Source organism: Deinococcus seoulensis (assembly GCF_014648115.1).
Lineage (GTDB): Bacteria > Deinococcota > Deinococci > Deinococcales > Deinococcaceae > Deinococcus > Deinococcus seoulensis.
Map to the genome: position 1 here is coordinate 1 of NZ_BMQM01000033.1, position 40,982 is coordinate 40,982.

The 40,982-nt window shown below is 66.1% G+C and carries 36 protein-coding genes and 2 tRNA genes; 24 read left to right on the forward strand and 14 right to left on the reverse strand.

Annotated features, from left to right (window positions below; all coding sequences use genetic code 11):
* Positions 1–317 precede the first annotated feature (317 nt).
* A complete protein-coding gene (locus IEY70_RS17320) occupies positions 318–869 on the forward strand; it encodes a hypothetical protein (RefSeq protein ID WP_189066292.1) in 552 nt (183 codons plus the stop codon).
* A 150-nt stretch (positions 870–1,019) separates the two neighbouring features.
* On the opposite strand, the gene IEY70_RS17325 is transcribed toward IEY70_RS17320, so the two are convergent.
* A complete protein-coding gene (locus IEY70_RS17325) occupies positions 1,020–1,373 on the reverse strand; it encodes an HU family DNA-binding protein (RefSeq protein WP_189066293.1) in 354 nt (117 codons plus the stop codon).
* A 104-nt stretch (positions 1,374–1,477) separates the two neighbouring features.
* On the reverse strand, positions 1,478–2,263 hold the full coding sequence (locus IEY70_RS17330) for a HesA/MoeB/ThiF family protein (protein WP_189066294.1): 786 nt from the start codon (positions 2,261–2,263) through the stop codon (positions 1,478–1,480).
* Between the two features lie 104 nt (positions 2,264–2,367).
* Here IEY70_RS17330 and IEY70_RS17335 point away from each other — a divergent pair, with 104 nt between their 5' ends.
* The 5 genes from IEY70_RS17335 to IEY70_RS17355 all read left to right on the forward strand — a co-directional run bounded on the left by IEY70_RS17335 (position 2,368) and on the right by IEY70_RS17355 (position 7,211).
* On the forward strand, positions 2,368–2,934 hold the full coding sequence (locus IEY70_RS17335; RefSeq protein WP_189066295.1) for a glycerol-3-phosphate acyltransferase: 567 nt from the start codon (positions 2,368–2,370) through the stop codon (positions 2,932–2,934).
* Positions 2,931–5,057, forward strand: coding sequence for a tetratricopeptide repeat protein (locus IEY70_RS17340; protein WP_229778031.1), 2,127 nt, complete (start codon positions 2,931–2,933; stop codon positions 5,055–5,057). Before IEY70_RS17335 ends, IEY70_RS17340 begins: the two co-directional genes overlap by 4 nt.
* Before the next feature lie 65 nt (positions 5,058–5,122).
* A complete protein-coding gene (locus tag IEY70_RS17345) occupies positions 5,123–5,689 on the forward strand; it encodes a UbiX family flavin prenyltransferase (RefSeq protein WP_189066296.1) in 567 nt (188 codons plus the stop codon).
* A gap of 11 nt (positions 5,690–5,700) precedes the next feature.
* Positions 5,701–6,357 (forward strand): 2-C-methyl-D-erythritol 4-phosphate cytidylyltransferase, encoded by a 657-nt coding sequence (gene ispD / locus IEY70_RS17350; RefSeq protein ID WP_189066297.1) that lies wholly within the window; start codon positions 5,701–5,703, stop codon positions 6,355–6,357.
* Positions 6,354–7,211: a 4-(cytidine 5'-diphospho)-2-C-methyl-D-erythritol kinase gene (locus IEY70_RS17355; protein ID WP_189066298.1), complete on the forward strand. Its 858-nt coding sequence runs from the start codon at positions 6,354–6,356 to the stop codon at positions 7,209–7,211. The genes ispD and IEY70_RS17355 overlap by 4 nt, the downstream gene beginning before the upstream one ends.
* A gap of 70 nt (positions 7,212–7,281) precedes the next feature.
* Here IEY70_RS17355 and IEY70_RS17360 read toward each other — a convergent pair whose 3' ends face one another.
* Entirely contained in the window at positions 7,282–8,445 is a 1,164-nt protein-coding gene (locus IEY70_RS17360; RefSeq protein ID WP_189066299.1) for an MFS transporter, read from the reverse strand.
* 243 nt (positions 8,446–8,688) lie between these two features.
* Here IEY70_RS17360 and IEY70_RS17365 point away from each other — a divergent pair, with 243 nt between their 5' ends.
* The 8 genes from IEY70_RS17365 to IEY70_RS17400 all read left to right on the forward strand — a co-directional run bounded on the left by IEY70_RS17365 (position 8,689) and on the right by IEY70_RS17400 (position 15,512).
* Positions 8,689–9,057 carry a hypothetical protein gene (locus IEY70_RS17365; RefSeq protein ID WP_189066300.1) on the forward strand — a complete coding sequence of 123 codons (369 nt, stop codon included), beginning with the start codon at positions 8,689–8,691 and terminating at the stop codon, positions 9,055–9,057.
* Between the two features lie 569 nt (positions 9,058–9,626).
* The gene (locus IEY70_RS17370; protein WP_189066326.1) at positions 9,627–12,011 is read left to right on the forward strand and encodes a penicillin acylase family protein; all 2,385 of its coding nucleotides are present in this window, start codon (positions 9,627–9,629) and stop codon (positions 12,009–12,011) included.
* Between the two features lie 152 nt (positions 12,012–12,163).
* Positions 12,164–12,763: a single-stranded DNA-binding protein gene (locus IEY70_RS17375; RefSeq protein ID WP_189066301.1), complete on the forward strand. Its 600-nt coding sequence runs from the start codon at positions 12,164–12,166 to the stop codon at positions 12,761–12,763.
* Between the two features lie 81 nt (positions 12,764–12,844).
* The gene (locus IEY70_RS17380) at positions 12,845–13,606 is read left to right on the forward strand and encodes a metallophosphoesterase (RefSeq protein WP_189066302.1); all 762 of its coding nucleotides are present in this window, start codon (positions 12,845–12,847) and stop codon (positions 13,604–13,606) included.
* Between the two features lie 93 nt (positions 13,607–13,699).
* Positions 13,700–13,775 (forward strand) — tRNA-Asp (locus IEY70_RS17385).
* Between the two features lie 5 nt (positions 13,776–13,780).
* A tRNA-Phe gene (locus IEY70_RS17390) sits at positions 13,781–13,856 on the forward strand.
* A 163-nt stretch (positions 13,857–14,019) separates the two neighbouring features.
* Entirely contained in the window at positions 14,020–14,940 is a 921-nt protein-coding gene (locus tag IEY70_RS17395) for a tyrosine-type recombinase/integrase (RefSeq protein ID WP_189066303.1), read from the forward strand.
* 44 nt (positions 14,941–14,984) lie between these two features.
* On the forward strand, positions 14,985–15,512 hold the full coding sequence (locus IEY70_RS17400; protein WP_189066304.1) for a hypothetical protein: 528 nt from the start codon (positions 14,985–14,987) through the stop codon (positions 15,510–15,512).
* Here the strand turns inward: IEY70_RS17400 and IEY70_RS17405 are convergent.
* The 9 genes from IEY70_RS17405 to IEY70_RS17445 all read right to left on the reverse strand — a co-directional run bounded on the left by IEY70_RS17405 (position 15,427) and on the right by IEY70_RS17445 (position 31,266).
* Positions 15,427–15,975, reverse strand: coding sequence for a hypothetical protein (locus tag IEY70_RS17405; protein WP_189066305.1), 549 nt, complete (start codon positions 15,973–15,975; stop codon positions 15,427–15,429). The genes IEY70_RS17400 and IEY70_RS17405 overlap by 86 nt on opposite strands.
* 705 nt (positions 15,976–16,680) lie before the next feature.
* Positions 16,681–18,219 (reverse strand): hypothetical protein, encoded by a 1,539-nt coding sequence (locus tag IEY70_RS17410; protein WP_189066306.1) that lies wholly within the window; start codon positions 18,217–18,219, stop codon positions 16,681–16,683.
* Between the two features lie 206 nt (positions 18,220–18,425).
* Positions 18,426–21,674 (reverse strand): DUF499 family protein, encoded by a 3,249-nt coding sequence (locus IEY70_RS17415; protein WP_189066307.1) that lies wholly within the window; start codon positions 21,672–21,674, stop codon positions 18,426–18,428.
* Positions 21,671–22,483 (reverse strand): hypothetical protein, encoded by an 813-nt coding sequence (locus tag IEY70_RS17420; protein ID WP_189066308.1) that lies wholly within the window; start codon positions 22,481–22,483, stop codon positions 21,671–21,673. The genes IEY70_RS17415 and IEY70_RS17420 overlap by 4 nt, the downstream gene beginning before the upstream one ends.
* 185 nt (positions 22,484–22,668) lie before the next feature.
* Positions 22,669–24,459, reverse strand: coding sequence for a DUF1156 domain-containing protein (locus IEY70_RS17425; protein WP_189066309.1), 1,791 nt, complete (start codon positions 24,457–24,459; stop codon positions 22,669–22,671).
* Positions 24,460–24,556: 97 nt separating this feature from the next.
* Positions 24,557–24,850 carry a hypothetical protein gene (locus IEY70_RS17430; RefSeq protein WP_189066310.1) on the reverse strand — a complete coding sequence of 98 codons (294 nt, stop codon included), beginning with the start codon at positions 24,848–24,850 and terminating at the stop codon, positions 24,557–24,559.
* Positions 24,851–25,173: 323 nt separating this feature from the next.
* Entirely contained in the window at positions 25,174–26,883 is a 1,710-nt protein-coding gene (locus IEY70_RS17435; protein ID WP_189066311.1) for an RNA/DNA-binding domain-containing protein, read from the reverse strand.
* 22 nt (positions 26,884–26,905) lie between these two features.
* A complete protein-coding gene (locus IEY70_RS17440; RefSeq protein ID WP_189066312.1) occupies positions 26,906–27,784 on the reverse strand; it encodes a phospholipase D-like domain-containing protein in 879 nt (292 codons plus the stop codon).
* Positions 27,785–28,089: 305 nt separating this feature from the next.
* Positions 28,090–31,266, reverse strand: a complete 3,177-nt coding sequence (locus IEY70_RS17445) for a helicase-related protein (protein ID WP_229778032.1) — start codon at positions 31,264–31,266, stop codon at positions 28,090–28,092.
* 653 nt (positions 31,267–31,919) lie between these two features.
* On the opposite strand from IEY70_RS17445, the gene IEY70_RS17450 reads away from it, so the two are divergent.
* From IEY70_RS17450 to IEY70_RS17460, 3 genes are read left to right on the forward strand one after another with little or no spacing between them, the layout of a single operon-like run.
* Complete coding sequence (locus IEY70_RS17450; RefSeq protein WP_189066314.1) at positions 31,920–32,228, forward strand: hypothetical protein; 309 nt, start codon at positions 31,920–31,922, stop codon at positions 32,226–32,228.
* 36 nt (positions 32,229–32,264) lie between these two features.
* Entirely contained in the window at positions 32,265–32,519 is a 255-nt protein-coding gene (locus IEY70_RS17455; protein ID WP_189066315.1) for a hypothetical protein, read from the forward strand.
* Positions 32,506–32,832 carry a hypothetical protein gene (locus IEY70_RS17460; RefSeq protein WP_189066316.1) on the forward strand — a complete coding sequence of 109 codons (327 nt, stop codon included), beginning with the start codon at positions 32,506–32,508 and terminating at the stop codon, positions 32,830–32,832. Before IEY70_RS17455 ends, IEY70_RS17460 begins: the two co-directional genes overlap by 14 nt.
* Before the next feature lie 2 nt (positions 32,833–32,834).
* Here IEY70_RS17460 and IEY70_RS17465 read toward each other — a convergent pair whose 3' ends face one another.
* Both IEY70_RS17465 and IEY70_RS17470 read right to left on the reverse strand, forming a co-directional pair.
* The gene (locus IEY70_RS17465) at positions 32,835–34,952 is read right to left on the reverse strand and encodes an NERD domain-containing protein (protein WP_189066317.1); all 2,118 of its coding nucleotides are present in this window, start codon (positions 34,950–34,952) and stop codon (positions 32,835–32,837) included.
* 121 nt (positions 34,953–35,073) lie between these two features.
* A complete protein-coding gene (locus IEY70_RS17470) occupies positions 35,074–35,343 on the reverse strand; it encodes a hypothetical protein (RefSeq protein WP_189066318.1) in 270 nt (89 codons plus the stop codon).
* A 520-nt stretch (positions 35,344–35,863) separates the two neighbouring features.
* Between IEY70_RS17470 and queF the strand changes: the two genes are divergently transcribed.
* From queF to IEY70_RS17505, 7 genes are all read left to right on the forward strand, one after another.
* Entirely contained in the window at positions 35,864–36,352 is a 489-nt protein-coding gene (queF, locus tag IEY70_RS17475) for a preQ(1) synthase (protein ID WP_229778034.1), read from the forward strand.
* A gap of 4 nt (positions 36,353–36,356) precedes the next feature.
* Positions 36,357–36,767 (forward strand): 6-pyruvoyl trahydropterin synthase family protein, encoded by a 411-nt coding sequence (locus IEY70_RS17480; RefSeq protein WP_189066319.1) that lies wholly within the window; start codon positions 36,357–36,359, stop codon positions 36,765–36,767.
* A gap of 4 nt (positions 36,768–36,771) precedes the next feature.
* Positions 36,772–37,464 carry a 7-carboxy-7-deazaguanine synthase QueE gene (locus tag IEY70_RS17485; protein WP_189066320.1) on the forward strand — a complete coding sequence of 231 codons (693 nt, stop codon included), beginning with the start codon at positions 36,772–36,774 and terminating at the stop codon, positions 37,462–37,464.
* A 60-nt stretch (positions 37,465–37,524) separates the two neighbouring features.
* A complete protein-coding gene (queC, locus tag IEY70_RS17490) occupies positions 37,525–38,220 on the forward strand; it encodes a 7-cyano-7-deazaguanine synthase QueC (protein WP_189066321.1) in 696 nt (231 codons plus the stop codon).
* Between the two features lie 96 nt (positions 38,221–38,316).
* The gene (locus IEY70_RS17495) at positions 38,317–39,399 is read left to right on the forward strand and encodes an agmatine deiminase family protein (RefSeq protein WP_373290813.1); all 1,083 of its coding nucleotides are present in this window, start codon (positions 38,317–38,319) and stop codon (positions 39,397–39,399) included.
* A 45-nt stretch (positions 39,400–39,444) separates the two neighbouring features.
* Positions 39,445–39,786, forward strand: coding sequence for a hypothetical protein (locus IEY70_RS17500; protein ID WP_189066323.1), 342 nt, complete (start codon positions 39,445–39,447; stop codon positions 39,784–39,786).
* Between the two features lie 22 nt (positions 39,787–39,808).
* The gene (locus tag IEY70_RS17505) at positions 39,809–40,921 is read left to right on the forward strand and encodes a GNAT family N-acetyltransferase (RefSeq protein ID WP_189066324.1); all 1,113 of its coding nucleotides are present in this window, start codon (positions 39,809–39,811) and stop codon (positions 40,919–40,921) included.
* Positions 40,922–40,982 lie beyond the last annotated feature (61 nt).

Sequence of the window (40,982 nt, forward strand, 5' to 3'; positions counted from 1 at the left end):
TCTGCTGACGGGTCTCAAGATTCTCGGAACTCGATTTATCTGAATCTTAAATGCGCTGTACTTAAGCCATTCAATCGGAGTCCGCACGGCACCCCGGTGCCCGGGCCTGCCGCACACCAGAGCCCCCAGACGTGTCAGCATGGAGACCTCCTCAATTCACACCCGCCCGCGCACACGTCTGGCGCCTCTGGACCGTTCACCTCTGGGCCATTCGCCTCTGGGCCATTCGCACGCCCGCCCTGCGCGCACACCCCCAGGCGGCCCGCCTGCCCTGGCCTTTCCTCTTCACTGATCCTCTCACCCACTGGAAGGTACGCATGGATTCCCATTCCGCCCAGCAGGGTGGCCCCACCGCCCGCCTGACCGTCGCCTTCTACCCGCCGCAGTGGGCCGCCGAGATGCGCGGCGCGCCCCTGGGCCGCCTGGACGCCCGACTGCTGCACCTGCACGCCCGCACCCCCCAGGGCACCCTGTGCGCCGTGCTGCACGACAGCGCCCGCCTGCTGGGCGCACACCTGACCTACCGCTGCCAGGAACGGCACCTGAGCGCCGCCCCCTGGAGTGACGGCGGCACGCAGCGCGGCGTTCCCCTGGGCCTGGCCCGGCACGCCCTGATGCTGCCCGGCACGCCCCGCCCGCAGGCGCCCGCGCCACTGGCCCGCACCCTGCTCACCTGGACGCACGGCACGCTGCTGATCGTACAGGCCGGACAGGTGTGCGAGCACCTGAACCTCGCCGACGAACTCGACCGGTTGCACCTGCCGCACTGGCTGGAACAGGGCCTGGACCCGCGCGCCCACGTGACCCTGCACGCCCACCGCCTGCGCCCCGGCGGGCGACTGGAGCAGTGGCTGACCCGACTGCGCTGACCCACACGCGGAAAGGGGAGCAGGGCGCGCGGCCCCACTCCCCCATCTGTCCTGCGAGCGGAACCCGCTTCGGCCCCTGCGCGCTTCCGCCCGGACCCGGCGGCTCTGCACGCCATTCAACCGGAGTCCGTACTTACAGGTCGCCCCTGATTACAGGTCGCCCTTGAGGGTGGTGGCGACCTTGAACCGCACCTTCTTCCCGGCGGGAATGGTGATGCGCTCGCTGGTGCCGGGTTTCACGCCGGTCCGGGCGGCAGTCTGCGCGATGCTCAGCGTTCCCAGGCCCGGCAGGCCCACGCTGGTGCCGCTGCGCAGCGCGTCGATCACGCAGTCCACCATGGTGCTGACCGCCTCGCCCGCCTGTTTCTTGTTCAGGGAGGTGCGCTCGGCGACCATGTCGATGATCTGCGTCTTGGCGATCTTCCCGGCGTCGGCGGCCTTGGGGGCGGCTTTGGCCGGGCGGGTGGCGGGCTTCTTCGCGGCGGGCTTGGTGCTCTTGGCCATGCGGGAACCTCCGGGAACTGAATTGAGCAATGAATTTTTGGCTCAAATGAACACTAACACACCATTGATGCCCGTCAAGCGGTGAACGCCGCCCCAGGCGAACGTCAGCTCACCTCCTCCCCCATCTCCCCCACTGCCGGGGCGGTGGGAGGGCGCAGGTTCAGGGTGCGGGTGCGGGCGCTCAGGGCGTCGAAGGTCCACAGTCGCCCGCGCAGCGGCTCGCCCACGCCGCCCAGCACCTTCAGGGCCTCCAGCGCCATCAGGTTCCCCACCACGGCCGGGACCGGGCCGATCACGCCCGCCTCGTCGCAGGACAGGTCGTCGCCGGCCTCCGGGAACAGTTGCCGTAATCCCAGGTGCGGGCCGAACACGCTGACCATGCCGCTGGTGCCGCTGGCTGCGCCCCACACCCACTCGCGGCCCAGCGCGGCGCAGGTGTCGGCGATCAGGTACCGCGTCCCGAAGTTGTCGGTGGCGTCGATGATCAGGTCCGCGTGTGCCAGCAGTGCCTGCACGTTCCCGGCGTTCAGGCGGGGCGCGGGCTGCACCGCCACGAACGGGTTGATGGCCTGCGCGCGCGCCGCCGTGACGGCCGCCTTGGCGCGTCCCACGTCGGCCAGCGTGAATTGCGTCTGCCGGTGCAGGTTGCTGAGGTCCACCGTGTCGTCGTCCGCGACGATCAGGCGGCCCACGCCCGCCCCGGCCAGCGCCATGCACACCGGGCCGCCCAGCCCGCCCGCCCCCACGACCAGCACCGAGGCCGCCCGCACCCGCTCCTGCGCGCCGGCGTCCAGCCACTCGGGCACCAGCAGTTGCCGGGAGTAGCGGCGCAACTCGCTGCGGGTCAGAGCGGGGCCGGTGGGGGGGGTGGGGCGGACGGGATCGGTCATGCGCCGAGTGTAGAACCCGCCCGCGCCCGCCACCGGTCCGTCCGCCTCCGCGCCGGGCGGCACCGCGCAGAGGCCGGGCAGAAGCCGGGTAGAATGCCGCGCGTATGCCCGCCCTGATCCTGCTGTCCTCCTACCTGCTGGGTTCGCTGGTGTCGGGCGTGCTGTACTCCCGCGCGCGGGGCCTGGACATCCGGGGGCGGGACCTGCCGGGCGCCAGCGGCACGTACCGGCAGTACGGCGCGGCGGCGGCAGCCCTGGTGACGGGCGGCGACCTCCTGAAGGGCGTGCTGGCGGCCCTGATCGCGCGGCAGTTTGCCCCGGAGCTGGGGTGGCTGGCCGTGCTGGGCGTGGTGCTGGGGCACTGCTACCCGGTGTTCTTCCGGTTCCGGGGCGGGGCGGGCATCATGCCGCTGATCGGGGCGCTGCTGATCCTGGCCCCGCTGACGCTGCTGGTCACGCTGGGCGTGGCGGCGCTGGTCATTCCGGCGTACCGGGCGTGGGGGCAGCGGCGCGTGGGCCTGAACGCCGTGCCGTTCGCGGCGGCGGTGGCCGTGCCGGTGGGACTGCTGTTCGCCGCGCGGTACGGGGGCCTGCCGGAACTGCTGGCGGGCGGCGCGGTCATGGCGGCGCGCAGCGTGCAGTTGCTGCTGCGTCCGGAGGGCGCGGCGTGAGAGGCCTGCGGAGCGCGCTGCTGGCGGCGCTGCTGGCGGCCGGGCTGACCGGGACGGCGCAGGGCGCGGCCGTACTGGAGGACCGCACGCTGCGTTCCGAGAACGGCGCGCAGCTGCTGTGGTCCCGCTCGTACCCGGACGAACTGGGCAGCCTGTCCGGCCCGCTGGAAGTCGGGAATACCGTGTACGTGGGCGTGGGGCCGGTGGTGTTCGCGTACCGCAGCGCCACGGGCGCGCCGCTGGGCCGCGCGGACCTGCCGGGACTGGTCACGTCGCTGGACGCCTCGGGGGGTGTGGTGCGCGTGACGACGCAACTGGGCGGCGTGAACGAACGTTTCACGCTGTCCAGTGAGAACGGCACCCTGAGCGTGCTCGAACGCGTGGTGTTCCCGCCGGACATCACCGTGACCGGCTGGCTGGCCCGCGCCGCCGACAGCGTCCCCCCCACCGACGTGCAGGCGGCGGCCGCGCAGGACCCGCTGAATCCGTTCCTGGCGTTGCGGCAGGCGCAGGCCAGTCCGGGCGACCCGTACGCGGCCCTGAGTGCCGTGCGGCGCGCCCTGAACGTCAGCGTGCCGTTCCCGGCGTGGGTGCAGCTGGCCGCCCGGCTGGACGGCGCGGGGTTTCCGTCGGCGGCGGACCTGGCGCTGGACCGGGCGCGGCGGGACGCGGCGGCGCGCGGCGTGGACCCGGACATCCCGATCTCGCGGTCGGCGCTGGGCGCGTTCGGGAATCCCAGCGGGTACGTGGGCACGCTGCTCGAACAGAACCGGCTGGCCCGCGCGGACATCTGGATGACGTACCTGCGTGAACTGCACCCCCGCTTTCAGGGTGGCCCGGCGCTGTACGCCCGGTACGCGCGGATTCTGGAACAGCAGGGCCGCGAGGGTGAGGCCGAGGAGTGGCGGCAGTTCACGCGGTCCCTGCGGGGCGGCACGCTGTACAACCTGGGGCCTGAAGGCCTGAACAGCGTGCGCGGCGCGGCCCGGCTGTCGGCCGCGGCGCTGCTGCTGACGCTGGCGGCGGCGCTGCTGACCCTGGCGGCCCGCGCGTGGCCCGCCCAGCGGGAGGATACCCGCGCGCTGGGCGGCCGGTACCGCTCGTGGTTGCGGCATCCGCTGTCGCGGGCGCGGCGGGTGTTCGTGGCGTACGCCTCGCCCGGCGAGCGGCTGCTGCTGACGCTGCTGGGCGCGGCGCTGGTGGGCGCGGTGGGCGGCGTGCAGTGGGCCGGTCAGGTCAGCGTGCAGCTGCAGTCCCCGGCGCTGTCCAGCGGCACGTACGGGGGCGGGTGGTGGAACGCGCAACTGGCGAACCTGAACCTGCGTCCCGGCCCGGACGCCGCGCTGCTGACCGGGCTGGCCGCGCAGCTCGACGGTGACAACAGCCTGGCGCGCACGCTGTACACGCAGGCGCTGCCGGACGCCTGCGCCCGCAACAACCTGGGCGTGATCGCGCAGGTGCGCGGCGACGAACCGCAGGCGCGCGAACTGTACCGCGCGGCGCTGTCGGGCCGTCCGGACCTGAGTGCGGCGGCGTTCAACCTGGGCCTGAATCCGGGGTCGGCGTCCCTGGAGTTCCAGCGGACGAACCGGCCGGGCGAGCCGCGCCTGTGCTACCCGGATCAGCGCAGCGTGACGCGGGCCGTCACGGGCGACATGAGCGTCACGCTGCGCGCGGCCCTGAGCGACCCGGTGGGCCTGCTGGGGAACCCGGCGGTGGGCACGCGGGTGTCGGCGGCGCTGCTGGCGTCGGCGGCCCTGACGGCGCTGCTGGCGCTGGCGCTGCTGCTGCCGCGCACGGTCACGCCGCTGCGCCGCTCGCGCCCGCCGGGTTTCCGGCTGCTGGCGCTGCTGCTGCCGGGTGCCGGGGTGCTGGACAGCCCCTGGGGCGGCATGCTGCTGCTGTCGTGGGGCGCGGTGATGGCGGCCCTGTCGCCCGCCACGGGGCTGGTGTTCTTCCCGAACCTGCCGTTCCTGAACCAGCCGGGGTCGCAGGCGGCGCTGCTGAGCGCCCTGATCCTGACGTACGTGCTGAACACCCTGACCTTCGTGACGGCCGAGGTGCGCCACGCGCGGCGGGTGCGGCGCGACGACCCGGACAGGGACCCGCCGCCCACCTCCTGATCCGGACCCGGCGGCTGGGTGCGGGCGTACAGCGCGCCGGGGCGCGGCCCTGCTAGGGTGCGCGCATGAAGCTGGTGGTCGGTGTTTCCGGTGGAAGCGGCATTCCGTACGCGCACGCGGTCCTGCGCGCCCTGCACGACCTGAACGTGGAGTCGCACCTGATCGTGTCCAGCGGCGCCAAGCGGGTCATGACCGCCGAGGGCAGCGGGCCGCAACTGCCGGACCTGACGGCCCTGGCCCGGCACGTGCATGACGACCGGGACCTCGCGGCGGGCGTGGCGAGCGGGTCGTTCCGCACGGACGGCATGCTGATCGTGCCGTGCAGCGCGGGCACCCTGGCGAAGGTCGCGCACGGCTTCGCGGACAACCTGCTGGCGCGCGCGGCGCACGTGACCCTCAAGGAGCGGCGCCCGCTGGTGCTGGTGCTGCGCGAGGACCCGCTGCCGCGCCCGGCGCTGCTGAACATGCTGGCCGCGCACGACGCGGGCGCGACGGTCATGACGGCCAGCGCGGGCTTCTACCACGCGCCCCGCAGCGTGGAGGAACTGCTGCACTTCGTGACGGCGCGGGTGCTCGATCAGTTCGGGCTGGACGTGCCGGGCTTCCAGCGCTGGCGTGAGGACACGCCGTGAGGGGAGGGCACGTGAGGGTCGCGGCGCTGATCCCGGCGGCCGGGTCCGGCACCCGCCTGGGCCTTGGTCCCAAGGCGTTCGTGCCGGTCGAGGGGCGCACGCTGCTGGGCCGCTCGGCCGCCGCGCTCGCCCCGCACGTGCACGAGGTCCTGATCGCGCTGCCCGCCGGGCTGGACCTGCCGGGCGACGTGCCGGGCCGCGCCGTGGTGGGCGGCGACACGCGGCAGGCGAGCGTGCTGGCGCTGCTGCGCGCCACGGACGCCGACGTGGTCCTGATTCACGACGCCGCGCGGCCCTTCCTGCCCGCGCGCGTGATCCGTGATCTGCTGGCCGCCGTGCAGGAGGTCGGGGCGGCCACCGCCGCGCTGCCCGTGGCAGACACGCTGGTCCGCGCCGACCCGGCGGGCAGCTGGGGCACCCTGACGCCTCGCGAGGGCCTGTGGGCCGTGCAGACCCCGCAGGCGTTCCGGCGCGCGGCCCTGATCGCCGCGCACGAGGCCGCGCTGGCCGACGGTCACGCCGCCACCGACGACGCCGGCCTGATCGCCCGCGCCGGGCAGCCCGTGGCGCTGGTGCCCGGCGACGCCCGCCTGCTGAAGGTCACCACGCCCGGCGACCTGCTGATCGCGCAGGCGCTGGCCCGCGTGTGGGATGCTGAGGTGTCATGAGCCACGTTCCCGCCGACCCTGCCCTGCCCGTCACGTACTTCGCGCCGGCGAAGGTGAACCTGGGCCTGAGTGTCCGTGACCTGCGCGCCGACGGGTACCACGAACTGCACTCGCTGATGGTGCCGCTGAACGTCGGGGACGACCTGGACATCGCCCCGGCCGATACCCTGACCCTGAGCGTGCAGGGCGCGGACCTGCCGACCGACGAACGCAACCTGGTGTTCCGCGCCGCCCGCGCGTACCTGGACGCCGCCGGCGTGGACGGTGGGGCGGCCATCACGCTGCACAAGCGCCTGCCGCTGGCGTCCGGGCTGGGGGGCGGCAGCAGCGACGCCGCGACCACCCTGATGGCCCTGGCGCGCCTGTACCCGGCGGGCGTGGACCTGCCAGGGCTGGCCCTGAAGCTGGGCGCGGACGTGCCGTTCTTCCTGCTGGGGCGCGCCGCCGTGGCGTCCGGCGTGGGCGAGATCCTGGACCCGCTGCCCGTGCCGCCCGTGTCACTGGTCCTCGTGAACCCCGGCGTGGAGGTCAGTGCCCGCGACGCCTACACCTGGCTGGACGCCGAGGAAGCCTTCACGCCCGCCCTGGACACCGAGGCGATCCTGGCCGCCCTGACGAACGGCCGTCCCGTCCCGTACCTGAACGCCCTGCAGGGTCCGGTCGCAGCCCGCCACGCCCCCATCCGCGAGGCGCTGGGCGCGCTGGAAGCGGCGGGCCTGCACTCCGCGCTGATGAGCGGTTCGGGCAGCACCTGTTTCGCCGTGGCCCGCGACGACGCCCACGCGCATGACGCCGCGCACGCCCTGGCCCGGCAGTTCCCGCACTGGTGGGTGCAGGCCACGCGCACGCTGTAGAGAGGGGGGGGCTGGCTCCCGCTGGACGCGGTGGCCGGTGGGTCACGCCGGTCCGGTCATGCCGGTCTGGTCACGCCGGTCTGGTTGCTGCGGCGCGGCGCGTGCGGTGGCGGGTCAGGTCGTACAGCAGCGCCCCCAGGAACGCGGCCGCGCCGAGGCCGAACACGCCGGTCACGCCCGCCAGTTGCCACGCCACGCCGCCCAGCACGGGGCCAGCCGCGTACCCGAGCGCCTCGACGGCCATGACGGTCCCCCACGCGGCGGCCTGCTGCCCTTCCGGCAGGGTGCGGGCGACCAGTCCGTTCCAGCCGGTGATGAACGCGCCGTACCCCAGGCCGATCAGCGCGCCCAGCGGGAGCAGCAGGGCGGTCATGCCGGGCACGGCGGCCAGCGCGAAGGTCACGGCCAGCAGCAGCAGGCCCGGCAGCAGCGCGCGGCGCGGGTGGCCCCGGTCGGCGCGGCGGCCGATCAGCCAGACGCTCAGGGCGAAGGTGGTCAGGGCCAGCGCGCCGGGCAGCAGCAGGTCACGCAGGCTCAGGTTCAGGTGGCGCAGCAGCGGGTACAGGACGGTGCTCAGCAGGGCCGGGGCGAGCGTCTGCACGAACGCGGCGGGCAGCAGGGCCGCCACGCGCTGCCAGTCCCGCCACGCCGGGCCGGGAGGCGCGTCGGGTGCCAGGAGGCGCAGCCGGGCGAGACTCAGGGCCAGTCCGGCCGCGAGGACCTGCGCGGCCAGCAGGGCGTTCCAGGTGGCGTCCGGGTGGGTGGTCATGAGTGGCCCGACGATCAGCGCGCCGGTCAGGATGGCGGGCGCCACACTCAGGTTACTGACCGTCAGGGCGCGGGCGGTGCGTCCGGGCACGGCCAGCGCCTGCGAGGCGCTCATGATGCCCGGCCACAGCGCCGCGTAGCCCAGGCCCCAGGCGGCGCAGGCCAGTACGCCGCTCGCCGGGTGCGGCCAGTACCGCGTGACCAGCAGCGCCAGCAGGCCCAGCAGCGGCCCCGGCAGCAGGGCGGCGCCCAGCCCCCAGCGCTGCACCAGCAGCCCGCCGGGGCCCTTGGCGAGCGCGTCGGCAAGGTAGTGCGCGCCGGCCATCACGCCGATCACGGCGGCGCTCAGGCCCAGGCCGGGGCCACTGACGGGCAGGGCCGACACGAACAGCCCGGTGCGCACCGTCTCGCACAGGGTCAGCAGCGCCAGGAGCCGCAGCATGGTCAGGGGCCGCAGCCACAACACAGGGCCGATTGTACGGCCCGCAGGTGAGTGCCCCCGCGTGGCTGGACGGCGTAACTGACCTTAAGGGTTGCGGCGCGTAAGTGACCCGTAAGTCCCGCGGCCGTACGGTGCCGGAACAGGATCACCCCCTGAGAGCCGCGGCTCGCCGGTCATCAAGGCTCGCCGGTCACCGGCCGGTCATCAATCAGTGCAGCCCGCTGCCCGGACGCCTCACCGTTCCCCGCGGGTGACAGGAGTGTGCCCATGACGCTGCATCCACCCGAATTCACCATCAACCCGGCGTTACTGACGCCCGCCACGACCTTCCCGCAACTGCTGAGCGCCCCGCAGCGGCACACCCTGCCGGAGGGGGAACTGCTGGTGTTCCGGTTCGCGAACGGGTATGGCGCGGCCGTGACCCGCCCGGCCGGGCCGGACAGCGTCTTCGAGTTCTGCGTGCTGGACTGCACCCACCCCGATCCCCGGCCGTGCTTCGACACGCCGGTGGCGGGCGCGTTCCTGAACAGCCTCACGCACGCCGGGGCGCAGGGCCTGCTGATGCTGACCGAGCGGCTGCCGGTCCATCCGCGCCGCGCCGCCGCGAACACGGCGCTGGAACAGGAAGAATTCTGACCCCCCGGCCGCCACGCCCCCCCACCTGATCGCCTCCGGCCGCACGCCGGGGGCTTTCTGCGTTGAGTGATACGGACTCCGATTGAATGGCTTATAAAGCCGTTCAATCCGAGCAGAGCGAGTAGGAGAGAAACGGGTTCCGGACGTGGAGTTGGCAACCCGGTGATGTCCCGGGTTGTTAAGTACACTGCGTTTATCTTTTAGATAAACCGCGCGGAGCGCGTAGCAGAGGAAGTACGTTGAAGCGGGAATGGAGAGGTTCCGGCGCCTTCCCGGAATCTCGCAATGTTAGCTTCGACGTACTTAACGAAACAAACGGAATCCGTATGAGGTTCCGTTGCGTGGAGTTCCGTTGCGTGGGGTGCGCCGCCTGCGCGCAGCCGATACGGGCGCTATGCTGCCGCCATCGACATCACGGGTGCGCGACCTGCCGCTGCTGGGCGGCCCGCTCGTCGTGACGGGGGAGGCTGAGCGTGACGGAACAGGAGTCGGGCAGGAACCAGGGCGCGGGGCGGCGCAGGCAGGGTCAACCGAAACAGAATCAGCGCAGGCGCTCCCCGTGGGCGCTGCTGGGCCGGGGGGTGCTGGGCCTGCTGGTCCTGCTGCTGCTGGCGGGCGGGGGCGCGTTCGCGTGGCTGAAGACGACTTCGGGGGCGCAGCGGAGCGGCTCCGTGACGGTTCCCGGCGTGTCGGGGCCGGTCACGGTCACGCGTGACGCCTGGGGCGTGCCGCACATCCGCGCCGCGACCGACGCGGACGCCGTGTACGCGCTGGGCTTCGTGCACTGGCAGGACCGCGCGTGGCAGATGGACTTCCAGCGGCGCGTGGCGCAGGGCCGCCTGTCCGAGGTGCTGGGCGGCGCGGCGCTGGAACAGGACCGGTTCCTGCGCACCTGGGGATTCGAGCGGGCGGCCCTCTCGGCGCTGCCCGCCCTGTCCGCGCAGTCGCGGGCGCTGATCCGGGCGTACACGGCGGGCGTGAACGCCGCGCAGGCGCAGGGGAAGGTCGCGCTGGAGTTCCGGATTCTGGGGTACACGCCGGAACCCTGGCGGGACGTGGACAGCGTCTCCTGGAGCAAACTGATGGCCTTCGACCTGGGCGGCAACTACGAGGAGGAAGTGCTGGGCGCGCAGGTGGTCCGTAAGCTCGGTGAGGACGGCCTGGATCAGGTGACGGCCCCGTACCCGGCGGGCGCGCCGACCATCCTGAGTGCCGATGAACTGACCGGCGCGGCGCAGTCCCTGACCGGCGTCCGCGCCGGGGCGGACGACACGCAGGCCGCCGCACCAGCCCTGCCGCAGGCGACCGTGCTGCCACACGAGGCGGTGCTGCCACAGGAGACCGTGCAGGCGCTGCGTTCGCATCTGCTGGCCGCGCGGACGCTGGGATTGCAGGCGGTGCCGGGCAAGGGCAGCAACGACTGGGTGATCGCCGGGAGCCGCACGGAAAGCGGGAAGCCCATCCTGGCGGACGACCCGCACCTGAGCCTGACCGCGCCGATGCTGTGGTACCTCGCGGACGTGCAGGGTGACCGTCTGCGGGCCATCGGGGCGAGCATTCCGGGCCTGCCGGCCATCGTGATCGGCCGGAACGACCGCGTGGCGTGGGGCGTGACGAACGTGAACCCGGACGTGCAGGACCTGTACATCGAACCCGAGGACGCGCCCCTGACCAGCCGCCGCGAGGTCATCCGGGTCAAGGGTGAGGCGGACGTGACCCTCACGGTCCGTAGCAGCGCGCACGGCCCGATCATCAGTGACGCCGGGGCGGGCGCCGTGGGGCCGCGCGTGGCGCTGAAGTGGACGGCCCTGCAGGGCGGCGACACGACCATGGACGCCTTCCTGGGCCTGAACTACGCGCAGAACTGGGCGGACTTCACGGGCGCGCTGCGTTCGTACGTGGCGCCCAGCCAGAACTTCGTGTACGCCGACGTGGACGGCAACACCGGGTACTACGCGCCGGGCCGCGTGCCCATCCGCAGCGGCTGGGACGGCAGCCTGCCCGTCAGTGGCGACGGCAGCCGCGAGTGGCAGGGCTTCATTCCGTTCGAGGAGTTGCCGCACACCCTGAACCCCGCCGACGGGCTGGTCGTCACGGCGAACAACAAAGTCGTACCCGGCAGCTACCCGCACGCACTCGGCAACGACCGCAACTGGGCCGAACCGTACCGCGCACGGCGCATCACGGACCTGCTGAGCGCCGCCGGGAAACTGACCGTGCCGGACGTGCAGCGCGTGCAACTGGACACCACCAGCCTCGTCTGGGCGGACTTCCGGGACCCGCTGCTCGGCACCCGCCCCGGCAGCGACCGGGCGCGGCAGGCGCTGGCGCAGTTGCAGGGCTGGGACGGCAACGAGACGACCGGCAGCGTGCCCGCCACGCTGTTCGAGGCGTGGCTGATGCAGCTTCAGGAGATGGCCCGCGACGAACTGGGCACCGACACCGTCATGAACAGCCTGTCGGTCCTGAACCAGCTGCGCGGCAACGGCGAACTGTGCGCCGTGAACGGCAACGGCGACTGCCAGGCCCTGCTGACCCGCACGCTGGACGCCGCCCTGAACGACCTGGAAGGCCGCCTGGGAACAGACATGAGCACCTGGACGTACGGGCGACTGCACACGGTCGCCAGCAACCACCGCGCCTTCGGGAACGTGCAGGCGCTGGCGTGGCTGTTCAACCACTCGGCCCCCACGCCCGGCGGGACGAACACCGTGAACGTCGCCCGGCCCGAGCACGGCACCTTCCGGCAGACGCACGGCCCCAGTTACCGGCAGGTCGTGGACCTCGCCAACCCCAACGACAGCGTGTTCATAGGCAGCCTGGGTCAGGACGGCAACCCGCTGGGCGCGCACGCCGCCGACCAGCAACCCCGCTGGATCGCCGGGGAGTACCTGCCCATGAGTACCGACCCGGCCGACTGGGGCCGCGTGAGCACCCTGACCCTGAAGCCCTGAAGTTTCCGTCCCCCCTGCCCCCCCGACCTCCCCACGCCCACACGGCGGGAAGGCGGGGGGCGTTCCGTGCGGGCGGGCCTGCGTGGCGGACATTCACGGCGTGCCTTCACGGAAGACAGTTGCGGCGCGGGCAACCCGGTACACTCCAGGGCATGGCTGAACCTCACCGCGTGCGCGACGCCCTGCGCGCCAGCATGACCGCCTGGGCCACCCTGACCGTCCGGGACGATCAGGCCCGCGTGACCCTCGCCCCGGACCTCGACGTGCTCGCCCCGCACCTCGACCAGATCGACCCCGCCTGGAGTCTCACCTGGGCGTGCGACAGCGTCACGCCGCCCGTCGTGCGCGCCCGCCTGACCGTGCACGGCGCCGCCCGCGAGGGACTGGCGACCGCGCACACCCTGCACGACGCGAAACTGGCCGCGCTGGCCGAGATGGCCCGCAGCTACGGCGTGCGCCCCACCAGCGACCCCGTCTGGGTCGAATACGACCCCGAAGACGGCGCCAACACCACCGAACTGGAAACCGACACGCCCGCCCCCGCCGACCTGCCCGAACGCCCCCTGCCGCCCGCGCCGCCCCGCGACCCGCAGATGGAAAAAGCGCGCCGACACATCGAGGACCTCCTGGAGCAACTGAAAGTCGCCGGGCGCGGCGGCGAGGCCGCCCGCATCCTGATGCGCGGCTACGGCGAGACACTGGAAGAAAGCCGCGCCATCTACAAGGAACTGCACGCCATCCTCAAAGGCTGACCCCCCCCGCCGGGCGACCTGAAGGCTTCCTTTAGCCTGCTGCCGGGCGGAGTTCTCACGCATCGCTTAGACTGACACGCAATGCGGAAGTTCCTGGCTTTCGGTGACGTGCACGCCGACTTCGATACCCTCTGGGCCGCCCTGCGCGCCGCCAGCTGCGCCGACGCGAACGGCCAGCCCACCCCGCCCGTGCAGGCCGGACTGTACCAGGTGGTCCTGATCGGCGACCTCGTACACCCCAAGAACGACCGCGAGTACAGCCGCCTGACCGGCCTGCCCCGCTTCGACCCTAGGAACCCGGACCACCTGTTCCTCGCCGCGCGCGAACAGGTCAAGCACCTCGAACGGCTGCGCGACTACCAGCTGGCCGCGCCGCACGCCGTGCACATCATCCTGGGCAACCACGACGACGCCGTCCTGAACACCACCTTCGTGCTGGGCACCAGCGGCGGCCTCGTCCACACCGAATTCGACCCGGACCACGGCGGCATCCTGCTGCCCGACCACCTGAAACTCTGGATGCAGGCCTTCCCGCGCGAACTCAGGGTCGGGAACGTGCAGTTCGCGCACGTCTCCCCCCTGCCCGCCCACAGCCACTACGACGACCTGTTCTACGCCGACCGCAGCCCCAAACGCTGGTTCCGCGAAACACCCGAGTACGTGCAGATGGCAGGCCTGGGCTTCGGCGTGTACGGCCACACCCAGATCGAGGACGGCATCCTGCTCGACGAGACGCACGGACTGGCCATGATCGACGCCATGCACGCCCGCGAATACCTGGAAATCATGCTGAACCCCGAACAACCCGAACCGCTGATCAGCGTGCGCGCCGTTCCCTTCTGACCCGCCCCCGCGCCCGGTTGACAACCGTGAACTGCGCCGCTATCCTTAACCCCGCTGCTTTTACAGCAGCGTACCAGCACAAACTTCCATCCTGGTCCGGTAGTGTAGCGGTTAGCATATCTGCCTGTCACGCAGAAGGTCGCGGGTTCAAATCCCGTCCGGACCGCCAAGGAAGGCTAGGTAGCTCAGCTGGTAGAGCAAACGACTGAAAATCGTTGGGTCGCCGGTTCAAGTCCGGCCCTGGCCACCATCCTCGAAGGAGCCCGTCATAGACGGGCTTTTTCGTTTTGGCGTTGCGGGGGTATACAAGATGAGATTTCAGGAATCGTCGGTGCTCCAGCGCCAACCTGAGCAGCAGACGACTCAAGATTTCACCCCTCCCGTTTCACCGATGCCCGTCGAAGGAGCTCAGCATGCACCTCGACGAACTCTGGACACGGCACGCCCGTCACCTGCGCCTGCGGAAGCGCAGTCCGGAAACCATCCGGTATTACGACGCCACCGCCCGGAAGCTCCGCATCTACCTCGCTCGGGAAGGGCATTCCCTGTGCGCTGAGGAGGTGCGGGTGGACGACCTGCGCGGCTTCATGGAGCACCTGGAGCAGAGCGGGCTGAAGGAGGGTGGCATCGATGCCCACTTCCGGGCTTTGAAGGGAATGTTCGGCTGGGCGGTGAAGGACGAGATGCTGGACAAGAATCCCACCAATCGGCTGGAACGCGCCAAGCAGCCTCACCGTCTGATGCTGACGCTGTCCAAGGATGAGTACCGGCGGATTCTGGATGTTGCCCGAAAGAGTCAGTACAGAGACCGTGAGACAGCGATCGTCGTGACGTTGTTCGATACCGGGCTCCGGCTGGCGGAGCTGGCTGGCCTCCGGTTGAGTGACCTGAACTTTGCCGATGGCCACCTTCGGGTGATCGGGAAGGGGAACAAGGAGCGGGTGGTGCCGTTGGGGTTGATGGCGGCAGAGGCCCTGAACCGGTACCTGCGCAAGAGCCGCAAGCCGCGTTTTCCCTTTGTGGAGCATGTTTTCCTGGGTCGGACCGGGGAGCCGCTGTCCCGGTCCGGTGTGGCACAGGTGCTGGCGGATCTGGCGCGGCAGGCGACGATTCCGCGTGCACACGCCGCGCCGCATGCGTTCCGCCGTTCGTTCGCCGTGAACTACCTGCGCAACGGTGGTGACGTGTTCACCTTGCAGCATGTGATGGGGCACGCCACGCTGGACATGACCCGCCGGTACGTGAACCTCCTCCCGGAGGATCTGACGCGGGCTCATGCGCAGGTGTCGCCAGCGGACCGGATGGCTGCGTCACCGTCCAGGGGCCGCCGATGATGGGTGGGGAGGGGCCGGGAAGTCGGTTCAGTGAGGAGCAGCGGTTGCGGTTCACGACGTTGGCCCTGCAACGGAACCTGCAGCATGTCCGCTGGCGTGAGAAGAATCCGCTGGGGATGTCGAATGAGGCTTCCATCGGCTTGCAACTGACGGCCACCTTCCTGCTCTGGATCGCCACCAGTCCCCTGGAGCAGGTGATGACGGACCTGGATAGCGATCCGTTGAGTCCGAAGCTCAGGAGGTTGTGGACGGCGCCGGACTTCCAGGCTGATGATCCGGAGGGGTTGAGGTTCAATCTGCCCCGGTGGCGGACGGCCATCGCGCAGGGCACGGTGGAGGTCGTGCTGGCAGGGGATGGTTGGACGGTTGTGGGTTTGCGGGCGTGGCTGGGTGGGGAGAGACCGTGGGTGATGACGCTGGACCGCGAGCGGCTGGATGCGTTCGTGGACGTGCTGGCAGGGGCGCTGCCGTTCTGGCGGTTTCCGGTCACGCGGCCCGGTGCGCGGTCAGAAGGTGGATCGCGTTCTGGTAAGGGGCGTACGGACAGAACGGAGAGGCCGGACGAACCGTGACGTTGGGCTGCCAGAGGGCGATCGGCAGCAGGTACAGGTGGTGGAGAGTGCCGTCCTGGATGATGACCAGGGCCAGCAGATCGGCGTCGCGTTGGTGGGCCTTGTCGTACCGGTAGGCGGCGTAGTTTGAGCTGCGGCGCTCGTGCAGCCGGAATCGGTAAGCGCCACCGGTTGCGGTGGTGGACGTTTTCACTTCGAGGCGCTGTCCGGTCACCATCAGGTCGAATGGGTGCCCTTCGGGCATGACCGTCACAGAGAAGCCCTGCGTGGCGAGTTGCTGGGCGACCAGTTGCTCGCCGAGGCGTCCGGTGGCGTTACGGGGGTCATTGTTGCCAAGATGCAGGCTTCGTTTGAGCCGTTTGACGGTACTGACGTGCACGCGGAACTTTCGGGCCAGTTCTTGATTCTTCAGTCCGGCAGCGTGAGCAGCCGTGAAGGCGTGTGGATCAATGGACGTAGACATACTGAGACCTCCAGAAGAGAAAATCCGCCCAGGACTTGCTGAGCGGTCGAGTAGGTGTGGGGACTTGGGAGAAAGAGTGTTCAAAAGAAATCCATGGACGGGGAAAGAAGGTCCGGGCAAGTGTGCCGTTCAAGGTTGAGTTCCCAGGAGATGAGACCTCCACCCACCGCGACGTGGTGAAGAGAGTTCACCCGAAGGGCGAGCAGTTGTCCTGGCTGCACCTGAGTTCAGTAGGAAGTGACCCAGAAGGGATGTTTCATGTGCAATCTGCCGCGAAGCGGCACGGCGAAGCCGCTCATTGACCCGGTGGGCAGGCGATCTCCCCCCTTCGATCCGGCGCCTCTCTGCATTCAGCGTCGGGTCGCCACAACGCAGCACTGACGGGGTGGGTGGCCAGGGGGGGGCCCTACAACCCTGCGGGCGCCCGACGTTGGGGGGCTTCGCGTGAGGGGGGGGGATCCAGCCGGAGGAAGCACAGGTACAGTCCTGCGGCTTTTTTTCAGGGGGGCAGAGCCCGGCTCGGCCTGCTGTTTAGCAGTCGTACGGCGACCAGAGCAGGGCTACAGTCCGTGTGGGAGGAGGACACACCTATAACTTCTTTTTTTCCTTCTGTCTTCTCCACAAGAGAAAAGGACCAACAACCTCCCACCTCCCGTTTTCCTCGTGCAGGCGCAGAAAATCCGGGCGGGAGGTCGCGGGAGGTCGTCAAACCAGACTGAGGTGGTACCGGGTGTTACGGCCGCTCCTGCTGAGGTTGATCCGGTAGCGTCCCAGGACCACGCCCCGCTGCGCCTGCATGTACCGGCCTATGTGCACGGCGGTGTACCCGTTCAGCCCGCTGGGCTGCACACCTGCCTTCTCCCAGAGCTGTCCGAGGTCGGATGCGGTCACAGGGCGCGTGGCGTGTGCCCCGAACCAGCATTCCAGCGCCTCACCGAGATCCTGATCGTCCCCTCCGGCCTGCTCGGTCAACTCAGCCCGGTTGGCGAAGACCGGATCGAACCCGAGGAACTCGGTCAGGCCGCCCATCACCTCGCAGAACTGCCGCATCCCGCCTTCCAGCACGGCGCCAGAAGGACTCCCGGCAGCCTGCCAGCTCCGCACCAGCACCAGCACCGCCCAGAGCAGCTCCGGGCGATGGGCGAGGATCCACTGGTGAAGGTCAGGATGCCGGAACGTCCGGTTCTGCGGGTTCTCTACGCCTGGATCGAGCCGGATCAGCAGGAACCGCCGCTCGAACTCCTTGGACATCACCGGGTTGTTCGCGGTGAATACCCACTGCGTCCGGTTCGGGAGGCTCAGGGGCTCCTGCTGGTAGAGCGCCCGTCCACTGAAGGTGGTGCTCGTGGCGAGTCCCGCCAGGATGGAGGAGTCCAGTTTTCGGTTGACGTTGTCGAAGATGGCCAGTTCCTGTCCCGCCTGCAGGACACCGACGATGCGCTTGGTGAGCTCCTCGTCGTCCTTGGGGGGTTCGGGCATGACGGCAGGTATCTTGCCGCCGTACAGCACGCCGGGCACCTGCGCGAGGGCCGTCTTGCCACTCCCCGGCATGGAGGCCGAATTCAGGAAGAGAGGGGCTGGGCCGTGCACCATCAGGCGAACGCTGGGCAGGAGGATGAGGCTGAGGGCGTTCGCTCGGGAGGCAGTGGAGTCGAATGGAAAGTCAGCCAGGAGGTCGTCGATCAGCGCCTTCGCGCTGCTGACCTGGGCGTGCGTGGGGTGGAACGGCACTTCGGGGAGCTTCAAGTCACCCAGATCCAGCCAGATACCCTGGGGGGCGTGGTATCCGCCCGTCTCGATCAGGTTCCCCTGCGGATCGAAGAAAGGGACGTGTCGGATAGCATGCAGCATCGGCACCTGCCACTGCTCGGGTTCCAGCCCGAACAGGTGTTCAGCGAGCGGTCCAGGCAGGGCTTCCAACGTCCGGCCGTTCTTCTCCAGTTGCAGCAGCCGGACGATCTCGCCTGCGAGGAGCTTGGAGGAACCGATGGGTTCCAGACGATTCCGGTCCGTCAGCGGGTCATGAATGCGCCGGACGAGGCGGCGGCCCTGCTGGAAGATCCGGTGATGGGCCTGATTGACGCGGCGCAGCGCCTCCAACACCAGGTTGGCCTGGATGGTCAGGTCACCCCGCAGGTGAACAACAGGCCGCCCTGGAGAGCTGACCGACAGGCTGAATGCTGGCGGCATGGGGGTGAAGGGGGCTTTCCAACTGGTGAACGAACTGGTGAACGAATTGATCATGGACTTCTCCTGAGTGGCCACAACGACACCGCGAGACCCTGGTGGGAGTCTCGCGGCGGTGAGGCGGGGTTGAATTGCTCTTTTCGGAGCTACTTTCAGGATAAAGGCGTGTCAAGTCGGTCGAACGGAAAAAATCAGGGCTATTCGGCGAACCTGTTCGGCGCAGGTGCCCCTCAACACTTGACAGCTCCGTATAATCCCGGCGCTTACTCCTGCTCCCACTTCACATTCAGGCCATGCTGGTCGATCAGCTCCCGGACACTCAGGTCCAGCATGGTCTGGTCGAGTCCGGACGGGTTGGTGGCCGTCAGACTCACGTCCAGACGGACGTCACCTTTGGCATCCTTCAGCGCTTCAAACAGATCGACGAGGTTGTGCACCTGGGCAAGGGGCATGCCTGCCAGGGTCAGTCGCACCTGGGTGACGGGAGCTTTCGGGTCCGGCTTCGTGTCGGTTTCAGGCTTGGGGTCGGGGTCAGGAATAGGGTCGGGCTTCGGAGGGGGAGGGATGACGGGAGGCGCAGGCTTCGTGGGGATGACGCCGGGACGACCGAGCTTGTAGTTCTCGTTGAAGAAGATGTCGCCTTCGGCAGCCGGGCGGTTGCGGTCCCAGATGTTCGGGAACTCCCCCACGAACTGCCCGAGTTCAAACAGGCCCTGTTGGATGCCGCGCACGATGGCCGCTTTGATGGCACTTTCGGACTCGACGAAGGGCAGGTGCGGCAGACGAGTGAAGTAGTCCCGCAGCTTGCCGAGTTCCAGGTAGGTCTCGTCGGCAGGCCAGAGCTTCCAGGGGCCCTGCAGCAGGAGTGCCGGATCCATGGCGGAGATGAGCAGATCCTCCTGGCGCAGCAGGTCGGTGACTGCCGCCTCCAGGGTCGACTTCGTGCGGACATGGGCCGTGATGTCGATCTCCCGCCACACGGCCGCGCCGTCGTCCCTGACGGTTGGCACGAACAGGGACGTGTAGGCCGCCTTGGTCAGACTGGGCACCATCTCCGTCTGCTTGGCCAGCCGTTCCTTCAGATCGGCCTTCTGCTCCGGGCTGAGCGTCAGGGCGCGGTCCTTCTCGATGTCCTGCAGGGCCAGCAGCGTCCTGGCCGCCTCGATTGCCCGGCTGAAATCACCGCCCTTGCCGATGACGTAGACCAGCGTGTTCTTGTGAATGCGGGGGCTGCCGCTGGTGTTCTGCTGAATGCCGCTCAGTTTCCGGTCGCGGCTTTCCTTATCGTCCAGCGGAGCGTCTGGACCCAGCAGAACCAGCTTGAATCCCGCGCCATCGGGCACGTCCTTGTGGCTGTCCGGCCAGACGTAGGGTTTGAACAGGCTGGACCCACTGGCCTTCTGCGCGGCGTCCCTGACGAAATCCTGCGCCCGTTCACGCTTGACCTGCGCGGTACGGTCGGCCAGCACGCTGTTCAGGTTCGCCTGCGCCCGGAAGACGAACGTGCCATTGGCATGCATGTAGTACAGACGGTTTTTCAGTCGGTCCAGGGCGTCCGTGATCAGCATCGGGGTGATGCCTTCCGGGTGCAGCAGCGCCAGGTTCAGGCCCGGCTTGGTGATGCCCTTACGGTCGCCGCCCGAATGGGACGCCATGAACACGGCGCTTGCCACGGTCTGCGCCAGCCGGAACTTGGCGTAGTTCCCCGCCTGCTCCTTATCGATCTGGTAGGAACGGCCATTCGGGGCGCTCAGGTCACTCGCGAGTGCGCCGCGCCATTCCGCGTCACCCAGCGTCTGGGTGACCGTCGCCTGCATTTCCCCCTGCTCCAGGCCCACGTCACCCAGAGAGATCAGTGGCCGCGCTGCGCCGGACAGGTACCCGTGCTCGATCACGCGGGCCAGGAGCCGCAGCACGCCACGGGTCTTCTGGAAGCTCTGCATGCTTCCCCACTGCTCGTACAGCAGGTCAATCAGTTCCGGGTGGAACGGGAAGGCCCGCACCATCTTCTTGCGGTACTCGGCACTGCGAGCTTCCACCGGCAGGTCATCCTTGTGCTCGTCGAACAGCCGACTGTACTCCCCTGCCACCTGCTCGGCCACCTTGATATCGATGGTGTCGAAGAGACGGCGACGGATTACCTCGTAGATCTCCTCGCCCTGAACGGGAACACGCACGGCCTGCACGCGCCCGAAGATCTTCTCCAGACGGGCGAAGACTTCCGGCGACTCCTGATGGTCGTAATACTCGATGTGCGACTCGGGGAAGGTCGTGACCAGCGCCACACCCTCCACACCCGCCACCGCTTCGGTCAGGCTCTGGAGGAACGCGAACGTCTGCGCCTGCAGCGTGGTGCCCTCCACGCGCCGCCCCGCTGCTTTCACCTGATACACCAGCAGCTCGTCCATCAGGATCAGCGAACTGCACTTCTGACCCCGCACCAGGTTGAACAGGTTGATCAGGGTGTCCTTGCTGGGCGCGATGCCAGAGGCGTCCGCGTCACTCAGAAGCGCGTAGCCGTCCTTCCCACCCAGCTGGTAGGCCAGTTCACCCCAGAGGGTCCGCAGGCTCAGGCCATCTACCTTGCGCCCGTTCGGGTCCAGCTGCGTTCCCACCAGGACGGCCAGTCGGCTCCGGGGCACCTCCGACAGCTCCGCCACCTTGAGAATCGCTGCCCGGTCCGCTTCCTCGATATCCGCATGGTGCTTGACGAGGTGATACAGCGCGATCAGAGCGTGCGTCTTCCCTCCCCCGAACGGCGTGCGCAACTGAACCACCGATTCGCCACCCGTCCCCGCCAGCCGCTTCAACGTGTCGGCCAGCACGCTCGTCAGCTCCCTGGTCAGGTACGTCTTCCTGAAGAACAGGTCAGCGCGGCGGTACTCCGGCGGGGCACTGCCATCATCGCGGACCACATCGTCCAGTTTCGCCGCAAAGGTGTTCTCGTCGAACTGCCCCTTACGGATGTCGTCATGCGGCTGAGCGTTCTTCCACCAGGGCTGCAGCGACGGATCAGACACAACCTTCGCTTTGTCCTTCTCGGACTTGGTGCCTGTGAGGATGGCGTCCCGCAAAGCCTTGACCTCGGCCGCCTTCTTCTCCTCGTTCATCAGCACGAGAAGGCGGGCCATGTTGTCCAGCGCACGGTAAGCGTCATCATCCGAGACGGGCTTCTGGTGCGCGTAATCGTGCCGCACCTCGGCAATCTCCTGCGCCCACGTCACAGCCTTGCTGTGCTGATTCCCGAACACCTTCTTGAAGATGTCCTTCTGCCGCAGGATCACATCCCCGAAGTGGGTCACGTCAATCAGATCTTCCGGTGCCTTGACGCCCCCAGCCTCGATGGTCTTCATGACATTGGTCTGCTTGACCGGCGTGAGGGAATCCACGAACTTCTCGAACCAGGCCTTCCCTTCCCCGTATTCGGCCTTGAGTTTGCCACTGACGAACTTCCGCACGGCCTGGGCGTACTCGAAGACCGCCTTGCCGAATGCTTCCTGCACTGCGCTCATGCCTGTCCCCCAAAGAGTGTTGCAACTGCGCTGCCGCTTGGCTTCGGCAGGTTCTCGCGGACGGTCAGCAACTCATGCAGCACCCGGCCGTCGTCCACGCCTTCCTGCACCTCAGCTAGGGCCTGCATGGTCTGCCAGAAGGATTCCTCCGGCAGGTAGCCCACCGCCCCCAGATAGTCCGACACGGCCTGACGGCTCCCGCCACCGAGCAGAGAGACCGCCTTATGCATGGCGTCCACCATGGGCACCTTCTCGCCGTTCTTGCTGAGGCCCAAGTTCTTGTCCTTGCTGCGGACCTTCACGCCCTGCACGGCTGCCTTGTCGCCTTTCACAGTCACCAGCCCGGCAATCTCGCCCAGTTCGATGCCCACCGACTGCGCCAGCTTGCGGGCCTCGTCGGACGGCAGTTCACTGCCGTACCCCCACAGCGACAGCAGCGCAAACTGGGTCGGCGCGTCCACCGTGCCCAGGCTCCTGGCCCCCAACACCTGCTCCAACGCGAACTCCATGACGATTTTACGAACCTCGTCGAGGAACTCGCCTACGGTCACAACCTCGCCACTCATGCGGCGCACCTCATCGTGCTTGCTGTACGCCTCCAGCCCTGGCCCGATGGCCGACATGAAAAAGTCCGCCCCCCGAATGCCAGATTCCCAGAACTCGGCCAGTTGAGGTTGGATGGCCGCAATCATGTCGCGGCGAACCTCGTTGAAGTAACCAACGCCACCGGAAGTGCGCTTGGTGCAATTCAAGAACGTGGAAGATGCGAGCATGGTACGGCCCTCATTGGCAGAAATTTTCGAAGCCATTTCAGTTCTCAAAGGCCAAGAAGATTCAACGACAAATCCTGCTCCAATCAAAGCACTGATAAGTGTTTCCCATGCCTCTGTAGACTTATGCGCAAAAACTATGGTTGCTTCTCCATCTGGTTTCAGAACCCTGTGCATCTCCAAAAACGCACTTGCCATTGTACGCTCAAAGAAGTTTTTCGCAGCTAGAATATCGTCATTGTGCCTTGCTGGGTTCTGAATAGCCTCTTGCGCCTTAGGGTTAGTGGAGTACGGAAATGCTCAGGATAATTATGCCCAATAGATCGTTTCATCCAAACATAGAAGAAGTCGGATAGCTCGGCGTAGCTAATTGCGTCATAGTATGGGGGGTCAGTTATAATTGCGTCTATTTCTCCGTCATCGAACGGTAGTCTAGTTGCACTGCCTCGAATGGATTTTGCTGGCGACGTACTTGATTTTGATGTAGATACAATTACCCTCTCAACCCACTCAACCGCCCCCTCCCAGCCTCCGGAAGAGGTGTTCAGGGGATTGACTTCGGCATAATCCCACACCATAGGTATTGCTTGCCGACTAAAGGTATTGATGATTGTTTCATACTTTGTTCCATTATCCCAGCGGCAAAGCATTGAGCACCTGTCAGCCAATCTGTCAACTATGATTCCCAGATAGGTTGCTATCGCAATAGAGTACTCTTTACTTTGGCTGACAGAAACCTTCTCCTCTGCCTGTTTGGAAAAATTGATGAATGTTGAAATAGATAAGAGCTGCCGATCATTGAAGATTTCGCGCCAAGAAGTAATCCCATAGATTGGAGGACGTATTTCACGGCGCCAACCCTGCATTGGCTCGTTTGGAACAGCCAGAGGGTCTTTAATCAAATAGTCTTCCAAATTTTTTTGGGCATGCGCAAAAGTCTCAGCGTCAGACTGTATAGATTTTCTGTATATTTTACCTGATCGACTGGAATCGGTTGTAATTGCTACAAGTAGTTTCTGTCCCCAGGTTTTTGCTGCTGCCTGCTGGCGTACGTCCTTCACAGTGATAGTTGTGCCACAGACAGGGCAAGTGGCATTACCATCTTCTACCGTGCCCGTAGATGGCCATTTCTCATCCTTCGAAACGCCTACTACTTCAGCCTCAATGTTTCTTGTCTCTGGGTTTGATATCAATTTGTAAGCGGATTTACGTCCAGGCTTCTGTGCCAACCATTGCTGTTTCACCATCGGCACTTCGGCACGGCAGGCGGGGTTAGTACACGCCACCGTCCTCGCCCATAGGTACGCCACGGGCACTTTGCCGTCCTCGTCAGGTGGGTAAAACTCGGCCAGTTCGGCGCGGGCCTTCTCCAGCACCCATTCACCCCAGTAGCGCACGTCGGTCGCCAGCGGGTTCTTCTTGTAATCCTGCTCCCATAAACCCTCGCTGCTGCTGAAGTCAAAGCCGACCTGCCGGGTGGCCTTGCCTTTGTTCTTTGTGCTCACCTTGCCCTGGGCCTCGGCCTGCACCTGCCGGTCCTTCTCGCGGATGTAATCGGGCACGGGGCGGCTGTTCGGCTGGCCGTACTTCTGCGGGAATTCCAGAGTGGCCTTCTGTATGATGTGCGCGACCGGATTCAGGTCCAGCGAGTAGACCTCGCAGCCTAGGCGCAGGGCCTCCAGCGGAATGGCCCCACCACCGCCGAACGGGTCCAGGACCTTCGGCGGTACACCACCGTTGGCCTCCAGCACCCGACGACGCGCTTCCAGGATGTCCTCGTTGTTGCCGTCCTTGACTGCTTCCCAGGGGACGATTTTCTTGACCAGTTCGTAGTTTTCGTCAGTATCGGGCACCAGCGTGGCGAACACGGCGGCGCGACTGGCCGCGAGGGGGCGGCGGGCCCACCAGATGTGCAGGGTGGAGATGTGGCCGTGACGGATGCTTTTTTCACGCGCTGACTCGGTGCTGATCTCGGCCAGCGGCAGGCGATGTTCAATGAGACGCTTGTAGGCCATGTTCAGCAGAATACGCGTGTACAGCACACGATTTCCGGGCAAACCCTTCAATGCGTCACGCCCACCGGGCAGGTGGGCGCGTGCGGGCTACGTGGGGTTACTTCTTGTTCTTGATTTCGGTGAGGAGCCGGATGATCTCGGCGTTCTGCTTCGCCTGGATGTACAGGAGTTGCACGGTCGCTTCGTTCGCGACCTGAGAGGTCTGCGGAGCACTCTTGGAGTAGATGAGGGAGAGGTTGTAGTCGCTCAGAACGCTGTTGGCCTCTGAGATGAAGTCGCTCTGAGTTTTGCTCATAGCCTTGGTGGTTGTGGCTGAGCTGAGGGCTTGGCCGATAGCAACTCCGCCAGTGAGGAGTCCGAGGGCCAGGGCAACGGTCTTGATCTGCTTCATCTGGCGGACTGTAGCAGCGGGCGTTCTGCTCCGTTGCCTCACTTGCGTGGATGGCGGCTTTCGTTGACGAAAGAGAGGGCGAGTGGGGTTCTGGGGGCAGTTGCGACTGACGCCGAACCTGAGACTGTCCCACTGTGTCTCACTTGGCCAAGCCACTGAGTTATGGGCATGAGCCAACATGCTGAGACTTCAGCCATGCCCAAATGTCTGCACCTCATCTGTGTGCTGCACTGTGTGTATCGAGGTGAGACAGGAAGATATGGATACTTATGGGCGTTTGCCCATAACTGGTGATGCCCATAACTGGCGCACGCCCAGGATGGTTATTCGGCCTGCTGGTTGAGGCGGTAGGTGGTGCCGCGCTTCTCCCCTTCCTGAACCAGCGTGCCGGTCCGCGTCAGCCGTTTGAGCAGGTTGGTAGCCGATGTGTCAGTGAGTTCCGGGAGCAGGCTCAGAACGTCTGCGCGCCGGATGACGCCGTGCTCGCGGAGGAACTGCAGCACGCTCTGCTCTTGCCGGATGGCGTCAGGGCCTCTCCTGCGGCTGTACTCGGCTTTCTGTCCCAGTCGCTCGTACAGGCGGGCACTCAGGTGGTAGGTGCGGTGCCGTTTGCTGCCTTTGGCCTCCAGGAGGCCGCTCTGCATCAGGTGTTCCAGCAGGGTGCGAGCCTGATGTTCATTGCCCCGGATGAGGGCAGCAGCTTCGGATGTCGTGATTTCCCCTTCATCCTTGGCAGTTCGCAGGATGAGCAGGTGCCGCCAGGACAGGTCGCGTTGCCGGTTGTTCTGCGCGTCGATGGTGAGGCGCACAAAGTCGACGTCGGGTTGTCCGCCCGGTAGGAAGATACGGACGGTGGTGGCGTCGCTCACGTCGTACGTGGGCGCGGGACGGCCGGTGCGGAGGATCGTTTCGTAGATGCGGTCGACGCCACGCCCGGTCCGTTCGGCCAGACCAAGTCTCCGGAAGGCGTCGGCCAGCAGGGGATTCCGGGCGCGTGGCTCTACGGTGAGGATGTTCTCCGTGGTCACGCCTTCGGGAAGACGGCCTGGGTTGCTGATGAACATCCCGCCGACGCCCTCGTCAATTCGGACGTAGACCGTGCCGCGTTGCGTGTAGTCACGGTGCACCAGGGCGTTGGCGAGGGCTTCGCGGAAGGCCGCAGCGGGGTATGGGGGGACGGGAATGCGGCGGAACCCCAGGTCGAATTCCTCTTCGAGGTTGAGGGGGACGAGGTACTGCCCGAACGCCTCGAACAGCTTGACGAGTGGCTGCCGGGTGAACTGATTGAGCGGATTGGCCAGTCGTTCCGTCAGGAGTTGGAAGGCCGCCTCGTGCGTGGGAACGTGGGCGCGGATGGACGCTTCACGCCCGGCCAGCAGCAGGCCCGTCAGGGTGGGTCGCGGTTCACCCTCGACCGTGACGGCCAGATTGAGGGCTCCCGCGAGTTCATGGTCTTCCAGTCCACGCAACGCCGGGTCTGCCTTTGGGTTGTTCTCCACGTTCTGCCGGAGCCGTTCGATCTCGATGGGGTCGAGGTCGTTCCAGGTGGCTCCAGCTGGGATGTGGGCACTGAAGTCGGCGGCTCCCGTGTCGATCCGGTAGTGAATCCAGTCGTTCGGGAGGACGGTCACGCATTCGGGTCGGCCCTGGCCGCCGATGACGCGTTTCTTGACGATGCCTTCGGAGGTTGCCGTCAACCCGCGAGCCTGCGGAACGTGAATGACCGCGACCTGATGACTGTCGAGGGTCATGAGGCTGACGGGCGCGGACAGGTGAGTGCTCGTCCGGTTGGCGATCAGTGCCTCGATGCCCGATGAGGTCATCGGTTCCTTACGCTGAGGGTTCAGACCGGTGATGCGGCCGTCATCTTCCACCCCGAGGAGTAGGCTGCCGCCTTGAGCGTTGGCGAGGCAGACGACAGCCTCAATCAGCTTGAGGAAGTGCAGCCCGCCCTTTTCTTCGACGTCGCTCTTGAATTCGACTGTCATGGTCTCGCCGCCCGCAATCAGTTCCCGCAGTTCCTGCTCGGTCATTGGCATTCAGCATACTGGCGGGTCACAGCAGCCGCTGGCGTGCCCTGACTTTCTGCATGGCTTCCAGCAGGCCGTCTTCTGGGTCATCTTCATTGACGAGTGGAACGAAGAACTGGGCGCTGATACGGAATGGATCGCGTGCCAGGTAATCGTCGAACGCCACCAGGGCAGGGTGGGTTGCTTGTTCTGGCGTCTGCGCGACGTGTTGCCGCTTTTCACTGAGGAACTGCTGGAACGCTTCGCTGAACCGCCGGGCGAAGTTCTCGCGCAGGTAAGCATGCTCGGCCTTGAGTTGCTTCTCGAACCGTCGTCTCGCCTGCTGCTCGACCTCGCTGAGGAAGCCTTTGACCAGTTCCATGTCTTCCGTGCGGAGTACGAACAGCCCCCGAATGCCAGGAACGGCTTCCAGCAGGGTGTTCAGGCGGCGGCGTTCGAGGCGGACGAAGTTCTGGAACTGCTGCGCGAGCTGAGAGACGTCTGGGTCGATGTACTCGACGCTGGGGTACTTCACGCGGTTCATCTGTGCCTGGGCGCTGGCGTGTCCGAGTGACTCGGGGGTCATGGTGTACTGCCCGGTCAGGAGCCGGAAGGACAGTCGCACAGCCAGCACCCCCAGGGTGGAGTTGTTGATCAGGAGCTCGTTCAGACGTTCGCGTTCCTTCACGAGCGCGTCGATTTCCTGCTGGATGACGTTGATGTCGAATGGTCGGCTGTCCTGCCACAGGGATTCCAGCTTGGTCATGGCCTGCGGGGTCATGGGGTGGGGGCCACTCATGGCTTCCACCTGACCATGCCGGGCCGTTCCATGCTCGCCCCGTTGACTGAGGTTGGCACTGCCGAGCCAGAGAACCCCCTGCCCCTCGTGTTCGCGGGCATACACCTTGGCGTGAAGTGTGGGCATGCGCTGGACTTCCACCCCCCACTCGGTGAGGTGCTGTACGGCTCTCATGTCACTCCTGCCAGTCAGGAAGTCCTCAGCATCTCCCCGAATGAGCAGGCGGTCGCCTTTGTTCACTAACCCGCGCAGGTCGGTGTCCTGGGTCGTCAGCCAAGGTGTGATCAGCCAGCGGCGGCCTGGACCATCCAGGTCAGGGAGAACGGCTCGCCAGCCCTGTGCGAGGTGAATCAGGTCAGGCGTGAGACTGGGTTCCTCTGGTTGCGCTCCGGCAGGGACCAGAACGGTGTCGAAGAGGCTGTGTTGGTTGTTCACGCGTGCTCCTGGGTGGCCTCGCCTGCACGTTGCCATTCGTCCGTGGGAATCACGTAGTGCAGCACCGTGACTTCCTGGCCAGGGGTGAGTCTGGCCGCCGGATCCTGAACGATGGTCAGGGTTGGCTTGGCACTCAGCGCGTGAGTCACCACGTACAGGTAGTACGAGTCGCCCAGGCGCCCGGCAGTGATCCACTCGTTAGGTGTCAGCACGACTGGTCCGACACCTGCCCGTCCTTTCACTTCGATATGGCGCAGGGCGGTCGGTCGCCCGTCGGGAAGCAGGGTGGGGTGAGCGCTGCGGATGTCGTATCCGACGTTGTCGGCACTGACGTCCACGGGTACCCGACCCTGCGCACGTTCGTAGGTTTCGGTCACGCGCATGCCTGCCAGTTCCACGGCTTTCCGAACAGCCGGATCGTCCTCTTTGGGCAGGTTCTGTTCGGCTGGGCGCAGGGGCTGGAGGTGCGCCACGGCCAGCAACTGGGCCGGTTCGGGAATGAGCTGGGATTCCTGTTCGAGTTCGTTCGTGAAGCCCTGCTGCCTTTCCTGGAGATGGCGGAGTCGGCGTTCCTCCTGCGTGACGGCGAGCTTCATGTCTTCGCCCTGGGCCGCTTTGAGTTTGTGTTGGGTCAGCTTTCGGGTGGATTCGCGGATGAGATGCTCAAGACTGCGGGTGCCGTACCGCCGCCGGATATCGACCTCTCGCAGGCGGTCCTGCCGGACCTCGTTCTCGTAGGGTTCCAGCTGGGTGTCGAGCAGCCAGTGCTCCAGTCCATCGGCAGAGTCTTCCGGGAACTTCAGGCCGTCCGGCGTGGTGGCTGGGAGGGCGTCCACCAGAACGCGTGGAGACACCAGTGAAGGCTCCTGCCCGGCGGTCTGCTGCACGGCAAAGAGGCGGCGTGACGCGGTAGTGCCCCGTCCGTCGACCACAGCAAGTTCGTAGAACCCGAGCTGGGCGGATTCAGTCAGGCCGTCCAGTTCAAAGGTTGCGCCCTGCTGCATGACCGGCTGAGCAAGCGCCAGCGTCTCTTGAAGGACCAGGTCGAAGAGTGGATGACCGGGTGCGAGAAAATCAGCGTCCAAGTTGGCGCGTTTGTCGAACGTGGTCTTCGGGTACTCACTACGGACGTTGTGGGCGCGGCTGCGCAGGTCGTACGGCACCCGCATGCTGTACAGCCCGTCCTGACGGAGGGTGGCCTTGCCGCTGAGTTTTTCCAGAGCCTGCACGAAGAACCGGGCGGTGTACTCCGGCTGGATGCGGGTCAGTTCGCTCTGCTCGCGGTCGGCCCGCAGGCGTGAGAGATCGACGTCCCGCTTGGCGAGCGCTTCGAGGGTGACTTCCCGCAGGTATTCCACACGGTCGGGTGACAGCCGTGCCTCCACCATGGCCTGAATCTCGGCCAGGCTCCGGCGGCCCAGCAGGTGTTCGAGCATTAGTTGCTCCAGATCCACGTCCCCAAGCAGTTCTCCCACCACGTCGTACACCCGGTCGCTGCCGAGTTGCGCCCGCATCGCCTCCAGTTTCTGGAGGACCAGGGTCAGCACGTCCCCTTCCCGCGTGCCTTCGGCAATCAGGTTATGGATGTTCACTTCGAGCTTCTGCCCGTAGCGGTGAATGCGGCCCATCCGTTGTTCCAGTCGGGTGGGATTCCAGGGGAGGTCGTAGTTGACCATCACCGAGCAGAACTGAAGGTTGATACCTTCCCCGGCGGCTTCTGTGGCGACCATCACCTGCGCGGAGTCGCGGAATTCTCGTTCGCGCCCGACCCGTTCTTGCAGGTTCATGCTGCCGTCAATGTGGGTCACGGCGTAGCCCTGCTTTTCCAGGACACCGACCAGGAAGGTCAGGGTGTCCTTGTGTTCTGTGAAGACCAGCAGCTTCTCGCCCTTGAGCTGGGTCAGCACCTTGAGCAGCTGTTGCAGCTTGCGGTCCTGCTCCATTCGGGCCAGGGCCCTGGCCTCCCGACTCAGGGATTCCAGTTCTCTGATTTCGGCTTCCAGGTCGGGGAGGTTGCGGGCGAGGGTCAGGCGCTCGGCAATGCGGTCCTCGATCTCCCAGCGCTCCTCTTCGGGAAGGTCTTCAAGTTCCTCTTCGGTGTACCCGAAGTAAGGATCTTCTTTCAGGCTCTGCACGTCGTCCCGCAGAGCCTGGAGCCGCTTGAGACGGTTTTCGAGGGAGCGGCTGATGGCGTAGGAGCTGCTGGCCAGCCGCCGCTGCAGCACGGTCATGGCCAGGCCGATGTTGCGCCGTTTGTCGTCCCAGGCTTTCCGGAAGTGCTTGGTGACGTAGTCGGTCACGTGGTCGTACAGGGTCCGCTCACTGACTGAAAGGCGGAACTGCGGCGTATGAACGTGCCTGGGTGGGAAGATCGGCTTCCCGTCGAAATCCGTCATGTCCTCTTTCAGGCGGCGCAGCATGATCGGGTTCTCGCCCTTGTTGGCCGCTTCGCGGAGCAGACCTGCGGTGGCAAACAGGTCGGGTTCCAGCAGGTCGAGCAGCAGCCGGAACTTCTCATCGTCCCCCTGGTGAGGTGTAGCAGTCAGGAGGAGCATGTGGGCGCTGGTCCCGGCCAGCACCTCACCCAGTTTGTACCGCTGGGAGCGGCGAATCTCCGAGCCGTACTTGGTGGCGGACAGGCGATGAGATTCGTCCACGATGACCAGATCCCAGTGCACCCGCCGCAGGTTTTCGAGGTGTTCGTCCCTCTTGGCGAAGTCGATACTGGTGACGACCAGGTTCTCCTGCTCCCAGGGATTCTCTCCGTAGGACAGGGCCGCGACATCCCGGTTGATGACGTGGAAGGTCTCCCCGAACTTGTCCTGCATCTCGCGCCGCCACTGGTCGGTCAGGTTGGCCGGAGTGACGATCAGAACGCGGTCGATCAATTTACGGTACCGCAGCTCCTTGAGGAGCAGACCGCTCATGACCGTCTTTCCGGCGCCGGGATCGTCGGCCAGCAGGAACCGGATGCGGGGCCGTTTGAGCAGGACGCCATAGACGGCCTCCAGCTGGTGCGGCAGCGGATCGATGCGGCTGGCCGATACAGCGAAGAACGGATCGAAGGTGTAGCCAAGCTGGATGCGGCGGGCTTCAACACCCAGCGCGAACAACTCGGGGTCACCCTGGAAGTCCGTTCGGGTTTCGGCGATCAGTTCCATGAGGCCCGTCATATCCGGTTGACCCAGCATGCGTTGATGGATCCGGTGGGTCGTCAGGCCTTCGGCCGTGACCTTGTAGCGTTGTCCTGCTGCTTCTACTCGAATAACCCGGACTGGCTCAGGAAAGATAGGAGAACGGAGGGGCCGGTCCAGCAATCGGTCGAATGGGGGCATGGAACACCTCACCTCAGAGAATCACAGTTTTCCTTCTCGGGCGAGCAACTTTCTCCATGGACAGGCCGTTGCGGAGGATTGACAGAACCCCCGGCAGCGAACGATACTAATGGCTCGAACTTGTGACCGTGACCGCACGGTGACAAGAGATGTGGAGGCGTTCCGGCTGTGCCCGTCCTACTAAGGAACGTCCGTAAACCCCGAAAGTTAGCCGGTAAGGCCACCGAGGCAGGACAACGGAAGAGTAAGCACTGGGGCGTAGGGCGCAAGGTGCTGAGAAACGTTGAAAACCCAGTAAGCGCGTCGGAAGGCCTCATGGCCTCCGCGATGCTGGAGCGTGGACTCTCAGAGTTCACCACCTGACTTCGGACCATACCCAAGTCACCAGTGCATCCCAGATGCACCGTGGTGAGTTTTCACGCTCCTGAGCATCCCGGCGCACATCTATTCGCCGAGAGCCGCACTGGCTCGCCCAGACTCAAGGAGCGCCCATGTTACTTACCCAGCAGCAACTGAACGACCTCGCCACCCAACTCGACATTCTGGACGAATACCAGTACGAAGAGGAGCAGCAGTTGCGCCTGACCCTCTCTATGTCACGGGATTCCGCTGACATCCAGCAGCAATCGGCCTCGGCCCTGCGCGGAATCCAGGACGATCGCGCCCACACCCACCGACTCAGGCACCTTCTCCTCACCGGTCAGGAGTGGCCGGTGTCCATGGATGAGCGTGCCTATGACGCGGCAGACGACGAAGCGTCGATCTCCCCAGAGAGTCACTCAGAAACGCCGCTGTTCTGAACTCGCCCACACACCCTCACATTCCAGGAGACTTTCATGCAGAACACCGCCGCCCACCTGACCATTCTCAAGCACGCCGTGAGCGTCGTCGATGAGCTTGAGCACTACGTGCTCGCCAACATCAACACCACAGACGCCTTCCTGGATACCCTGGTGACTGAAGGGTTCAGTCTCCAGCGCATGATCGACTTTCAACAGGAGCGGGTCCGTCAGGCGCAACAGGTGCTGACGGTACTCAGCTCTCTTCCCAGCGTGACGTCCCGTGAGGCGGTGAACCATGTCCACGAATAAGGAACTTCAGGCTCTTCGGGAGAGACTCCTCTCGCACGTTCCGATCCTTCAGCAGGTGCAGGCTGATCTCAGCGTCTACCTTGAGTGCCTTCAAGACCGACATGACCAACTGGGCATCCGCGTCAGTCGACTGGAACGGCAGGTGGACGCAATCACCAACCCGGAAACTCCGAAGAACCGCAGGCTGCTCAGCAACTGGGAAACCCTGAGTGACGCCCATAGCGAGTCGGAGGGTGTCCTAGACGACCTGGAGAATCTGGTGCTGGAGCCTCTTCGGGAAGTACAGGAAACGCTGCACCGACGCGTGAGCTGACTTCACCCTCCCGTCTTCTCTTTGCTCTGACGGTCCCCTGAGTTGCCCGTAAACAGTGCCCGCTCCAGGCGTTCCCCGATGGGGCGGGCGCGTTCACTGGCTATCTCAAACATGGCCTTCAGGTCATCGGGACGAGTCTTGTACCCACGGGCTTTGAATTCAGCTCCAACGGCACGCCCCAGCTCTTTGACCTCAGTCGCGAAGGCCTGATCCTTCAGGAGGCCCTGAATGCCCTTCAACGCTGCTTTCTGCTCGGACCGGTCGGGCATGCGGTTGCGTTCATAGAACATGGCGGTCACGTACCCGAGCAGTACCGTGAATCCAAACACCGTGAACGGTCCCAGGCCGAAGGTGAACCCCGGCACGAACTTGTACATGGCTACCGTCAAATGCTGGGCAGCGAACCCGAAGCCCAACGTGCCGATCAGTTTCACGGCCGCGTCCTGGCCAACGCTTTGACCGTAAGTCTGTCCTATCCGCACCACCAGCCAGATCTGCATAGGAGCAATCAAGACGTTGTCCGCGAAGGGGAGTGGTTGTGTGGAGACGAAGCCTCCAACTGTTCCCACAAGAGCGCTGAACTTCAGGGCCTCAATCCTGAGCTTCCGGCGCTCCTCTTCTGTCGCATGAAGCAGACGCTCGTGCTCCAGCCGCTCAGCTTGCACTTGCTTGCTCCGTTTGGCCTCCTCCGCAGCGCGCTTCGCTTCCGATTCAGAGACTGCTGCGTGTCCCTGCGCCGTCCGAGCGAAACGCGCCGCTGACTCCGCCGTCGAATAGGCGTTGGTGGCTGCCTGCCAGGCCTCGCCGGTCTGGACTTCGAGATCATCCACGCGGTCAGTGAGACCGGCGACCTGATGTGTCGCCTGCCGGGCCTGAACGGTCGCCTGGGTGGCGATTTCTTCCACCGCCGAGAACTGCTGTTCGAGATGCTGAACGCGGAGGCTCAGCGCGGCGAGTTCGCTCTGCAAGGGAGCGAGCGCCTCGTGACGCACCGTATCCAGTGACGCAGACTGGACGGTATGGAGCTGACGGCGTTCACGCTCCAGTTGCTCAATGCGCTCGATCAGGCCAGTCACGTGGGACTGCATGACCTCATTGGTGTCGATCACAGGGCTGTCCACCAGCCCCTGTACCATCTGCCGAGTGGCAGCGAGTTCCTGCTCCAGTTCAGTCACGCGGCGTTCCGTACCCTCTGCCAGGCGGAACATGGCATTCACGTCCTCCGTAACGCGGTCGAGGCCAACCTGAAGCATGTCCCGGATCCGGTCCGCACTGATGTGGGGTGTCAGCAGAAACACGTGCATGACGAGCAGTTCAGCCCTGGACTGAAAGGCAGCCCCCGGCAGCACCCGCAGATCGGGGAAGTCCGGCACGTGGACCTCCACCGGCTCCAGGGGAAGGCCGAGCAGTTCGAAAGCTCCTTCGGTGTTGGTCACTGTTTCAAAGACCGTGCCTGAGCGCAGTGCAGTCACCTGAATTCGGGCATGTGCCAGTGGCGACTGGCTGTCGAGCAACTGGGCGAACCCCTGCACGGACAGCCGTCCGAGGGGTTTGGCACCCAGAGCTTCTCGCAGTTGTTGCACCTCTGTGGCGGGCAGCGAGGCTGACACCTTGGATTCCCGGTCCGTCAGGATGCTTTCCAGAAATTCGACACCATGAATCACCTTTGCGTAACCGACATCGTGCCACTTCTTCGGGTTCATGCGGCGGGGCGGCGTACCGAACCAGTTGTTGGGGTTGTACTTCTCAAGTACGACCCACGGGAACACTGCTCGCGCCAGTCGAGGAAACTGCTCCATCAGGATCGATTTGAACGCGTCGGTGCTGTTCACCACCTGCTCTGCAGGCGACTCGTTGCCGATTCCGCCACGCATCGGTCGACTACCCTGCAACCACGTCCCATCAGTGGCGATCTTCACTGGAGCCTCTGACCGCTTGAACTCAAGGACGTGCACGGCCCGTTCCGTCAGCACAATCGCGTCCAATTCACGTGCGGTCAACCGAGCCACAGGCCGGACGTTCACGATGACGTTCCAACTGGCAGGAAGTCCCTTCAGCCGGTCCAACGTCTCAGGCATCAGATCCATGACACCGTTGTTGCCGTAATAAACGTTCGCCATGCAGAATCAGTTCTCACTCGATGTGCGTTCAGTCAGGAGTGCTTTGGGAAGGGAGATATGGGCAGCCATCACGCCGTACTGTATTAAAGAACTCACCTCCGCGTCTCCGCAAAGTCGGCATTCACTGAGGCCTCCAACCTGCAGGCCGTGAGAGCGTAGCCAGAACCGGGAACTCCTGTTCAAGTTGCTGCTTGCGGCTCTGGTGAGCCTGGAACAGCCGCTCCAGCTGCGGGCGGCCATCCTCCTCTTCCATCTCGGGATGCGGACTGAGGAGGTCGCTAATCGCATTGATGTTCAGCAGAGTGCTGAGATAAGCCTGTTTGGTCACCGGATCAACATCTATACTTTCCAGGCGCGAGCGTATGGTAGCGACATCGAAAAATTCTTTCATGTGGACTCCTTGTACAGCAATTCGGCCGGCCACCATGCGGCGGCCAGTCGAGAAAGAAACGAACTGGTATGCTCTCAACGGGCTCACAGTGGGTAGTAAGCCGGGGAGATCTACCAGATTACCTGAGTGCTTCTATTGTATCGACGCGCACCAACGAAGGCGGAGCGTCTCATAAATCAACAGGGCGTAGAATCGTCTGCCCTCCAGGCAGTTTGACGATTTGAGATTCCCGATTTATACTGTCGTAGACGGGATATTTGCAGATGGTGGAGCAACGAATTTCTGAAAATCGTTGGGTCGCCGGTTCAAGTCCGGCCCTGGCCACCATCAAGAAAGTCCCCCATCCCAGCGGTGGGGGTTTCGTTGTGCCGTTCGGGCAGCGTGGCCCTAGGCAGCGGGGCGGCGGGCGCGGATAATGCCCGGCGAGCCTGCCTTCCGTGCAGGTTTCCCCATCACTGGACGACCTGTGCTGTCGTCCCGGCCTGTCCGTACCAAGCGGCGGGACCGTCAGGGAGAGAACATGACGAACACTGTGAACACGCCGGCCACCGCCGGGGCCGACTGCGGCCCCCAGAACCCCGGGTTCGACCGCCGCTACGACGTGCAGGGCCTGGACGCGATTGACGTGGCGGTGCTGGGCACCTTCCCGCACATCCGCGAGGACGACCCGGTGCGGTACCCGGGCGAGCCGATGCAGATCGAGATCGTGACGGACGAGTTCAGTCCGGTGTGCCCCTGGAGTGGCCTGCCGGATTTCGGGCGGCTGGAGATCCGGTACCTGCCGCGCGAATCCTGCGTGGAACTCAAGAGCCTGAAGTACTACCTGACCAGCTACCGCTTTGTGGGTATCTACCACGAGCACGCGACGCGGCGGGTGCTGGCGGATCTGGTGAACCTGCTGAACCCCCTGAGCATGGAGATCCGCTGCGATTACGGCATGCGCGGGGGCCTGAACACGATCTGCACCGTGCGGTACGTCGCGCCTGACCATCAGCCCAAGGGGGCGTAAACGGATGCCTTGGAAACTGAGTTCGGAGTTCACGTTCGATTCGGCGCACGTGATCACCGGCTACGACGGGCCGTGCGGGAGGCTGCACGGGCACACGTACCGCGTGCGGATGGAACTCACCAGTGACCGCCTGCGCCCGAGTGCGCACGTCAAGCGCGCCATCATGGTCGCGGACTTCAAGACCCTCAAGTGGGCCAAGAAGGACGTCGACGCCGGTGGCCTGGATCACGCGTACCTGAACGACCTCCCGGACCTGGGCGACGACACCACCGCCGAGGTCATCGCCGCGTACATCCACCGCAAGACCATGGACCGCGTGCGCGCCGACCTGCCCGAGGGCGACGACGGCGCGGACCTGCGCCTGCACGTGACGCTGTGGGAAACACCCGACAGCTCCTGCGAGTACTGGGAGTGAACGGGTGAACTATCCCGTCTACGAGCGGTTCTACACGTGGCAGGGCGAGGGGGTGCACCTGGGGCGCGCGGCGTACTTCATCCGGCTGTACGGTTGCCCGCAGGCCTGCCCGTGGTGCGACAGTGCCGGAACGTGGCACCGGGAGTACCGTCCGGACGGCGTGACCCTGATGAGCGAAGGCGAACTGGCCGACGTGGTGCGGGCCGAGAGTCCGGACGGCGCGGTGGTCGTCGTGACGGGGGGCGAGCCGATCCTGTTCGACCTCGCGCCCCTGACGGACGCCCTGCACGCCCTGGGTCGCCGGGTGCACATCGAGACGAGCGGGATCGCACCGCTGCGCGGCGGGCTGGACTGGGTGACGCTGTCCCCGAAACCCTTCGGGCAGCCCCCGCTGCCGGACGTCGTGGCCCTCGCGGACGAGGTGAAGATCATCGTCCACGACCCCAGCGACATCCAGGCCGGACTGGACACCCTGACCGGCCTGCCGGACGACGCGGTGATCTGGCTGCACCCCGAGTGGAGCAAGGCCCGCGAACGGGACCTGACCGTCCTGAACGCGATCACGCAGGCGGTCAAGGAGAACCCGCGCCTGCGGGCCGGGTACCAGATGCACAAGCTGTACCGCGCCGACGACCTCGACGCGCACAGCGACAAACGCCTCATCCCCCTCGGCGGGAACGCGGCCCTGGGGTATTGAGCTTCTGGAGCCCTCTTCCGTGGGGAGAGGGTTGGGTGAGGGGTCTTTTGGAGGTTGGGTATGACTGAAGGCAAGAAGCGCGCGGTGGTGTTGCTGTCGGGTGGGCTGGATTCGAGCACGGTGCTGGGCATGGCGACGCGGGACGGGTATGCGTGCACGGCGTTGTCGTTCCGGTATGGGCAGCGGCATACGGTGGAGCTGGAGCGGGCGGCGACGGTCGCGGCGCACTTCGGGGCTGATCACCGGGTAATTGACATCAACATCGGGTCGTTCGGGGGGAGTGCCCTGACGGACGAGTCGATGGTGGTGCCGACGGACGGGACGGAGGACGGCGTGATCCCGCCGACGTACGTGCCGGGGCGCAACACGGTCTTTATTGCCGTGGGTCTGAGTCTCGCGGAAGCTATTGATGCCGAGCGGGTGTTCCTGGGGATCAACGCGGTGGATTACAGCGGGTACCCGGACTGCCGGCCGGAGTACCTGTCGGCGTACCAGACGCTGGCGGACCTGGCGACGAAGGCGGGCCTGGAGGGGCGTGGGGCGGTGCTGACGGCGCCACTGGCGGAAATGACGAAGGCGGACATCGTGCGCGAGGCGCTGGCGGTGGGCGTGCCGATTGACGTGACCTGGAGCTGTTATCAGGGCGGCGAGGAGCCGTGTGGGGTGTGCGATTCGTGCCGCATCCGGGATAAGGCGCTGATCGAGGCGGGCCGCCCGGACCTCGCCACCACCTACGCACAGGCGCGGCTGGCGTAAGGAGGCGGCTGGCGGAAGTCGACACTTCCTCTCCCGGCCCACCCCATGCCGCCTCATCAGACAATCCGCGCACCGGGGTCTGTTTTAATGGCGGGCATGTCCGACCTCTCCCCTGCCGCCACGCCGCACGACGCCCCGCACGACCCCACGCCCCGCGAACTGGGGTTCGGTATGCCGGCCGAGTGGGCCGAGCACGCCGCCACCTGGATGAGCTGGCCCGCCGACGACGACCTGTGGTTCGGTCATCTGGAGGGCGTGCGCGCCGAGTTCGCCGGGCTGGTGCGGACCATCGCGCGTTTCGAGCCGCTGCACCTGCTGGTCCGCGATGAGGAGAGCGAGACTGACGCCCGCGCCCGCCTGGACGGCGCGAACGTCACCTATCACCGCGTGCCGCTGGACGACGTGTGGGTGCGGGACAACGGCCCCATCTTCGTGAAGCGTGAGGGCGATCTGGCGCTGACGGACTGGCAGTTCAACTCGTGGGGCGGGAAGTTCAACTGGGATCACGACAACCTCGTGCCCGAGTACGTGGCCGGGCACCTGGGCACGCAGCGCTGGGCGCAGCCGTTCGTGCTGGAGGGCGGCGGCCTGGAAGTGAACGGGCTGGGCGTGGGCCTGACCACCCGCTCGTGCTTCCTGACCGACACCCGCAACCCCGGCCTGACCGAGGAAGGGTACGCGGCGCTGCTGAACGACACGCTGGGCGTGCGCAAGCTGCTGTGGCTGGACGGCGGCCTGGAGAACGACCACACGGACGGGCACATCGACACCATCACGCGCTTCACGGACGAGCGCACCATCGTCACCAGCGTCGAACCCAACCCCGAGGACCCCAATCACGCGGTCATGGCGAAGAACCTCGCGGACCTGCGCGCCATGACCGACCAGGACGGGCAGCCCTTCCGCATCGTGGAACTGCCCCTGCCCGCCACGTACCTGGAGGGCGCCGAGGGCCGCCTGCCGCCCACGTACGCGAACTTCTACATCGGGAACGGCTTCGTGGTCGTCCCGCAGTACGGCGACCCGAACGACGCCCGCGCCCTGGAGGTCCTGACGCCGCTGTTCCCCGGCCGCGAGGTGATCGGCCTGAGCAGCCGCGCGATCATCGAGGGGGGCGGCAGCTTCCACTGCGTCACGCAGCAGCAGCCCACCGGGACGCCCTGGCAGCAGGACGCCTGACCCATGCCGTTCCAGCCGCTGCCCGGGGATCAGCCGAGCTGCACCGTGGAATGCCCCGCATGCGGGCAGCGCTGGCTGGTCTATCAGCAGCAGCTGGGGCTGCTGGGCTCCTGCCCGGCCTGCGGCGCGGCCCACCCGAGGTACATGGGGGGTGTCGCGCCGGGCAGCGGGCGGCAGGTGTCGTTCGGGAGTTTCCGCGACCTGCTGGATGAACCGCGCCTGCTGACCCTGATCGGGCAGGCGCTGGGCCTGCGCCCGCTGGACGCCGAACGCTTCGTGGACGCCCAGGGCCGCGAGGTGTCGCTGGAGGACATCCATTTCACCCTTCAGGGGAACGCAGAGTGGCAGGGCACGCTGTACAACCTGCACATGAACCGCGTCCGCTGACCGCGTGTGCCAGAGTGTCGGCGTGACTGACCTTGACCTGGGCAGCGGGTACTCGGCCCGCCCGATCTCACTGGAGGCGTACCGCGAGGCGTGCGCGCGGCTGGAGGACCGGATCTTCGGCGGGAATTCGCTGTACGCCTTCGATCCGCCGGTGCGGGCGGCCCCGCCGCTGGGCGACTCGTGGAACTGGGGCGTGTACCAAGGCGCGGAATTGATCGGCTGGCATCACGCGCACGCACGGGACGAACGGACGGTGTACATGGCCGACACCGGGCTGCTGCCGGAGCATCAGGGGCGCGGGGTGTACTCGCGGCTGCTGCCGCACCTGCTGGACGCGTTCCGCGCGGCGGGCTTCACGCTGGTCAAGAGTCACCACCGCGCGACGAACAACGCCGTGATCCTCCCGAAGCTGCGGGCCGGGTTTCACCTGCAGGGCCTGAACGCCTACGAGGGCGGGGTGAACGCCGCGCTGACCCTCAGCCTGGACGACACGTACCGGCAGGCGATGCACGTCCGCAGCGGCCTGCGCGCGCCCTCAGGTGAGGCGGCGCGGCGACTGGGCGTCCCGGACGAAGGACTGCCCGGTCTGGCCGACGCGCCCGGCCTCCCCCTCCCGGCAGAAGCGGAGGCGGGCGTGGACCTGGGCGGCGGATACCGCCTGCACCGCGTGCCGACCGCCACGTACCAGGGGGTCTACGCGCAGCTGGAGGCCAGCGCGTACGAGACGGACTCGTTCGACTGGGGCGACCGCGAACCCGCCCCCGCGCCGCACGGCCCGCTGTGGAGCTGGCTGATCAGCCACGCGGGGCAGGTGGCCGGGTGGCAGATCAGCCGCGCGTGGGATACCCGCACGGCGTACATGGTGAACACCGCGCTGCTGCCCGCCCACCGGGGACAGGGGGTGTACACGCGGCTGCTACCGGTCGTGCTGGACGCCCTGCACGGCGAGAGTTACGCCCTGGTGCGCAGTCACCATCACCTGACGAACAACGCGGTCCTGATCCCGAAACTCCGCGCGGGCTTCCGCTTTCAGGGCGTGCAGATCGACGAGCACGGCGTCATGGCCGTCCTGCTGCGCAGCGCCGACCCGGCGTACGCGGCGTACATGGACCGCCGCAGCGGCCTGACCCGTTAGAGCGTTTGTCATAAGAATGCCGATGGATGGGCGTGCCGGAACCACCCAAAGATGTTTTGAG

Bases quoted from the DNA above. Each gene is read 5' to 3' on its own strand.
- IEY70_RS17320 (WP_189066292.1), top strand. From the start codon at position 318: ATGGATTCCCATTCCGCCCAGCAGGGTGGCCCCACCGCCCGCCTGACC.
- IEY70_RS17325 (WP_189066293.1), bottom strand. From the start codon at position 1,373: ATGGCCAAGAGCACCAAGCCCGCCGCGAAGAAGCCCGCCACCCGCCCG.
- IEY70_RS17330 (WP_189066294.1), bottom strand. From the start codon at position 2,263: ATGACCGATCCCGTCCGCCCCACCCCCCCCACCGGCCCCGCTCTGACC.
- IEY70_RS17335 (WP_189066295.1), top strand. From the start codon at position 2,368: ATGCCCGCCCTGATCCTGCTGTCCTCCTACCTGCTGGGTTCGCTGGTG.
- IEY70_RS17345 (WP_189066296.1), top strand. From the start codon at position 5,123: ATGAAGCTGGTGGTCGGTGTTTCCGGTGGAAGCGGCATTCCGTACGCG.
- IEY70_RS17355 (WP_189066298.1), top strand. From the start codon at position 6,354: ATGAGCCACGTTCCCGCCGACCCTGCCCTGCCCGTCACGTACTTCGCG.
- IEY70_RS17365 (WP_189066300.1), top strand. From the start codon at position 8,689: ATGACGCTGCATCCACCCGAATTCACCATCAACCCGGCGTTACTGACG.
- IEY70_RS17375 (WP_189066301.1), top strand. From the start codon at position 12,164: ATGGCTGAACCTCACCGCGTGCGCGACGCCCTGCGCGCCAGCATGACC.
- IEY70_RS17380 (WP_189066302.1), top strand. From the start codon at position 12,845: ATGCGGAAGTTCCTGGCTTTCGGTGACGTGCACGCCGACTTCGATACC.
- IEY70_RS17395 (WP_189066303.1), top strand. From the start codon at position 14,020: ATGCACCTCGACGAACTCTGGACACGGCACGCCCGTCACCTGCGCCTG.
- IEY70_RS17405 (WP_189066305.1), bottom strand. From the start codon at position 15,975: ATGTCTACGTCCATTGATCCACACGCCTTCACGGCTGCTCACGCTGCC.
- IEY70_RS17410 (WP_189066306.1), bottom strand. From the start codon at position 18,219: ATGATCAATTCGTTCACCAGTTCGTTCACCAGTTGGAAAGCCCCCTTC.
- IEY70_RS17415 (WP_189066307.1), bottom strand. From the start codon at position 21,674: ATGAGCGCAGTGCAGGAAGCATTCGGCAAGGCGGTCTTCGAGTACGCC.
- IEY70_RS17420 (WP_189066308.1), bottom strand. From the start codon at position 22,483: ATGGCTTCGAAAATTTCTGCCAATGAGGGCCGTACCATGCTCGCATCT.
- IEY70_RS17425 (WP_189066309.1), bottom strand. From the start codon at position 24,459: ATGGCCTACAAGCGTCTCATTGAACATCGCCTGCCGCTGGCCGAGATC.
- IEY70_RS17430 (WP_189066310.1), bottom strand. From the start codon at position 24,850: ATGAAGCAGATCAAGACCGTTGCCCTGGCCCTCGGACTCCTCACTGGC.
- IEY70_RS17435 (WP_189066311.1), bottom strand. From the start codon at position 26,883: ATGACCGAGCAGGAACTGCGGGAACTGATTGCGGGCGGCGAGACCATG.
- IEY70_RS17440 (WP_189066312.1), bottom strand. From the start codon at position 27,784: ATGCCCACACTTCACGCCAAGGTGTATGCCCGCGAACACGAGGGGCAG.
- IEY70_RS17445 (WP_229778032.1), bottom strand. From the start codon at position 31,266: ATGACGGGCCTCATGGAACTGATCGCCGAAACCCGAACGGACTTCCAG.
- IEY70_RS17450 (WP_189066314.1), top strand. From the start codon at position 31,920: ATGTTACTTACCCAGCAGCAACTGAACGACCTCGCCACCCAACTCGAC.
- IEY70_RS17455 (WP_189066315.1), top strand. From the start codon at position 32,265: ATGCAGAACACCGCCGCCCACCTGACCATTCTCAAGCACGCCGTGAGC.
- IEY70_RS17460 (WP_189066316.1), top strand. From the start codon at position 32,506: ATGTCCACGAATAAGGAACTTCAGGCTCTTCGGGAGAGACTCCTCTCG.
- IEY70_RS17465 (WP_189066317.1), bottom strand. From the start codon at position 34,952: ATGGCGAACGTTTATTACGGCAACAACGGTGTCATGGATCTGATGCCT.
- IEY70_RS17470 (WP_189066318.1), bottom strand. From the start codon at position 35,343: ATGAAAGAATTTTTCGATGTCGCTACCATACGCTCGCGCCTGGAAAGT.
- queF (WP_229778034.1), top strand. From the start codon at position 35,864: ATGACGAACACTGTGAACACGCCGGCCACCGCCGGGGCCGACTGCGGC.
- IEY70_RS17480 (WP_189066319.1), top strand. From the start codon at position 36,357: ATGCCTTGGAAACTGAGTTCGGAGTTCACGTTCGATTCGGCGCACGTG.
- queC (WP_189066321.1), top strand. From the start codon at position 37,525: ATGACTGAAGGCAAGAAGCGCGCGGTGGTGTTGCTGTCGGGTGGGCTG.
- IEY70_RS17495 (WP_373290813.1), top strand. From the start codon at position 38,317: ATGTCCGACCTCTCCCCTGCCGCCACGCCGCACGACGCCCCGCACGAC.